This window comes from Mucilaginibacter sp. dw_454 (genome assembly GCF_018449775.1).
Lineage (GTDB): Bacteria > Bacteroidota > Bacteroidia > Sphingobacteriales > Sphingobacteriaceae > Mucilaginibacter.
The window spans coordinates 57,672-115,342 of record NZ_JAAVVB010000008.1; the positions used below are offsets into that span (position 1 = coordinate 57,672).

The following is a 57,671-nucleotide window of genomic DNA, read 5'->3' on the forward strand; positions in this document are numbered from 1 at the left end:
AATCCTTAACGCGTAGATTCATCAGCACAACAAGCCTTTGTTTTTTAAACACAATAACCTAACTTCGGTTTACAAAACCTGATCATGACCAGACATTTCTTCAAAACTTTAGCGTTAGCCCTTTGCTTGTTAACTGCTTTTACAGCCAAGGCTCAAAGAGAAATTGTTCAAAGGGCGATTGATAAAATTGCGGCCATCAAAAATATCAGTTATAACGATTTAGAAAATGGTGTCGATTTTTTTGGTGGCGACATTCATTATAAAAGTCGTTTAAGTTTATACGGACAAAAGGACAACACTTTTCAAGCTTATTTAGTTGATGATCAACACGGCAACCACAAATTCAGGAACATTTTTGACGGGCAGAAGCGTTTAGATCTTGATTTTAAGGATAGCACTTATACCATTTCTGATCCGCAGAATAGATCATGGATATCTCCCTTACATGTGTTAGTATCAACCTTAAAAGAAGCGTTAGCTAAAAGTAGCTATGCGGTTACACAGATGACAGACAGCTCCCTTAATAAAACGCGCTGTTATCATATATTGGTTGCATCGGTCGACCCCGTAAAAAACACCTACTTCAGATATCATCTGTTTATCGCGAAAAACAATGATCTCATATTGGGTTACATAGAGGACAGTAGAGCAGAATTGTCGAAAGGAGGCCTGTCGCTGGGAATTGTCTCACAAAAGATCAGCCATGTTTTTTCTGACATTCATATTTTTTCAGACAATCAAAAAAGCCTGGTAACGCTAGATGTACCGCCGGGCTTTAAGCCCGAAAAAAAATTGCCCCTGCTTTCAAAAGGCACCATCGCTCCGCAATGGGCCTTAACCTCAACCGAAGGCAAGAAACTATCTCTGGCTGAATTAAAAGGTAAAGTCGTTTTAATGGAGTTTACTTTTAACGGATGCCCTGCTTGTATGCTGGCACTGCCGGTATTAGAGAAAATGCGCAAAAAATATGATGGCACCGATGTAGCAATAGTATCGGTAAACTTTTTGGACACCAGGGAAGCAGTGGCTAAGTTTATCAAAAACAATAAAGTAACAAGCCCAATTTATATCGATGGCAGGCCGTTGTCAAAAATATACCAGGTAAGCGCGGGTCCGTCGTTTTATTTGATCAACAAAAAAGGCGAAATTGACTGGACATCTGAAGGCTTTTTCGAAGACTTTGATAGTAAGGTGACAGCGAGTATTGAGGCGTTGCGATAACCAGCATCATAAGCGGTCTGCTTTAATCTGATTTTCGTTGTTTTGTCATCCTGAGCGAGAGCGAAGGATCTTATAAAAGCGACAAATAAACCTCAGGCAAATGGTACTACAATGCGTATAAGATTCTTCGCTGCCGCTCAGAATGACAATATAAAACAGAAAGAGCCCCGATATGATCGGGACTCTTCTCGTATAACGTTGGGAATAATTATTATCCTTTATGTTCGCCTTTTAACTTTGAAGCTATCTGTAAAGCGTTATAAGCATTTACAACACCGCCGGTTTTGCTCAGCGTGGTAAAATCAACTTTCTCGTCTTTGGTGCCTGGTTTAATTACCATAACACCGCTGGTAGGCGTTGCAGATTGCAGGATAACCTGTTTCAATTGTTTAGCGCTCAGGTTTGGATAATACTCCAACACCAAAGCAGCAATACCGGCAGTAATTGGCGATGCAAAGCTGGTACCATCAGCCGTGTTAAACTCGGCGTTCAAATCAATTGAAGTTACTTTTACGCCCGGTGCAAATACGTCAACATTCTTTTTACCGTAATTGCTGAAAGTAGCAGCAAGTGCTTCGTCAGGTTTAGCGCTTGAAGCACCAACTGAGATCACGTTATCGCCATCGGTTTGTGAACCATCTGCAAAAGTATCATTAGGATATGAAGGTTTTTCATCAACATTCTCGCCATCGTTACCTGCGGCCTGTACCAGTAGCACGTCATGGTCGGCAGCATATTTAAACGCAGCGTCAACCCATTCTTTATGCGGAGAGATCTTTTTACCGAAGCTCATGTTTACCACCCGGGCACCATGGTCAACCGCAAAACGGATAGCGTTTGAGATATCTTTATCGTACTCATCGCCATTAGGCACACCTTTAATGCTCATAATGCGCACATTGTCTGCCACGCCGTCAATACCGTAACCATTACCGCGGATAGCGCCAATTAAACCGGCCACGCCTGTACCGTGCGATGCATCGGCATTGGTCAGCACGTTGTTACCGTAAGGCTTGCCATCCTGTACATCAGGATTGTCGCCAACAATTTTTTGGCGGGCAGTCAGGTCCGGGTTAACATCATTATTCAACTTAGCCAGGTATTCGCTAAATTCTTTAATCACGTGGCTGTTATCGCCATCAACCTGTCCAAACATTTGCATCCAGATGCCTTTACTTTGTTGAACGGTGTCATTAGCCGTTGGCGAGATCTTAGCCAGGTCATCTTTAGTAAACGTTGCTGATGGTGTCAGTTTCAATTCTTTTTTGATGTAGCCGCTGGTAGCCATTAATGCATTCATCATCGGGCTTAATTGTTGCAGCTCGGTGCTTGATTTACCTACGGTAGCATCATGCGTTTCTTTAACTTTCAACCAATAAGCATATTCTTTTTCGCCACCTGCAGGGGCCGCCGTAACGCCTTCATACTTTGGTTTAAGGCGATTGTATTCGCGCACCTCTTCGGTAGTTTCGGTAAAATCAACCTTTCCGCCCGGGCCGCCCAGGAAATCCCAGCCATGCACGTCATCTACAAATCCGTCATGATCATCGTCTTTTCCGTTGTTTGGAATCTCTTTAGGGTTTACCCAAAGGATGCTTTTTAAATCGGTTTGATTGGTATCAATACCGCTATCAATAGTAGCCACCAATACGGTTTTGCTTTTCTTACCTTTTACAAAGGTATAAGCATTATTCAGGCTGATGCCGTAATAGCCGTCGGCTTTCAGATCCATGATGTGCCAGTTTTTTGGCAGGTCGGCAACGGGTGCAGGTGCGGTTTGAGCCGATACGTTCAGGTTTAACAATAATGCGCCGGTTAACGCAGACCCAAACAGGTAATTCCGAAAATTATTCATGTATTTAAATTTTGTGTAAGATAATTAAAAAATAATTCACCCAAAGCAAGGTGAGGTTTAGAACGCTTAACCGGGGCAATTGTTACCAGCATTGCAAATTATACTTTGGCTGCCACACGTAACGTTATTGTTATCTGCAGGTAAACGTTTCTGGCGGCCGGCTACATCCGGGCGTTTAGTGCGTATATTTGTATGTATAACGAAAGGTAACACATCTTTAAAGGCAATATATCAGCTTACTCCCACTGCCTACAAACGCTTTTTATTCATAATCAGCGGGTTGCAAACAGCGATGTTAAAAATGTTTGTATGTTGAAAACTTAATTGCCTTATGGGTGCTTTTTACTGTAATTTAAACTCAGCTAAAGTTTAGCAGTCATATTAAAAAGTGATGGTTAAACCGTGTTCTTAAACTCTAATGAATGGAAGACGAATTTGAATTTGGTTTTACCGAGGACCCAAAATTTTCGGTAGAACGGTACGAGGAGATGATTAGAAATCACGACCAGTACTTTTTTGATGCCCAGGCGTTTGAGAACATTATCGATTACTACATCGAAAAAAACGACCCCGCCAAGGCCTTACAGGTAGCAGAATATGCTACCAATCAACATCCCTTTGCTGCTGTATTTTTAATTAAGCAGGCTCAGCTATTGGCCATTACCAATCGTACAGATGCGGCTTTTAATGCGCTCGATAAAGCGGCTATGCTCGAAGCTTCGGATGCGGATATTTATATTATTCGCGGTAATATGTTTGAAAGCATGGAGCGTTTTGCCGAGGCTTTAGAGAACTACGAAAAAGCCCTGGAGCTTGCCGAAGAAACCGACGAGATATTATTGCACATAGCCTACGTTTACCAAAATATGGGCGACTATGAAACATCCATTACTTACCTGAAGCTTTGCTTACAGCAAAACATGGAAAACCAGGACGCCCTGTACGAACTGGCTTTTTGCTATGACGTGTTGGACAATCAGGCAGAAAGCGTACAGTTTTATCAGCAATATATTGATAATGAGCCTTACAGCTACGCCGCCTGGTATAACCTGGGTAACGCATTCACCAAGCTTGGCCTGTTTGAAAAAGCGATTGATGCTTACGATTATGCCATCCTGATCAAGGATAGCTTTGCATCGGCCTACTTTAATAAAGGCAACGCACTGGTTAATTTGGAAAAATATGCCGAAGCTATTGAGGTTTACCGCCACACTTTCGAGTATGAGCAACCCAATGCCGATACCTATTGCGCCATTGGCGAGTGCTACGAGAAGTTGGAGCAGATGGATGATGCCCGCGCTTTCTACAAAAAATCAGTTAAAATGGACCCTAAGCTGGCCGATGCCTGGTTTGGTATTGGCGTAACACTTGATTTTGAAGAACGTTATTTTGAAGCTTTACACTTTTACAAAAAAGCCCTGGATATAGACGCACTCAATGCCGACTACTGGTTTGCCATTGCCGACGCCGAGTATAAACTGGGCCACATGAAAGAAGCCGAAGACGCGTATGAAAAAGTGGTTGAGTTAAATCCTTTGGATATTGATGCCTGGCTGGACTACTCATCAATCTTGTACGAGGATAAACGCCTGGTAGGCGCTATCGAAATCATATCAGAAGCTATTAAGAACAATCCGGAAGCGGCAGAGCTTTATTACCGTATGGTAGCCTACTTGTTTGCCAAAGGCGAATACAACGAGGCGTTAAACTACCTGGAGCTTGCGCTGGGCAGCGATCCTGAAAAACATTACATTTTGTTTGATTACTTACCGCAACTACAAGAAAACAAAGTGATACTGGATATCATCAACCGATATTCGAAGTAATATTAAGCTAGTATTAAAAAAGCTAAAACGTTTACCGTTTTAGCTTTTTTTTTAAGACTTTTACAGCCGTTTACTACCCCCTCGTTTTTATTTATGAATTACACCATCAACAATCTTCCCGAGCGCACGCAAAAACCACGCGATAAAGGCATCACCATGGTAATGGATAAGGGCCTTAGCTTAAGGCAGGTGGAAGATTTTCTAGAAGTTGCAGGCACATATACAGATATTGTGAAGCTGGGCTGGGCAACATCATACGTTACACCTAATCTCGATCAAAAAATAAAAATGTACCAGGACGCCGGTATCCCGGTTTATTTTGGAGGAACTTTGTTTGAGGCGATGATCGTGCGAGACCAGTTTGATGACTACCGCCGCATTTTAGATAAATACAACCTGCAACACGCCGAAGTATCGGACGGATCAATAACTATCGACCATGCCGAAAAGTGTGAATACATTACTAAGCTGGCTAAACAGGTTACCGTAATATCAGAAGTTGGATCAAAGGACGTGCAGAAGATCTTTGCGCCTTATAAATGGATACAACTGATGAAAGCCGAGTTAGAGGCCGGTTCATGGAAAGTTATTGCCGAGGCCCGCGAGAGCGGCAACGTAGGCATTTATCGCGATTCTGGAGAGGTAAGACAAGGTTTGGTGGATGAGATCTTAACACAAATACCCGAAGGCAGCATTATCTGGGAGGCACCGCAAAAAGCGCAGCAGGTTTGGTTCATCAAATTGATAGGCGCCAACGTAAGCCTGGGCAATATTGCCCCTGCCGATACTATCCCCCTGGAAACTTTAAGATTGGGTATCCGCAGTGATACATTTGATCACTTTTTGGGATTGTAAATGATTAGATTGTCATTGCGAGCGTAGCGTGGCAATCGCAGGGAGAAAAGTACAGCATCACCGGAGCGCGTGCGATTGCTTCGTCGTTCCTCTTCGCAATGACAGAAAAGTTTACTGTTCTGCCTTCTTAATCTTCTTAAACGATTTCACCTCAGGTTTTTTCTTGTGATCTGATTTCTCAAACAAATGGCCAAACTTGCCGAACAATCCTTTAGCTTTATCCCATACAGACTCGACAGAATCTTCAGAAATATAGTGCGAGGCTTTTTGAGATACCAGGCCCACCAAAGCCTTTATAATAAAGTTTGAGTTTCTAAACAGCGTTTTATTTAGTGCAAAAGGCAACACAAAGCGCGATAATATGCCCAAAAAATCCTGCTGGAATATGCCACCTTCCGGACCGCTGATAGACGGATCATGCCTGCCAAATACGGACATAATCGTCGAGAATATAGCACCCGGGCCGTTAAAGCGCCCCCTTATTTCCAGCCCTTTCTCGCGCTCCAACCCTTTCAGGCGGTATATTTCATTCTTAAGGTCAGCGTGGCTGTTAATTGGCAGGTACGTCATTTTGTTGTTTATTTTTAAAGAACTTCTTCACTATAGCGTTAGCTATCGGTCTTTCAAAACCACCTTTATTGAATTTAAAAATAATAGCAATAAGCAGGTATATCAAAGCCGTACAGCCAAAGCCTTTCCAATCAGACTGAAACACCTCTGCCAGGTAAAAAGCCAGTGTAAAGCTGGCAAAAATAAATGCCAGTAAGGCGCTTATAGCTACCACAACATCAGCAATTACGCTGGCAAAGATTGTCGAGCCACTATCAATGGCCTGGTATTTTGCCAGCTTAAGCTTTATTTCGGCATAATCTTTAAGTTGTTCAAATAACGGCGCCTGAGGTTCTTTTTTGGCTTCTTCCATGGTTCTTTGTTTAGTCGATTGTCTTGAGTGCTAAGTCCTGAGTCGGTTATATACAGGCTTAAGACTTAGGGCTCAAGACACCAGACCTAAAATTTATGCGTGTTCCAAATCGTCCTGGTACTCTTCTTCGGCACCTTTGATCTTAGATTTTACGTTGTCAACTATCTTGTCTTTCAAGCCAACCAGATTATCAATTTCTGCAGCGGCCGTTTCTTTGATCGAGTCGCCCAGGTTTTTTAGTGATTCAGCTAATTTGTCGCGGGTTTCGTCGCCTTTATCAGGAGCAAACAAAATTCCAAGCGCCGCACCTGCTGCTAACCCTGCAAGCAGAGCTACAACTACTTTAGTGTTATCATTCATATTACGTAATTTTTAGTGTTCAACATTTGATTTATAAAACGATTAAATATCTATTTCAAATATAGTTAATCAATATTTTGTATCCGTTTAAGCACGATTAATTAATTTTTAAACGTCGCAAACAGGTAATTGTTCATAAAAATCTTTAATTATCGGCACCGGCCTGCAGGCGGTCAAGCCGGTCGGCGGCCATACGGTTGGTTTCATAGATTTCTACCAGCAACAAAAAGTAAGCCAATAGTAATGGCCCGAACACCAGGCCCAATATACCAAATAAAGGCAATCCTATAAAAACGCCTATCACTGATATCAATGGGTGGGTATTAGCTACGCGCTTGTTAATGATCATGCGCAGCACGTTATCAATATTGCCAATAAATATCAGGCCATAAGCTAGTAGCAATATGCCTTTTATGTTATGATCAGTAGCAAACAAATACAGACTGGCGGGTATGCAAAGCGTAGGCGCACCTACTACCGGCAAAAATGATATAAAGGCTCCTATTACACCCCAAAAAACGGGGTCGGGTATGCCAAAGATCCAGAAGCCGTTTGCAAGCAACGCACCCTGTACCAGGGCTATGATGCCCTGCCCTAACACATTCGAGTAAGTTGAGTTACGCAGTGCTACCGCAAACTTAATAGCATACTGCTCGCGGAAAGGCGCATAGCGCAGCATAGTGGCCTCAAACTCTTTAATTTGTACAAACATAAAGTACAGCAAAAAGTAAAGCACAAGTAGCGTTAATATGATGTTAGCGGCACTACCCAGCAATGAGGGAAACAGGTCTGTAACATAGGTACTCAGCTTTTGTAGTGTATTTTCGGCAAAGTGAGTTTGTTTAAAAGTGGTTTCGGCAAAGTGGTCAATTTTTACCAACCATTGTTGTATATGCAAATCGCTCACATTAATTTCGGCTATTTTGCCTATCACCATAAAACTTATAGCAATAATGGGCAACACAATTACCACCAGCGAAATAAAGATGATAATGAGCGCAGCGATAGGGCGATTCCACTCGCGCGTCTCTACCATGTACAAGTAGAAGGGCCTGAAAATGGTAAATAATACAATGGCGCCAAGTATTGAACTAAACAAGCTACTTAACGCATATAGTATAAAACAGCCAAGCACAATAATGCTTACCAGTATAATTGTATTACGCTGCTTATAGTTAAAAATCGACATTTACCTAGTACTTGTGTAACAACACTATAAACAAATAAAGGCAAAATAGTTTTATCGGGCGTGGTTTAAAAGCTCATTTATTTTTGTGGCACTGGTAAGGATACTTTCCAGGCAAAATAAAAAATCTTCTGTAGGCTCGGGCACTTCATGCTTCAGGGTATCTAAAGCCAGGTGTATGTTTGATAGTTGATTTTTAATATCATGGCTCAACTTAGCCATTGCTTCTTCGTCCATACGCTACAATTCGCTCTTTACTTTATTGTTTCAGGTTGATAGCCTTCATTTTATTGTAAAGTGTTTTACGGTCTATGTTTAAAATTTCGGCCGCTTTGGTTTTGTTAAAATTAACCTCGCGCAATACCCGTAAAATAGTTTCGTATTCGGCTTCTAAAGCTGCGTTTTTAAGATCATGGCGCGGCTCTTTTTGTTCAGTACGATATTCTTGTTGCGGTTGCTGCTGATGGTATACCGGCTGACCAAAACCTGATGGATTACCAAAATCAGACGGCATTTTATAGTTTGATATCTCCAGTGGTAATGATTTAGTGGTAATTTCGCTGCCCTCACTAATCAATGTAGCGCGTCTTACTATATTTTTCAGCTCGCGCACGTTACCCGGCCAGCGGTAATTCAGGAAGCAGTCAATCACTTCGGGCGAAAAATGTGTTACATTACGGCCCAGTTCCTGGTTAGCCAGGCGTAAAAAGTGTTCGGCTAACAGCATAATGTCGCTGCCACGCTCGCGCAATGCAGGCAAATAAATGCCAAATTCGTTGAAACGATGGTATAGATCTTCCCTGAACTTGCCTTTGTTAATAGCATCTACCAAATTCTCATTAGTTGCTACTATAATACGCACATCAAGGTCAATCTCTTTAGTACTGCCTATCCGTTTTACTTTACGCTCCTGCACGGTGCGCAACAGGGCGGCTTGTATTTCGTATGATAAATTGCCCACTTCATCTAAAAACAAAGTACCGCCATTAGCCATTTCGAAGTGGCCTATCTTGGTGGCAAATGCGCCGGTAAATGATCCTTTTTCATGTCCGAAAAATTCGCTCGCAGCAAGCTCTTTGGTCAGCGATCCACAGTCCATAGCAATAAATGGCTGATTGCTGCGATGGCTATGCAGGTGAATGCTTTTGGCTACTTCTTCTTTACCTGACCCACTTTCGCCCAATATAATTACACTATAATTGGTTGGTGCAACCAATTCTATTTGTCTGAAAAGCTCTTTTGATGCACGGCTGGTACCAACCACTACCCCGTCTGACAGCACCGTTTTTTTTGTGGCTTTAGTAACCGGTGTAGGAGAATCGTCGCCTTCAATTAAAGCCTGCCGCGTCTCTATTGCTTTGGTAATGGTATTTAAAATCTCGTCGGGATAGAGCGGCTTACTGATGTAATCGTAAGCCCCCATCTTAATCAACTCAACTGCCATTTTAATATCCGAGTAGCCGGTAATAATAATTACACCTGTTTTAGGATATTGGGTTTTTATAAGCCGGAGCATTTCGCGCCCATCGGTATCTTCTAAACGATAATCGCACAGCACCAGGTCGAACTCTTCATTTTTAAGATGTTCAATCCCGCTGTTACCGCTCGAAGCGGTAGTTACGTCAAATCCGTTGCGCGTTAAAAATTTGGATAGTAATACGGCAACATTTACTTCATCATCTATGATGAGGATTTTTTTCATATCAGCAATTTATTATCTGGTAGCTTGTTTAAATTGTAAGTTACGCAAAAATGCTATAACCAAATAAATTTTAAGCGTTTAGGTTAAAAAAAGCCAATTTGGGCCATGGCGGGGCCGGATATTTTAAACTGCTGTGGGCTATAAGTTAAATGCGTAAGCTACACGAAGTGCCCAAAAACTATTGTGGTTGCTATCGCCATAAAACGTCGAAGTAGTTTCATAACGGAAGCCTGCATCAATATATCTGTGATGCTGCTTAAGCGGTAAAACTAAGCCAATTTGCGGGGCCCAGGTAAATGCATCGCCATATAGCGCGTATAATTCTTTTTTGTTAGCCAGCAAAGTTTCGCCTGCTTCGGCAGCCACATAAAAACGATTTCCTATCAATAGCTTAGCGCCTATTTTTAAAGGTATGGTGTTAAAGTTTTGTGTAGGTACGTTGGTAATAGATTGTTGGCTTGATTTGATAATGCCTGATTTAATGAAACTTACATATCCGGCAGATGCGGTAAGATAAAAGGACGACATAACCGGCACCTCTACCCCTAAGTTCAAACCGGTACCAAATTTATACGGCGACGATGCTGTACCATCTGTAGCCACGTTTACGCCGGTACCAAAACTATTGCCGGTAGTAGATGCAAAATTGACACCTAAGCTAATCCTCAAACTATCGGGGACATTGATCTGCGCGTTTGCAGCCGAACAAAAGCAGGTAAACACAATAGCATAAACAAAGGCCTTAAAGGTGATTTTCATATCAATTTTTTTAGATTAAATGTTAAAACGCTCAAAGCGCTAACAACGTATAATTTACAGTAATATATCAGTTTATCAATAAAACTTGTGCAAAACTAATATCCCCCGGCAATTACACGCTATAAATAGATGTAAAAAAATGTTAATTTTCAATTTACCCTTTAAAATGAACAAAAAAAGCGCTGTCAAAATTTGACAGCGCTTTTCCAATCATAGGGAGTTGTAGGGTCTGTTTGCTTAGAACCCGTAAGCTACACGTAAACCAAAGAAGTTAACTTTGCTGTTATCGTCGTTGCTTACCAATTTAGTGCTTGCTTCGTAACGCACACCGGCATCAATGTAGCTGCTGCCGCCCAATGCAAATTGGTAACCTAACTGCGGGGCATAAGTAAACAGGGTAGATTTGTCTGCACCGGCTAAATCAGATTTGTTAAGCAAGAAAGTGGCACCGGCTTCGCCTTGTACATAAAAATTATTTACCAGGAAGTATTTTAAACCTGCTTTAACCGGTAATAATTGAATGTTTGGGCCTTTTGCAGTAATACCTGCAACAGTTACGTCTTTAGCAAAAATGTTGTCGTAACCGGCGTTAACAGTAACAAATAATTTAGATGCTACCGGGATGTCAACCTGTAATGAACCGCCCAGGTTCCAGTTGTAACCGTCTGATAAATGGCCCGTTGGGATACCGGCATCAACGCCGATGCTGTAACGGATGCCTGTTGCTGTTGTTGTAGATGTAGGGGTGGTTTGTGCTTTAGCGCCTAAGGTTAAACCTGCAAAAGCTAAAACAAGTGCTGTGATTTTAAATGTACTTTTCATAGTGGTATTTATTAAATTGTTGTGTGTTTATTAAACAACGACACAAAGTAACATCACAAATACATTATGATTTTTCATCCAAATGTCACGATTATTCAATCGATTGATTAACAATGATTTATTTTTTGACCTTATGGGTATTTTGGTCAGTCTATTGTAATAAATCGCGGTTTATTTGCCTTTAAAGGCTGGTTTGCGCTTAGCAAGGAAAGCGGCGATGCCCTCTTTGGAGTCGGCCGTGGCAAAACATTTGGCAAATTCAACTATCTCTGTATCAAAGCCATTAGTCGCATTATCTCCTGCGGCATTAATTGCTGTAATAGCCGCAGCTACCGCCAGGGGTGCATTTTTTAATATTTTATTGATGATCTCTTCGGCTTTTGATATCAGCCTGTCCTGGCTAACTACGTGGTTTACTAAACCTAATTGATAAGCCTCGGCAGCGGTAATCATTTCTGCGGTAAGGATCATTTCGAAAGCCCTGCTTTTACCAACCAGTTTAGTCAACCTTTGTGTTCCACCGTAGCCCGGTATAAGTCCTAAAGTAACTTCCGGAAGCCCCATTTTTGCATTGTCTGATGCTATGCGGATATGGCAGGCCATAGCCAGTTCTAAACCGCCGCCTAAAGCAAAACCGTTAATAGCGGCCACAACCGGTTTGCTAAAGTTTTCAATTACATTAAATATGTTCCGTTGATTTTCGTGAGCCAGGTTGCGGGCACCATTAACATCCAGACCCTTAAATTCTGCAATATCGGCACCGGCAACAAAAGCCTTTGGCCCGGCGCCGGTTATGATTACGCCACCAACCTCTTTATTATGCAAGGCATCTCCTAAAGCTATGTGCAGCTCGTAGAGCGTGTCTTTGTTCAGTGCGTTAAGTTTGCTTTCGCGATTAATAACAATGTATTGAATCGGGCCCCGGGTTTCAATCAACAGATTTTGGTATACCATGCAGCAAAATTAAAAATTACGATGTTCATGCACCCACTCGCTGATATATTTTACAATATCATGCGTGTTGGTGCCTGGCGGAAAAAGCTCGCCCACGCCTAGTTTTTTTAGCGTTGCGATGTCTTCTTCGGGAATGATCCCGCCACCGGTTATCAATACGTCATCGAGCTGTTTTTGTTTCATCAGGCTAAGGATCTTGGGGAATACCGTCATGTGTGCTCCCGACAAAATAGAAATCCCTATTGCATCCACATCCTCCTGCAAGGCAGTGTTGACCACCATCTCCGGCGTTTGGCGCAAGCCGGTGTAGATTACCTCCATACCGGCATCGCGCAGCGAAGTGGCTATAATGCGCGCGCCGCGGTCATGCCCGTCAAGGCCCACCTTGGCAACAAGTATACGTATGCGGCGATTAAATTCTTTGGCGGCCATTTTAGTGCTGATGATTGGTTATGCAATATAGCAATTGATAAATCTACATTTTATTTAAAATGTTTCAGCGGGCCGTTCGTCTACCCTATTAATCACCAACAACAATGAAAAATCTACAAGATAAAAAGATAGCCATAATAGGCGGCGGACCGGGCGGTTTAACCCTGGCGCGCCTTTTACAGAAAGTTGGCGCCGATGTTAATGTTTACGAACGCGACGAACATGAAAACGCCCGCCCCAAAGGCGCGACGCTTGATCTGCATGACGAATCGGGTTTGCGCGCTTTACGCGAGGCCGGTTTGATGGACGCGTTTAACGCCAACTATCGCCCCGGTGCCGATTTGATGCACCTGATGGATCTGCATGCCAATTCGATCCTGGAAGAAAATGCAGATCGAGGCGGTGCGAATGCCCGCCCTGAAATAGACCGCGGACCACTGCAAAAAATACTACTTGATTCATTACAACCGGGCACTGTTGTCTGGGATAGCCAGTTTACCGGCATGACGCAGAAAAATGGCGTTTGGAAACTCGACTTTAAAAATGACACAGAGGTATTTGCCGATATTGTGATAGCTGCCGATGGCGCTAACTCAAAGATCCGCCCTTATTTAACAGATATTAAGCCATTTTTTTCGGGTATAACGGCTATAGAGGGCGCGGTATATAACTCAGCAGCTAATAGTCCGAAGATCCATAAACTTTTAAATGGCGGTAAGATCTTTGCCTTTGGTAATAGTCAAAGTTTAATTGTTGGCGCCAAAGGCGATGGAAGCCTGGTGTTTTATCCCAGCTTTAAAACTGATGAAAATTGGGTAAAGACATGCGGCCTTGATTTTAGCGACAAGGCACAGCTCTTAGCCTGGTTCAAGCAAGCTTACCAGGGTTGGGACGATATTTGGCTGGAACTTTTTGAAAATGCGACCGGGAGTTTCATCCCACGCCCATTATATTGCATGCCATTGGACCAAACCTGGGCAGCGCAGCCTAATCTGACTATGCTTGGCGACGCCGCCCACCTGATGCCGCCATTTGCCGGCGAAGGTGTTAACATGGCCATGCTGGATGCCCTGGAACTGAGCGAGTGTTTATTAAGTGATTATTTTATGAGCATCCATGCTGCTATTGCGTTTTATGAAGATCAAATGCGGGTAAGGGCATCTGCAGCAGCGCGCGACACACTGTTTTCGACAGAAATGCTACACTCGCCCAAGGCTATTGATTTTATGATGAATATGGGTGGCGAGTTTGTGGAATAGATTGGCTGCTTTTATTCCAATGCGTATCGGGTAGTTACAAACTACAGGCATAGTCGTCCGAAGTCACAGACTTCGGACAGCGCCTTTTATAGTGGTTTCGCTATAATTACCAACCTTTTGTAAACAGCCCTGCAAGTATTACAGCATCGGCACGATCTTTTTTATTGGGGCAAAATTTGGCAAAAAACTCAGGGGCGTAGTAATACAGGTAACGCATCTTTTTTGGCGTAGCTACCCAAATTCGGTATTCAGGGCCGTCTTCAATACTATGTGCCACTATCTGTTTAGCGCCATCAACTACATCCAGGGTTTCGTTGCATTTAGGCAGTTTACTGTCGTCATCTATCGTAAATAACTTAGCGGCTGTCATGGCTTGATATGTCGAGTCGCATTGTGCATCTTTTGTTGGCAGTTCCTTCAGTGCCGGCTCGATTACCGATAGTGGTATACTTTGAACAGATTCCATATAGGTTAACTTTTGCCAATGTCCGCCTTTTAATACCATTACGTTAAATGTTACGGTATGATTGATATTATCGTAAGCCCGGCAGGCTAACAATAGATCATAATTTTTAATACCGGTAAAAGGGTTATCGCTTACCGCAGCGTTAGGTTTAAATGAAGGAACAGCATGTTGCGCGTCGGCACAATTGATCAGCAAGATCAATGAAACAAAAAGTAACAGGTTTTTCATATGGCAGGGTATTAGCTAACTAGTTCAACAACTTTTAAAATAGCATCAACATACTCACGATCATTGGCCAGGCGTGGCACCTTATTTTGCCCGCCTAATTTACCCTTTTCCTTCATCCAGTTAAAGAACGTTCCTTCGGGCACTTTATGTACAATAGGCCTGCGTAATGCCATATCTTTAAAGCGTTTGGCATCATAATCAGAGTTTATGCGGCGCAAGGTTTCATCCAGTATATCTATAAAACGTTCAAACTCGGCTGGCTTTTTCTCAAACTCTATCAGCCATTCGTGCGCGCCGCATTCGTCGCCATTAAAATAAACAGGGGCAGCGGTGTATTCGCGTATTACGGCACCGGTTTGACTGCAGGCTTCATCCAGGGCACGTTCGGCGTTGTCAATAATTACCTCCTCGCCAAAGGCGTTGATAAAATGTTTGGTACGACCGGTTATCTGGATCCTGTAAGGCGAAAGTGAGGTAAACCTAATAGTATCACCTATCAAATATCGCCATAAACCGGCATTGGTGCTGATAATCAAGGCGTAGTTTTTATCCAGTTCTACCTCATCCAGTGTTAGCGTCCTGGGGTTTTCGTCGTGTAAGTTTTCGGTCGGCAAAAACTCATAGAAAATACCGTAATCCAGCATCAGCAGCATTTCGCCAGGCTCGACAGTATCCTGTATGCCAAAGAATCCTTCCGAAGCATTATAGTTTTCCAGGTAATACATATCGTCGCTAGGTATCAGTTTTTTAAACTGATCGCGATATGGGGTAAAGTTAACCGCGCCGTGAAAGTACATTTCCAGGTTTGGCCATACTTCCAGCAGGTTATTCTTTCCGGTTATTTCTAAAATACGTTTGCACAGCAGCAGGTTCCAGGTAGGCACACCGCTTAGGCTGGTTACATTCACATCCTTAGTGGCATAGGCCATTTTTTCAATCTTTTCCTCAAAATCTTCCAACAACGCAATGTCCATGTGCGGGGTACGATGAAACTCGGCCCATAAAGGCAGGTTCTTCATAATTACTGCCGAAAGATCGCCAAAAGAAGTATCGGGGCTAAACTGGCTAACCTGGTGGCTGCCGCCCAGCGTTAAGATCTTGCCGGTAAACATTTTGGCGTTAGGGCGATTATTGAAATAGATGGTAAGCAGATCTTTACCACCTTTAAAGTGGCATTCTTCTAAAGCATCTTCACTAACGGGGATAAACTTACTACGATCGCTGGTTGTGCCGGAAGATCTGGCAAACCAGCGGATCTCTGATGGCCACAGCACATTCTGTTCGCCTTTAAGCATGCGCTCAATGTAAGGCTTCAGTGTATCGTAAGTTTGTATAGGTACGCGTTGCTTATATTCGGCTAGCGTGGTGATGCTTTTATAGCCGTATTTTTTACCCCACTCCGTATTTTCTGCCCGCGATATCAATTGTTCAAACCATTCCTCCTGCACCTCGTTGGGGTATTTCATAAAAAGCTCTATCTGGTGGATACGCTTTTTCATGAACCAGGTAAAAACGGAGTTGAAAATGGTCATATATAGGTTTTACTGAGCAAATGTCTTTCTTTTTAGTACAAAGTTGGCACCCAGGTATACTTTACGCACCAATTCGTTTTCTGCCAATACTTCGGGTACGCCCGACTCTAATATCTTTCCTTCAAATAATAAATAAGCACGATCTGTTATGGACAGTGTCTCCTGCACATTGTGGTCGGTAATTAAAATACCGATGTTACGATGACGCAGTTTAGCCACCATGGCCTGGATCTCTTCAACCGCTATCGGGTCAACCCCCGCAAAGGGCTCATCCAATAAAATAAAGTTAGGTTCTGCAGCCAACGCTCGCGCAATTTCGGTGCGACGACGCTCGCCCCCCGATAGTAAATCGCCGCGGTTACGGCGCACTCTATGCAAGCTAAACTCGTCAAGCAAGGTCTCCAGCTTTTCTTCCTGCTGAATTTTAGTCATACCCCCCATTTCCAGGATAGCTTTGATGTTATCCTCAACGGTAAGCTTACGGAAAACCGAAGCTTCCTGAGCCAGGTAACCTATGCCTTTTTGCGCACGACGGTACATTGGGTCGGTAGTAATCTCCTCGTCATCCAAAAATATATGACCCTCGTTAGGTTTGATCAAACCCACAATCATATAGAACGACGTAGTTTTACCGGCACCATTAGGGCCAAGTAATCCCACAATCTCGCCCTGCGACACATTGAACGATACATCGCTAACAACAGTGCGTTGCTTATATTTCTTAATTAAATTTTCTGCCCGTAGGTTCATTTTTTTGTTTTACGTTGTACGTTAGACGTTGTACGTTCTATTTAATAGATGTTTATACGTTTTCTTGCTTAAACGTATAACGTACAACCTATAACGTTCTTATTCCTTTTACATTCAACTGTATAGTGCGCCTTTCGCGCCAAACATTTTCTTCAATCGCGTAGCAAATATCAAAAGGCATGTCCTTTTTAATTTGCTCTAACTGTTCGCCCTGGCCAAAGGCAATGCAATCAAACGCAGCCGAGCCGGGTTGTACCACCGTCATTTTGATATGGTTTTGGCCCACCAATACCGGCGTGCCGCTAACATACACATTTTTGGTAAGGAACACCGGCGCCATATTTTCAGGCCCAAAAGGGGCAAACTGGTTCAAAACCCTGAAAAATTTAGACTCGATCTGTGTTAAACGCAATTCGGCGTCAATTTGTATCTGCTGGATCAATTGTTCGGCCGTAATTGTTGCGCTTACTACTTCTTCGAACTTATCCATAAATGCCTCCACATTTTCGGGCTGCATGGTTAAGCCTGCCGCATATTTATGCCCGCCAAATTGGATCAACAAATCACTACAGCCACACAAGGCTTCATACAGATCATAACCCAATACAGAACGCGCAGAGCCTGCGACATGCCCGTTTGAGCGGGTAAGCACCACGGTTGGGCGATAATACTTTTCTGTTAATCGCGAAGCAACAATACCTATCACCCCTTTGTGCCAGTTCTCATTAAAGACTACGGTCGATTTACGTTCGATCAGCACCTGGCTATCGGCAATCATGCCTAAAGCCTCATCGGTTATCTGCAAATCATGGCCCTTTCGTTCTATATTATGCACGTTTATCAGCTCGCCTTTGGTTTGCGCTTCTTCATCGTTACATGATATCAATAATTCGACAGCGTGCTTAGCGTCATCAATACGCCCGGCGGCATTAATGCGCGGGCCAATCAGGAACACAATATCTGATATAGTATAAGTGATACTCTTGCCTGCAACTCCCATTAATGTTTTGAGACCGATGCAAGGGTCAGTATTCAATTTTTGTAAACCGAAATAAGCCAGCACCCGGTTCTCGTCCACAATTGGGACGATGTCGCAAGCTACGCTGACAGCCACAAGGTCATAATATTGCGCAACATCTTCAAAAGGCAACTCATTCTTTTCGGCGTAGGCCTGTATCAGCTTAAAACCAATACCACAGCCTGATAGCTCTTTAAATGGATAGTCGCAATCTTTACGTTTTGGATCAAGTACGGCTACCGCAGCAGGCAATTCGTTGCCGGGGGTGTGATGATCGCAGATAATAAAATCTACACCCAACTCATTTGCATAGGCTATTTTATCTACGGATTTGATGCCACAGTCTAAAGCAATGATGAGCGAAAATCCATTTTCTGCCGCATAGTCAATGCCCTGGGTAGATATGCCGTAACCTTCTTTATAGCGGTCGGGTATATAGTATTCTATATTACTATGATGATTTTTAAAGAAGCTGTAAACCACGGCTACCGAGGTGGTCCCGTCCACATCATAATCGCCGTAAATCATGATCTTTTCGCCGGCGGCGATGGCGGTTTCAATGCGCTCAATAGCTTTTTCCATATCCTGCATCAGGAAAGGATCATGCAAATGGCGCTGGTCTGGCCTAAAAAAATAGCGCGCTTCCTCGAAAGTATTAATCCCTCTTTGCAAAAGTAAAGCACTTAAAACGGCATCAATATTAAGCTCGGCAGCTAATCGGTCTGTTTCATCAATTGCCGGCACTTCCTTTATCGCCCACCGTTTATTCATATCTTTGTTGCTTAAAACAGTAAATATAGTTAATGTGCAGATATGCGGATGTGCAAATGATTAGAAAATGTGCAGATATGCAATTGTGCGAATGTGCAGATGCCTTTGTAAGTATTTAAAAACATTGAAATTTTATTAATCAATCATCTGCACATCAGCATATTTGCACATTTGCATATCAATTACACATGAAAATTTTTGCATTAGGTGAAGGCTCTTATTCGGTAGATGCTACTAAAAAATTTATTCCTTTTAACCCACAGGTCGATAACTTTCGCGACCGCCCTGGTTCTTTATTTATACACGTCAACCCTTTCCTGTTGCAAACATCAATGGATTTAATTGTCTTAGATTGCGGGCTGGGTTATAAAGATACCCGCGACGAACTTTTTCTGCACCAACACATCCGCAACGCGGGTTTTGACCCTGACGATGTTACGCTGGTTTTAATGTCGCATCTGCACTATGACCATTCGGGCGGATTAGTGGTTGAGCGCAACGGTAAATTTGAACCAAGTTTCCCCGGAGCAGAACACGTGATACAACGCGGCGAATGGGAAACAGCCTTTAGCGGTAAATCATCATCATACCATAAAGAAATCTTTGAAGTATTACAGCGTTCGGCCAATATTACTTATTTAGAAGGCTCGGGCGAGTTTAAACCCGGCATTCGATATGAGCTATCAGGCGGGCATTGCCAGTATCACCAGGTATTTTGGTTGGAGGATGGCGAAAGCAAAGTGTTTTTTGGCGGCGATGAATCGCCTGAACCCGAGCAACTGATCAGAAGATTTAAAGCTAAATATGATTTTAACCCGCAAAAGGCTATGGACCTGCGTGAGGAATATGGCAAAAAAGCCGCTGCCGAGGGTTGGACAACTTTGTTTTACCACGCCAAATCGACACCAGTAGGTAACATTGGTTATAATGGTGATCATTTCAATATTATACCGGTATAGTCCACATGCTTGTAGTGATGGGTTTAAAACCCATCGCTACGTTTGACAAAAAGAAAAGGCGATGAGTAACTCATCGCCTTTTCTTTTTGTGTTAGCGGTAACGCTTAATTAGCGTTAAACAATTCTTTTATTTTTTCTACACTTAAGGGCTTAGAAATAAAATTCTTTACCAATGGGTATGAGCGTGCTTTATTAATATCGTTACTAAACACCGATGACGAGATGATGTAGATCTTGCTTTTTCCAAGCGGATCTATGTTCAGCCGTTTGTATTCATCTAAAAATTCCCAGCCATTCATTATTGGCATGTTTATATCAAGCAAGATAAAGTCTGGCAGCAGGGCAGGGTCGTGTTTTTGGATATTTACCAACTCTTCTATTGCAAACCGTCCATTTAAGCACGCAGATATGGCGGTATTGTCGACAGCCTTTTTTATCAGTTTGATAGAGATAAAATTATTAATCTCGTCATCATCCACTAATAATATACTTACTGGTTTGCTGGTAGTAGTCATATGGTGTTTATACGGCGTATTTTTGAAAAGGTTGTATTCCTATATGTTGTAAACATCACAAAAAGCAAAAGTGTTTTATTTCACATGAATATACAAGCAATTTTACATAAACATGGGCCTAAATATTAAGAAAATAATAAAACCCGCTCATTCTTTACTTTAAAGCAATATAGTGTCAGGGGAGTATAATTTTATCAGAAATAAAATGCAATAAAGTTGCATTTGACTATATTTGCATAATGACTTCAAAAAGACCGGATTCAAGATTAGACCGCATCGGGATGACCGCATCAACATTGTGCGCAATCCATTGCGCCATAGTGCCTTTGCTACTTACTTTTTTGCCATTAATAGGCTTAGGTTTCCTGGCCAATCCATGGTTTGAGTGGGGCATGATCATTCTGGCCTTGCTTTTGGGGGTCTCTTCCATTTTCATGTCGTATTTCCGCACGCACCACCGGGCTCTGCCTTTATTGTTATTACTAACAGGGTTTTCCCTGGTAATAGGCGGCCATATTTATTTAAAAGGATGGATAGAAGCCATTATTGTGCCCCTGGGCGGCTTAACCATTGCTGTGGCACATTTTGTAAATTTTAAATATGTTGATGTTTGCAAAACCGACGATCATTTCTTTCTGTTGAAGCACCATCATGCCAAACGGCATTAAAATTCTGCTTACCTACCCGCAATTACCTTTGGCGAAGAGCGTTAATTATTAAAAACAAATTCGCTAATTCTTAGTAATTTTGTAAAGACATTCATTAAATGATCCATAATCAGCATTTCGAACATTTATTAAAAAGGCATCAGCTTAAACGTACTGAGGCCCGGCTAAGAGTGTTGCAGCTTTTGGTCAACAAAAAAACAGCTACCTCACAGCCAGATCTGGAAAGCGTTATCGGCGATGTAGATCGTGTCACACTTTACCGCATATTAAGCGCCTTTGAAGAAAAAGGTATTATCCATAAAGTTTTTGATTTGAATGGCACGGCTAATTACGCCATTTGCTCGTCAGACTGCGATGAGCATCATCACCACGACGAGCACTTGCATTTTAACTGCACCAACTGCAAAAATGTATACTGCCTTGAAGAGATGGATATGCCGCCTATCGTTCTGCCCGCCGGTTTTAAACTGGATAAATTAAGCTTTAGTGCTACCGGCTTATGCCCTAAATGTTCAAATAAATAATTATCCGCAGATACCCTAATTAGTTAAATGAACAAACTCTTTACCCGCTTACACCTTATTGCGCTCAATAGCATTTTGGTGGCATTAGTAATCTCGCTCAGTTCATTTACCAACCAGCAAGACAGCGCCAAAAACAATGGTTATCATTTCAAAACGGTAGTGATTGATGCCGGGCACGGCGGTAAAGATCCGGGAACACATGGGCTGCATACCAACGAAAAAACCGTTGCCTTGCAAATTGCCAAAAAACTAAGAGCAGCCATTGAGGACCAAATGCCGGGTATCCGTACCGTAATGACGCGGTCGGATGATACATTTATCCCCCTGGACACACGATCGCAAATTGCCAATGAGCATCATGGCAATTTATTTATTTCTATACACTGCAACTCATCTCCGGAGGGCACCGGTTATAGCGATCATAAACAAAAAGGCACCATGATGCTGGTTTATGGTTTTCACCGGGTTAAAGAGCAGTTAGAAGCTATTCGTGAAAACTCGTCTATTTATATTGAAAAAGACTACAAAACCAAATATCAAAGTTACGACGAAGACGATCCGGTTAACCGGATTTTGCTAAACGCTTACATGCAGAAATACCGCCAGCACAGCATTTTTTTTGGCGACATATTGAACGAAGAGTTTAAAACCAAGGGCCGCGTAACCATAGGGGTTAAAGAGCAAGGCATCCTGGTGCTGGCCCACAGCGCCATGCCTGCAGTAATGATCGAGACCGGTTTTATTAATAACCCGACAGATGAAGATTACCTGACATCGGACGAAGGACAGGATGAAATTGTACAGGTGATTATCAAGTCTTTAAAACGCTACAAGGCCAAAACCAACGGATAAGTACTAACAATTAGTTAACACCAATTAGGCCAAAATACCAAAAACCGCCCGGGTTTTTGTTGCGAAAATGGCAAAGAAACACACCATATTGCCACAATTGTTAATTAACGGCTCTATTGTGCAAAAGTATCGCGTTAAATTAAGTTAAATGAGCTATAAAAATTAACCTATGATAAAAAGTCAGCTTTATCTTTGTGGTATTGTTACTATCGAACTAAACCAATTGTTCTTTATGATAAGTTAATGAGTCAGTTAATACGAGAAAGAGGGCACGCTGGGCCTTCTTTTTTGCTTTTACAGGGTTTTGTTTGCTACGGATTTTGAAGATCAAAAAACTATCGGGCGATTTGTGGTGTTATAAAATAAAACATGAAGCCATGATCGAATCTAAAGATACCACACCAGCAGAAAAAGACGGTAAATACCAATTCGAAATACATTACTCTGGTCGCGATGTAAATTGCCGGGTAGAAAAAGAACAACAAACCCTTCACGTCATTATCGACGAAAATCTGAGCGCCGAGCTTAAAATCAACAATGATGGCACGCTTACCCAAATCAGCGGCGCGCAATTGCCAGACTCGTCTATCGATTTCATTAAAAAGAAAGTTTTAGGGTTAAAGGTATAGTTATCCCAACACCTCTTCCAGTATCTCATGCGAATGGATATTACCAAAGCCTTCAATGTGCAGTGCGTAATATTCTAACAGCTTGGCTATGAGATAACGGCGTTCGTCATTACTAAACTTTAGGTTGGGCAAATTTTCAAAACTGCATTGCAGCAGCCGGCTAAAGTTTTGGGTATGCGGTGGCGACAGATATAACAACCCATCGGGTTTATATTTGATAAATACGCCGTTTTTCAGGTCGAAATAATCTGCCTCATCAGACAGGAACTTATCGGGATAAAAACCCAGGTAACGGGTAAGCTGGGTTAGAAACAATAAATGAAAGTTGGCCAGTCCGATGGTTTGATGATCCAACCATTCTATAGTATTAAATATAAAATCAAACAGATTCTCATCCGGCGTTTGCTGCCGTACGGATTTATACAGCACCTCATTCAAGAACATGGCCATACTGCTTTTAATTACATCGTAAGGAATACTTTGCAGTACCGGGGAGGTCTTTAATTCGGAGATACGCTGCACACCGCCCGATCCTTTATGATACACTACCATATCCAGCAAATGCAAAGGCTGCAGCATATTGCGGCTTATTTTGGCCTTAGGCTTTTTTACGCCATTAATAATGTATGATTGCAAGCCCAATTTCTCGGTAAATACCTGGGTAATGACACTGCTTTCGCCATAGTCAGTAGTTTTGAGTACTATGCCCCTGGTTTTATGCAGCATGGATCAGCAACAATATTTTGGGTAAGAAAATTACCAGGCCGGTAATCAGTGCGAATAACGCTGCAACAACCACTGCGGCGGCGCCCATATCTTTAACGTGACCGGCAGTTTTATTATATTCGGGCGATACCAGGTCTGTTAAAAATTCAAGTGCGGTATTGAACAGTTCGGACATTAGAACCAAGGCAATGCAGCACGCAATCCAAAGCCATTCATTAGTAGCAATACGCAAAGCGTACCCCGTGTAAACGGTAATTAACGCTACCACCAAATGCACCCGGAAATTGAGTTGCGTTTTAGTAGCATGTGCCAGCCCATTAAAGGCATAGCCAAAACCACGGATAAATTTTTTCATTCCTCAAATTTAGGGAAAAGAAGGGTGGAAATATCTGTATGTAGAGACGCAATATTTTGCGTCTCCCGCCAGACATTAATCTACGACCTGCACGATTGAATAAAAAGAGTTTAAGTTTAAGACGCAAAATATTGCGTCTCTACATTACGACATTAATTTACCACCTGCACAATCGAATAAACATCCACGCCATCTACCGCAAATTTTATCTTACCGGCAGCATAGGTAAACGGCAGAGCCACATTACCCGGCTGCAAAAAAACAGTTTTCGGCTTTTTGCCGGTAGTTAAAGCGACATTGATCAGCGTTGTTATAGCCGGCATTTTAAACTCCAGGGTATTATCCGGCTTGGTATCGAAATGATCGCCCACATTTACCAGGTGCAGCAACAAGCTATTTCCTTTTTTATTGAGGGTGATATGAATTTTCGCCTCGCCATCCACCACCACTTTGGGCTGCGGAAATAACTCGCTTACAATTTGCTGAACAGACCGGCGCAGCGTGTCATTTTTGGTATTGAGATATTTTAAGGAGATGTTATCATTGATACAAGCAATCGCCCCTTTACCATAGTTTTGTTGGGTGACTGATAGCCCGCCTACGTTACTGGTTGTCGCATTTTCAGGCAATAGTTTGGTAAATAGGTGCCTGTCGCCAATAGCTAATACTTTACCGCCATTATTTACATATTGTTCTACCTCAGCAATAAACTCGGGTGATAGTTTGCGCCATTCGGTAACCACTAGCAGCGGATATTGTGCCAGCGAATTTTTAAGGTGATGCTCCTGTAAAACTTGTACGCTGTATTTAGAATCAAGCAACATTTCTAAAGTACCCTTTACATTGTTGTTTCCCCCCTGCCCGTTCTCAAAAACACCCGGCGACTCATTATAATGCCCGGTTTCAGAAAGCAACAAAGCAATCTGCGGTACGGGGGTCGAGTTAAAAGTGTACGCTTTTCGTTCATGGCAGAATTTAGAAACTTCGGCTATGGTAGGCACGGTCTCCATGGGTATTGAAGCATCACGGTGCTGCGGGGTATAGATTTCATAGCCCCCACCTTGCGATATCACCAGGGCTGCCTTTTGTTCTAAGTGCCGCGCAGTCTTCCAATAGAAGCCTTTACCGTTTTTATCGCTCATAAAACCCCAGCACATTAGGTCCCATGGTTTACCTTGCGGAGCCAATACACGACTTTCAAAATCCACATCAGGCACGGCGTCGCTGGTAAAATCGCCAGACAAAAAATCAACCGGCGCATCCACCTCGCCCGGCATAAATGAAGAAAATGACCAGTTGCTTGTAACAATCAAATTGGGGTTAAATTTATGAACCGCGTTAATGTAATGCGTTAAATATTGATGAAAAGCCTTGCGGGTAAATTGCACGTAGCCGGCATAATCCGCGTCGCTTCTTGAATGAGGCACACTAGTTTTACCACTGTATTTTTTATACGCCTCAATAGCCACCGGCGAATAGTCGGGTTGCAGTGCCCAGCACTCGCCATCTACCCAAAGGCCGTTGATGTGATATTTACTACTCAACTCGTTCAACTGCGGAATAAAATAATCGTCGGCATATTTGCCAAAAATCGAAGTAGCGCCGGCGTCGGCTTTACCGTTACTGTTTATCCTGGCCCAGTCAGGATGATCTTTTACAGCCTGTGCATCCAGCACGCCCGAAAAATGAGAGAATAATCCTACACCTCGCTTAGCCGTTTCCGCACGAAAAAGGTTAAGTGGGTCCTGAACAATATCCGGTGCGGCAACGCCTACCGTGGTGGGGTAACTGGATATGCCGGGATGTCCCTTGGTATCTACCTGGATATAATCAGGTTTTACTTGGTCAAGCATAAAATCTACATCCTCGGCCTTTAAAGTCTTACCGATACCGTGGGTATCCGGGTTGGCATGAAAATCAAAATGGATGCCGAAGAAGCGGTCGGTAACTTTAAAGTTCTTGAGGGTTTGGGCCTGCGCGAAAATAGGCGCAAGTAATAACAAGGCGATAAAGCGGGTTACTTTGTTTAGCATGATGGCTTTTATTGGTATAGTAAATTTAGCGAAAATATAAACAAAGTTGCCTATCCGCCGGGGGACTCACCCCAACTTCGCGTTGCTCGTTGACCCTTCTTCCGCAAGCGGGAAAGAGGGTCGTTTTTGTTGAGATCAGACTTACGAAGTTTTAAAAACTTCGTAAGTCTTTCTGCCCCCCTTTCCGCCGAAGGCGAAGAGCGTGACGAAGCGTAGCGATGATCGGGTGAGTCCTAAGCATTCTAAAACACGCCTACTATTTCTCCCCAAAAAATACTATATTACAGCAAGTTAAACAAAACCCCTGCTGTATTACTTGATGGAGACCCCTATTGTTGATACCCCAAGCCTCGATCTGCCCAAAAAGATCAAACACCCTAAAGAACTTTATAGGTTCTCGCTTGCCACAAGCTGGCACATGTTTGCTTATTATGGCACCACCGCTATACTGCTGGCCTACATGGTTACCAAACTGCATTTTAGCGACGACAAGGGTTACGCCATATTCGGCACATTCTCTGCGCTGGCCTTCGGCTTGCCACTTTTTTGCGGTATAGTTGCCGATAAAATATTAGGCAAACGCAACTCCTTAATTTTTGGGAGCCTTTTGCAAACTATCGGGCTGTTTTGTGTTGCCATGCCTTATCCGGCTTTATTTTTTACGGGTTTGTCTTTTTATGTAGTCGGCAACGGTTTTACTGTCGGGATGATCAAAGCTTTGCCAGGCGATTTTTACCATCCGGATGATCTGGAAAGCAAAGACTCAGCCTACACCATCATGTATGGTTTGTTCAACATAGGCGTAGCAGTGGGTGCCATAGTTTGTGGTTACGTAGGGCAGCAAATAAACTGGCAGCTTGCTTTTGGCATTGCAGCTGTAGGCAGTGTGTTTTCATTGTTGGGCATGATCTTCCGCATCCATAAAAAATACGGACAACCTGCGGCGGCGGCAGCAAAAAAAATATTACCGGGTATAAATGGGGCAACTTTAACCTACATTTTATGCCTCCCGGCCATTGCTTTAATAACCCTGATATTTCTGCATCCGGGGATAATGGATGTAGTTTTGTTTCCCCTGGCGGGCGTTTCGTTTATTTATGTGATTTACGTATCGTTTAAATATACACGCGCCGAGCGGTTTAAATTATTTTCCGCATTGGTGGCGTTTACAGCATATGCGTTATTTTTAGCCCTTTATGAGCAAAGTGGCGGCTCTTTTAACCTGTTTGTGATTCGCAATATGGACATGCATGTTGGCAACGTACTATTGCCCGGCCTGGCTATTAATAACTTTTTAACCGGTTTTTTGCCGGCTATTATGATGCCCCTGATGTTATGGATTTGGCGCAAGCTCAACAACGTTGGCTTTGAGCCCGGCACCATACTCAAATTTGTGATCGGTTTTTTATTTATGGGTGCTTTCTTCGGCTCGTTTTGGTGGGGATGCATCTTGTACAAAAGCACCGGATTGGTACCAGTTTACTTTTTATTTGGCGGCTATATATTAATGGAGTTTAGCGAATTGTGTATAGGCCCCATTATGTATTCGCTCAGCTACAAACTATCGCCGGCAAATATTGTGGGCGCTATGATGGGTGTATTGGGCATTGCCTCAGCGTTGGGCGAATATCTGGCCGCTAAGATAGGTAGCCTGGCCACCGTGCCTGAAAATATTCATAACCCAATACTATCACTGCCATATTACACTAAAATATATGGCGAGCTGGCTTTGCTAAGCATTGGTGCCGCAGTATTTTTTGCTTTGCTGATACCGCTGCTTAAAAAGTGGATGCAGGAGGTGAAATAGGTTTCAAATAAGACGCAAAATATTGCGTCTCTACGGTTGCATTTATGTAGAGACTCAATATTTTGCGTCTCCCAACTTGCATCGACTAACACTCACCAGTTACCTAACCACAATTTAACCCTCACATTATATATATCGTTGTAAATTCCCTATTTTTGCAACCTCTAAAAATTAAGGTGTAAAAGATTAATGTACAAGGAATACAAGCAGTTAAATTTATCGCAAACAGGCAAAGACATCCTGGAGTTTTGGAAGCAGAATAACATCTTCGAAAAAAGCATCAGCAGCCGCCCTGCAAGCAAGCCATATACATTTTATGAGGGCCCGCCAAGTGCCAACGGCATGCCGGGCATCCATCACGTAATGGCCCGCGCCATTAAGGACATTTTTTGCCGCTACAAAACACTAAAAGGCTTCCAGGTAAAACGTAAAGGCGGCTGGGACACCCACGGCCTGCCTATTGAACTTGCGGTAGAGAAAGCATTAGGTATTACCAAAGACGATATAGGCAAAAAGATCTCTGTTAAAGATTATAACGACGCCTGCCGCAAAGAGGTAATGCGCTATACTGATATCTGGAATGACCTGACCGAAAAAATGGGGTACTGGGTCGACCTGGAGAAACCATACATTACTTACAAAAACGAATACATTGAATCGCTTTGGTGGATACTGCAGCAACTGCATGCCAAAGATCTGCTTTATAAAGGTTATACTATTCAGCCTTATTCACCAAAATCGGGCACCGGCCTGAGCTCCCATGAGCTTAACCAACCGGGCACCTACAAAATGGTAAAGGATACCACCATCACCGCGCAGTTTAAAGTTAAGCGCGATGAGGATTCAGAATTTTTATATAACGATATCAATACAGATCTTTTCATTCTGGCATGGACCACCACGCCCTGGACCCTGCCATCAAACAGTGCATTAGCTGTTGGCGAGAAGATCCAGTATGTTAAAGTTGCCACGTTTAACCCGTACATCTATGAGCCGATAACTGTTATACTGGCTAAAGATCTGGTTGGCAAATTATTAAAGGCCGATGGCCAGGGTGCATCTTTCGACGATTATAAAGGCGGCGATAAGATCATCCCATGGGAAATAAAAGCCACTTATACCGGTGCGCAGTTGGTTGGCATACATTACGAGCAATTACTGCCATATGTAACCAATGAAGATCTGGCCAAAAACGGTTTCCGTGTTATTCCCGGCGATTTTGTAACTACTGAAGATGGTACCGGTATAGTACACATAGCTCCAACTTTTGGTGCGGATGACTTTAGAGTTGCCAAAGAAGCCGGTGTGCCTGCCGTTATGGTGAAGGACGAAGCCGGCAAAGATGTGCCGCTGGTTGATAAGCAGGGCCGTTTTGTTAATGAGGTTACCGATTTTGCAGGCTTTTACGTTAAAGAAGAATATTATACCGCCGAAGAGCGCGCCGCAGATGGTTTTAAACCGACTGACGTATTGATCTCGATCAAATTAAAAACCGAGAACAAGGCTTTTGACGTTAAGAAATACGAACACAGCTACCCGCACTCGTGGCGTAGTGATGAACCTATATTGTATTATCCGCTGGATAGCTGGTTCATCCGTACTACCGCTTTGAAGGACAAAATGGTGGAACTAAATAAAACCATCAACTGGAAACCTGAGTCGACCGGTACCGGCCGTTTTGGTAACTGGCTGGAGAATTTGGTAGACTGGAACCTGTCGCGTTCGCGCTATTGGGGTACGCCGCTGCCTATCTGGCGTTGCGATGCTACTCACGTTCCCGAACCTGAAATTTGTATCGGCAGCATTGAAAGTCTGAAAAAAGAAGGTTCTTATTTTTACTTCGAACAAGCAAAAGAATTCTTTTTACAGCATACCGTAACACAAATAATGGAATTCCTTTCAATCCCGCAGGACGAGGATTCTGAAGAAGACCAGGCTATTATTCAGCAGCTTCAAACCGGCTTAAAAAAGGGAATAGTGGAGTTGAGGAACTTTATTGACCTATGCCCAAATAGAGATGAATTGGTGAAAAAATTCTCAACTTCGGTTGATGAATTCTTTGCGAAAGAAAATATCGCTATGGACCTGCACAGGCCTTATGTAGACAACATTATTCTTACTAAATACTATCACAGCCAGGCCTACTATTATTATCGCGAGGCCGATCTGATAGACGTTTGGTTTGATAGCGGCGCCATGCCTTACGCGCAATGGCATTTTCCGTTTGAGAATAAAGAAGAATTTAAAAATGCCTATCCGGCCGATTTCATTGCTGAAGGTGTTGACCAAACCCGTGGCTGGTTCTTTACATTGCATGCTATTGCGGTAATGCTGAGCGAAACCAGCGACGAGATCAAAGCTATTAATGCCGAAGTTGGCAATAAGGGCATAGCCTTTAAAAACGTGATCTCGAACGGATTGGTGCTGGATAAAAATGGCAACAAAATGTCTAAACGTTTAGGCAATGGTGTTGATCCGTTTGCAACCATTGAGCAGTTTGGCGCCGATGCGCCGCGCTGGTACATGATCAGCAATGCCTCGCCCTGGGACAACCTGAAATTCAATGTGGATGGTATAGACGAGGTTCGCCGTAAGTTTTTTGGTACTTTGTATAATACTTATACCTTCTTTGTAATGTATGCCAACATCGACAAGTTTACTTACAGCGAAGCGGATATTGCTATCCAGGATCGCCCGGAGATAGACCGTTGGATCATATCGTTATTAAATACCCTGAGCAAAGAGGTCGATGCTTTTTATGCCGACTTTGAACCTACCAAAGCAGCCCGCGCCATCCAGGATTTTGTGGACGTAAACTTGAGCAACTGGTTTGTACGTTTAAGCCGTCGCCGTTTTTGGAAATCGGATGATTCGGAAGATAAACTATCAGCTTATCAGACTTTATATACCTGTTTAATTACTGTCGCTAAATTGATGTCGCCGATTGCGCCGTTTTTTGCCGAGCGTTTATATACCGATTTAAACAGCATCACCCAAAAAGAAGCATTTGAGTCGGTACACCTGGCTTACTTCCCTGATTATAACGCTGCTTTGGTAAATGAGCCGTTAGAAGAGCGGATGCAACTGGCGCAGGATATATCATCACTGGTGTTATCGCTGCGTAAAAAGGTGGGCATTAACGTACGCCAGCCGTTAAGCAAGATCTTATTGCCGATATTAGACAGAGGCTTTGAGCAACAGATTGACCAGGTGAAAGAACTGATCTTGTCTGAAACCAACATCAAAGACATCGAATACATTACCGATACTGCCGGTTTCATCAAAAAGAAGATCAAACCAAACTTTAAGGCTCTTGGTGCTAAGGTGGGCAAGGATATGAAAGTAGTTGCCGATTTGATCACCAACTTTAGCCAGGATGACATTGCCGAATTAGAAAATGAAGGCAGCATAGCGGTACTTGATTCTAAATATTCGATATTAGCTACCGATGTAGAAATCATTGCCGAGGATGTGCCGGGTTGGCAGGTTGCAAATTTAGGAAAACTAACCGTGGCTTTAGATGTTACCATAACCGAAGAATTAAAGGAAGAGGGGTTATCGCGCGAGTTAATAAACCGCATACAAAATCTACGCAAAAACAATGGATTTGAGGTTACCGACCGGATAACTGTAAGATTATCAGACAGTCCACTGATCAGCCGTGCGCTAAATAACAATTTATCTTATATTTGCGCCGAAATTTTGGCTGATAGTATAGTGGTCGACAATCAGTTAAGTGAAGGCGAAACCACAACAATAGATGAGAACGAAATAATTATTGCTATTAATAAAGTATAATGAAAGTAGAAAACGAAAAGACCAGATATAGTGATTCTGAGTTGAAAGAATTTAAAGACCTGTTATTAGATAAATTAAACAGCGCTAAAGAAGAGTTAAACGCATTGGCATCGTCACTAAGCTCGCCAAATGCTAACGGTACTGATGACACTGCCGGTACTTATAAAACATTAGAGGATGGATCGGCTACGTTAGAAAAAGAGCAGATCAATCAACTAGCCGCCCGTCAGAAAAAATTTATTGAGCAATTAGAAGCCGCTTTAGTGCGTATTGAAAATAAAACTTATGGCATTTGCCGCGAAACCGGTAAACTGATTCCAAAAGAACGTTTACGCGCAGTACCGCATACCACCCTTACTATGGAGGCTAAACTAAAGCAATAAATGAAGGCTGTTTACATAAAACCTTTTTTAACTGCTTTACTAATTATTATTGCCGACCAAGCTATTAAGCTTTGGGTTCACGGACACATGTACCAGGGTGAGGAAATTAAGTTTCTGGGCGACCGTGGTATGTTGCACTATACCGAAAACAACGGTATGGCCTTTGGCATGGAGCTGGGTGGCGACTGGGGTAAGCTGACCTTGACACTTTTCCGCATCATCGCCGTAGCGGGTATTGGCTATGGTATTGTATACCTCATCAAGCACAAATATCACCGCGGCCTGATCATGAACGGCGCATTGATACTAGCCGGTGCCGTAGGTAATATTATCGACTCCACCTTTTATGGTGTTGTTTTTCATTACGCGCCTATATTTCATGGTCGTGTGGTAGATATGTTTTACTTTCCGTTGATATCAGGCGATTTCCCTAAATGGTTTCCGGTTTGGGGTGGCGAGGATTTTGTTTTCTTCCGCCCGGTGTTTAACCTGGCCGATGCATCGATATCGATAGGTGTTATCTTGATCCTGATATTTCAAAAGCACTACTTCAAACACGAAACCCCGGAAGTTGAAGCGCCGAACAGCGAAATGGTAGAAGATTAGGACTCACTAAGTCTCTTATAAATATTAAAAGCCGCTTTATGCGGCTTTTTTGTTTTGTAATAACCCTCCATGTCATTGCGAGGAACGAAGCAATCTCTACACGATAGGTAAGCAATATTATCCGCCTGGCGCGCAGAGATTGCTTCGTTCCTCGCAATGACGGGTGGGGGGTTGTGGGTTGAGGCGCAACCAATTGCCTGTTTGATTTTATTCGTCAATTTTAACATTTAATTCTTCTTATTGCCCAGTCAGCCACCATTTACCCATATATCATCAATTGCTGCCAAACAAAATCTATCAAAAACTTAAAATATTGAAATAATTACCTAAATATTTTACAAAACCCTCCATAAAAATCGATAATTATTAATTTCAGACTAATTTATTATGAATTTTTATAGGATTTTTAAATTGTATTAGTATTTTAGCAAAAGCAATCAATCAAATCATAGCGTTCTTTATAGATTTTTTAACATTCTGTTGCTAATTCAAGTGCCATTCGCACAAAAATTAGCTCAACTCAATTTTAATAACCTTAAAAACTATGATTTTCAAAAACTTCCTTCAACAACCCTCAAAGGGTATGCTAGCTGGTGCGTTACGCCCGGAGCAAACAAATCTGTTAAGACATTTTCAGGCTATAGCATTTAATGCCGGTATTAACCGCAAGCATTGGGCTTTGCTATAGGTGCTGTTTTGTCACGCTCCCCCTCTCTTTTTTCAATCAATCTAATCACTCAAACCCATTAACAATTTTCGACATGAAAAAATTTGTACCCTTTGGCATCCTTATTATTGTAGTTATCCTGGCGTTTGCCTTTCCGGGTAACTTCGCCGCTACACCGGCAGCAACCACACTGGACAAGGCAGATATAGCCTGGATGTTGATCTCGACTGCTTTAGTATTATTAATGACACCAGGCCTTGCCTTCTTTTACGGCGGTATGGTTAATAAAAAGAACGTTATCTCTACTATGCTGCAAAGCTTTGTCTGCATGGGGCTCATCACCATCATCTGGGTAGTATTTGGGTTTAGTTTAGCCTTTGGCGAGGATGTTGGTGGCGCCGGCCTAATTGGTAACCCGGCCTCCTTCTTCATGATGCAGCACACCCTGGGTGTAGCCTGGCTGGGCGGTACTATCCCGGTTATTTTGTTTGCTATGTTCCAGTTAAAGTTTGCGGTCATAACCCCGGCTTTAATAACCGGTGCATTTGCAGAACGTATCCGCTTTAACTCTTACCTCATTTTCATCACGCTGTTCATCATCTTTATCTATGCCCCGCTTGCGCACGCAACCTGGCACCCTGAGGGCATATTCTTTAAAATGGGCGTGCTTGACTTTGCCGGCGGCACTGTGGTACACATGTCTGCAGGATGGGCAGCTTTGGCCTCGGCTTTATATCTTAAAAAACGAAACGAGATCCCTGAATCGCATGTTCCGGCGCGTATTAGTTATGTGATACTTGGAACAGGTTTACTATGGTTCGGTTGGTTCGGTTTCAACGCTGGATCTGCATTAGGCGCAAACGAGCTGGCAGCAACGGCATTGGCTACCACCACTACTGCATCGGCAGCCGCGGCAATGGCCTGGGTTTTCTTTGATATTTTAAGAGGCAAAAAACCATCGGCGTTAGGTGCTTGTATTGGTGCGGTTGTAGGCTTGGTAGCTATCACTCCGGCAGCAGGTTATGTTACGGTATCGCAATCATTGATCGTAGGTATAGTAGCCGCGGTAGTAAGTAACCTGGTAGTGATCTGGAGAAGCAAGACCGAGATCGACGACACGCTGGACGTTTTCCCTTGCCATGGTGTAGGCGGCATGATGGGTATGTTGTTAACCGGTGTATTTGCCACCAAAAGCGTAAACAGCGCGGGTGCCAATGGTTTGTTTTTTGGCGAAACTACCTTGTTTGTAAAACACCTGATCGTTCTGGTGGCAGTATCGGCATTTGCTTTCTGCGGCGCATGGGTGCTGTTAAAAGTTACCGACATGATCAGCACGCTGCGTGTAACACCAGAAGAAGAAATTGCAGGCCTGGACATCAGCCAGCACGACGAAGAGCTTTAATAGATATTGTCACCCCCCCCGAGTCCGGCTGCGGCGACACGCAGTCGGGCTTATTTAACCACTTAAAAATCAATAAAAAAGAAAATTTAAGGTCAAAAAGCAAATAATTTTCTTAAATTTATAATATACAAGTATCGTTTTAATGAGATTTGACACTAAACAATTCTTGAAGCTATTTCTCCTGCTGTTACTCTGCTGCGCGTTCTTTACCGGCAAAGCAGCACCGGCCGGGCATGCTTATCAAAACGATCATAATACCAAAATATCAAAGGTCTTAGGCGCTCAAAATCTGCCTGCCAATCCATTCATCAAGTTTAACTTAATTGGTGGTAACCAGGAAGCCATACGCCAGGTACACAACAAGGTTAACAGCCCGGTTTATACCGCCTACCTTGCTACGCAAACTGCCAATACCTGTATCAGGTATTTTAATTTTTTTTCCGGATACAACCATCACAGATACTCGCTTCGAAACGCAGATTTTCTGTTTCCTTTCCACGTCTTTTGGTAGCAGCCAAAAGGTTCTGTTAGCTAGCTGATTCTTTACCTGCTCCAATTAACGGGAGTGGCACATCTTGCTTACAGATATCTTATCAATCCTTACTGTTGCTTTTATAAGCATAGTTTACGGCAACCTGATAATTCATCAAGCCTTCTTGACAGTCTTTATCGGGCCAGCCTTACAAGCACATACACTTAGATTTGATTGATTGCTACAACAACACTAAATACGTGCATAATTGTAAGTGCCGGCCCTTCACCGATGCTGAATCAAAACCACCGGTTAATAAAGATTTCATTATAGTGGGATAAGGCTGATCCAAAGGGGGGATCAGCCTTTATTTAAGATTTTATCGCCGCTGTAAACCAGCTTAAGATACGTAAAATTTATTGAATAATAAGCCACCGCCGCAAGGTAGAGCTACGCCCTGCATATACCTTTCTGAGTTTAAAAAGTTTTAATCGTTTGTTGTTGATCGGTTAAATGTGAGAGCCTGCGTCCCGTTAATACGGGAGCAGGCTTTTTTCACATATATCTATTCAAAAATCAGCTATTGAGGCTTCTTTTCGGGTGGAGGTGGGCGGCGTTGTTGTTGTTGCTGCTGCACCTGCTGCTGGCGCTGTTGTTGCTGCGCTTGCTGCTGCGCCTGGCGTTGAGCGGCTTGTTGTTGAGCCTGTTGCTGGCGTTGCTGTTGTTGCGCTTGCTGAGCCGCCTGCTGTTGAGCTTGCTGCTGCTGACGCTGTTGCGCCTGTTGGGCGGCCTGTTGCTGTTGACGTTGTTGTGCCTGTTGAGCTGCTTGTTGCTGGGCCTGCTGTTGCTGACGTTGTTGTGCTTGCTCATTAGCTTGTTGCTGAGCGGCCTGATTTTGCTGCTGACGTTGCTGTTGTTGAGCCTGGCGCTGAGCATTTTGCTGTTGTTGAGCCTGTTGCGCGGCTTGTTGCTGTTGACGTTGTTGCGCGGCTTGCTGTTGCTGTGCCTGCTGAGCAGGTTGTTGTTGCTGCACCGGCTGTTGCTGTGCTTGTTGTTGAGCCGGACGCTGGGATCTTAACTGACCACGGTGCTGCTGTTGTGCTTGCGGCACGGCTTGCTGTTGTTGCACTGGTTGGGTCTGCGGTTGTGCTTGCTGACCTGTTGATTGCGGCTGTACAGTTTGTCCATTCTGCGGCCTGGTCGGCGTTAGGTTAGGGCGGTTTTCTGGCCGGCCATGGTAAGGCACTGTTTGTGCCGGATTATTATTTTGCTGAACAGGGTTTGCCTGATTTTGCTGCGGTGGTGTAACGTTTCCATTTCCCCTTGGCGTAGTATTCCCTTGTTGTGTGTTTGCACTGCCGCGTGGTGCCGGGGCGGTAGTAACCGGTGTTTGCGGGTTAGTAGCCGCGGGCTGTGGCCTGGTTGCCGGCACCTGTGCAGGTTGAGACGGTCTTGCTACAGGCTGATTGGTACCGGCGCCTCCGTTTACACCCACTGTATTATTAGCTGGGCGACTACTACGGGCGGTTTGAGCCAGTTTTTGGGCATTAACCCGGTTAAATGTTAATGATTGACGGTTGCCAATACGCTGATTGGGATTTTGTTGCTCATAAGTTTTCCCATCAACCACTTGTTGAGGGCGTGCACTAGGCGTACGGCTAATACGTGGTCTGAAAATATTTACTACGTTAGCACCAACCGTTATACTGCCCGGTCTACTGGCATCGGCAAGCCTGTATACTGTTGGGCGCTGATGTGTGTAGCGCGCAATATCTGAAGCATGTGGCCCACCTGTATAGCTACGACCATTGTAAACAAAAGTATTATTGATCACAGTAGAATTACGGTAAACAGTTCTCACCCGTTCGCGCGGAAGATAATAACCGTAAAGACTTGGGCTATACATGTAAGCGGCAGGTGCAAACGTCCAATAATCATCGTAACCGGCACCACCAATTGATGCACTTAAATCTGCATCGGGCGATATAGGGGCCCAACCATAGTAGCCATTGCCCGAACGCCATACTACCCATGCAGGCGACCAATCATAGCCCGGGATCCATTCCCATCCATAATAATCATCAAAGCGCCAGGTTCCATAGTGAAAAGGCGCCCATCCCCATTCGTAATTTGATACCCAGGTATTGCCATACTCTGTCATGGCCCAATACCCGTTGGTTTGGTAGGGCATAAAACCTTCCTCAACGTCCGGCAGCCAAACGTTGCCATAGGTAGCATCATTAACCCAGGTACCATAGGGCGAAAGGGCGTCGTAAAAGTCTTGCTCAGATAACGCTTCATCCTGGGCCTTAGTTATTTTCGGGGCAGCAACTATCAGCAATATTGCTAATAAGCTTATTCCCCATATTTTATTTAAGATTTTCATGTTATTACAATTAAAACTGTGAAAGATCGGTTTATTGGTTGGACTTGTTAAATATAAAATCGTTTAAATTCGATAATTGTTTTGTTTAAGATAATTCTGCTTATCTGTCTGGCTTGGTGCCAACCGACGAAATACTTGCTTTAACTGCCTCCATCACCGGGTCATTGCCTTTATAACGGATGCTATATAAAGGTTCTGGCACTTCTATATCCGGCGTTAACCCTTCACCTTGATTCTTACCCGGTGTCCGAGCCGCGTAATACCATACTATAGGCAAATACAGTTTAACATGCGTTTCTGGCAAAGTCATTGGTTTTGGCCCGGCATCGCTTCCATAACCGCTATTTCCTGTTTCTTCGCCGACAGTAATACAATCCCGCTGACTTTTAACCGCAGTAGTAAATAACGCCGCCGCCGAAAACGAGCCGCCGTTAATTAACAGGTAAAGTTTGCCTTTAAACTCATGCATTCTTGTCCACTTAACCGCACCAATATCATAAGTGTCTCTTCGCAAACTATGGCCCAAACCCTCTATATCTGCAATACTAACCTCATTCGTCTCGCTTTTTTTGCTTAAATATTCAAATCGTCCGGGATTTACAAAGCCTTCGTCTGATAGCGCCACCTGATAACCATTGTTCATCACATAACCCATCAAATCATCAAATATCTCCACTTCGCCTCCCGGGTTATTACGCAGATCAATAATTAGGTTAGTAATATGGCGTTCTCTTATTTCTTTGAAAAACGTTGCGTGTAGATGCTCGTAGTCTTTTTTATATTCAAAGTTAGGGATGGTGATAACTGCAGTACCGGGCATATCTAGCGGGTACCTAATGTTGGGTGGGTTTGATGCATTTGAATAAGGAGTCGACCTGATAGCGTTGTTAGCCTGAACTAATGTCCGTTTAATCTTCCCCTTTTCATTTAACACAAAAAAATACTGGCTCTGATCGCCATTGATTAAATTATACAGATTAACAAAATCAAGCGATATCTTACTGTCTTTGAAAGCATTACTGTAACCGTCGCCCGAAACAAAATCACGCATTCGTTTTAATATATCCGGACCTGACACATTATTGATGGCCAACACCTCGCTCCCTTGTTTTAACAGCGAGTCTTGTAATCGTACGTTGCTCCTGATAAATAAGCGATTACTCTGGATGTAAAACAATGCCGGCAATAATTTGTGATTGGTTGTGAAATAATGTTTACGAAAAGCATCGCTCAGATATAACGAAGTGTGCCCCGAACCTAATTTGGCTATTATTTGCACTAAAATCCTCCAGTATTCCAACTCATTCATCGGGTGATCGAGCTGTACTAAAGCTTTATCAAAATAAGTGTCAACCGAGTCTTTAGAATGATAGCGATACAGACTTGGGTGAATAGTTTCTAACGTCGCCCTAAAAAAAACAAAGTCTGATTTTAGTTGGTTAACTGTATAATATTTTGTGAAAACACTTTTAGCGGTGTCTTGCGCCTGGCAAAAATAAACACATAAAACAGCGATAAGGATAAGGGCACGTTTCATAAGGTGGATAAATATAACACAAAGCCAACAACAAACTTTTCCACCTTTATACTAAAATATATTTATTTCAATATTTTTACGTTTTATCATCATACACTATGAGCACAGCAGTAAATATTCCACGTCTCGATCTTAATTCCTATACTCACGGTAGCGAGGCCGAACGCAAACAATTTTCGGACGATATAGGCAAGGCTTTTAACGAAACCGGCTTTGTTACCATTACCAATCATGGTTTAAGCAAAGAATTAATAGACGAGTTATACAACCAGGTTAAAACGCTCTTTGCTTTGCCTGACGACGTAAAATCAAGCTACGAAATACCAGAGCTGGCGGGCCAGCGCGGTTATACCGGCAAAGGCAAAGAAACGGCCAAAGGTTTTAAAACGCCCGACTTGAAAGAGTTTTGGCAAATTGGCCAAACCGTTAAGGGAGATCCAGAATTAGAGAAAGAATATCCAAAAAACTTACAGGTAAAAGAGCTGCCAAAATTTAACCCGATAACCTTAGAGGTTTACCAAAAGCTGGAGGCTATAGGGAAGGATTTGCTACGTGCCATTGCGGTTTATTTGAACCTGGATGAGCATTACTTTGACGGCAAGGTAAACAATGGTAACTCGATATTACGCACGCTGCACTACTTCCCTATTGAAAACCCCGATGCAGTACCTGCCGATGCGGTACGTGCGGGTGCGCATGAGGATATTAACCTGATTACCTTATTAATTGGCGCCAGTGCCGACGGTTTAGAAGTGCTAACCCGCGACAATACCTGGTACCCGGTAAAAGCGCATGGCGAGGATTTGGTAGTAAACGTGGGCGATATGCTGCAGCGTTTAACCAATAACAAACTAAAATCGACTACGCACCGGGTGGTTAATCCGCCGCGCGAACTGATGAAATTTTCGCGTTTTTCGGTGCCATTCTTCCTGCACCCAAAATCTGATATGGATTTGACCTCTTTGCCGTCAACTATTGACGCCGAACATCCGAAATTATATACAGACACTACCGCAGGCGAATACCTTGACGAACGCTTACGCGAAATAGGATTGAAAAAATAAATAGCAATTTGCTGAGATATACCAGCCGTTATCTTCCACCGGGATATAACGGCTGCGTTGTTTTAGGGGAGTTTGCTGAAGTCTATTTGAGGCGGCGTTCTGACAATAAGCCTATTGGCCGAGAATTGCAGGTCAAGAGGTGTAAAATTATTAAAGAACCCACCATTCATTAAGTAAAACCCTCCCGGGCCGGCCTTAATGCCATAATCTTTGCGATAATTGATCTTTGCCGTTTCATCGCCGCTAAACCTGGCACCATAAATTGCTTCCCAATGGCCATCTATATCGACCGTCCACTGATTAGCAAAGAAAGCTTCGCGCATTTTATCGCCATAGACCGGATCAAAATTCTCAACGAACGAATGCAAACCCGTTAAATACGAACCCGATTGCGGGCGTTTAAAACTGGCTATTAATTGCCATTCGGTTGCATCTTTGGGTTTGAAGTAAGCGGTATAGATAGTTGTTTCTGCCGCAATATCGCCTTGAGCGCGTATCAAAAAGCAATAGGTTTTACCAGCCACCCAGGGGTAGACCAAATAGCTTTGCCCGCCCGAACCTTCGCCGCCAAATTCACCACTATGAACGGCCTCTCCTTTTTTAAGCAGCTCAACCTTCAGATTATCAGGTATAGATTTAGAATCATTTGTTTCATAAGGGCTCCACACAGAAAATAGTAATCGCCTTTCAGTTGCCGAGTTAGCCTGCATGCCAAAATAACCACCGCTAAAACCATCAGCCATAAAATAAGAACCAATAATATCTTTGCCCGGTGGTATGGTAACCTCGTTATAAAACCATTCTATTGATTGTTTTGGAACATTATAAACCAAATGAACAGAAGGCCCTCGCCTGCCCCAGTGGAAGTAGTTGCCATGATTATCATGTACGTAGGCCGCTTTGTTAAGTGCCGGGCCGGTCAATACTAAACCAGATATGTTGGCAAAGATTAAACTGGTTTTGGTGATGCCGATAATCTCAAATTTTAAATACCCGGTTTGGCTTACCCTTATTTTACCAAAGCTAACCTCGCCGGAAGCATTATTGGCAGAGACTGTTTTACTTAAAACCTGATTCAGAAAATGGATCTCTATTTTACTCTCACCATCTGGAACCCCGAGCTTCAAACCTACGTTGAATTCGCCCACAGATTCAACCCGCACATAAACGCTCACGGTATCGTTTGCCGACACCCAATTCATTAAACCGTCGTCAATGATTTTCGCCTGAGCGTCTGGTTTTACCCAGGCATTGCCTCCTAATGGGATGTTTATGGTGGTATCCGTGCTTTGCGCAAGCGATTTGCCGGGCATAAAACACCATACCGCAACTAACATCTGTATAATGCTACCAATCAGTTTGCGAATCAACATATCTGGAGAACTTTGAAGTAATTAGAGCTTACCGCTCATTTCGGCTTTGATGGCCCTTAGTAGCTCATAAGGGTGTTGCGAGCCGACGATATAAACTAAACCATCACGATCTGTCAAGTGCACGGCGTCTCTGCCGGCTGCAAAAAAGCGGATGGTGCCTTTGGTATGCAGGTTGTATACCGGGTTATTAAATAAATAACGGCTGTATGGCGCTACCTCGGCTTTGATAATACTATTCAGGTCGATCTTTACCAGCCGGGTTGTCCAAAGGCCGTTGAGTACGACACTTTTGTTTTCTATCCGGGTTCTGAAATGTGGCAAGAAACCCATGATGATAGAAATGATCAAAATCGCAAAACCCACCACAGCCAGCAAATCGCCATTTTTGTCGCCGGCGTTGGTAAAGGCATATACTGCAAAGCAAAAAATAGACAATACCAACCGTATACACAGCGGAATAAACTCGCGGCCTAAATATTGCTTTTCGGTAAAAATCACTTGTTCGCTCATCTTTTATACAGTTCGAAGATAATTACTTTTTTGGTGTTTTCAGTTACTTTATAACGATCGTCGGGCCTATAACCGCCCACCCATATAATTTCGTTGTTACCATTTATCAACAACGGTATTTGCTGTTTTTTGTGTACAGGTATTTTCAGGCCGATGAAAAAATCGCTTAGTTTTTTGCGGGTTTTCATTCCCAGCGGATAAAAACTATCGCTTTGCAGCCAGGCGCGGATGCTCAGTGGATAGACCAGCTTAGCGGCATCAACCGAAACCGCCATGGGGTTATCTTTGATAATTAACGGTGTATCATCATGCAAAATATTCAGTCTATAATCGCCATAGTGAACCGACTCATCATTCTTTAAAATGCTTACCGTTTGATGCTCCGCTTTTTCGAGGGGTGCGATGATTAATTTATCCCGGTCAAGAATTAGTTTAAAACTCGCTGACTCAAACACCCGCCCCGAATGTTTATCCAAAGAGGCGATCAGGTCGTCAATACTTGTTTCATTAAAACCGTAAGGCTGCAATAGTTTATAAAGCAACAGGCGTTGCGGGTTTAGTTGCTTAACAGCAGCAATCGGCACATGAATTTCCTCGTCAACAGCTGTCAACCATTCAGCTTTCAAGTCGGCTACCCTAAGTTCCAGCAAAGTTTCCAGGTCCTTGAATCGCTGCAGGTTATTTTGGAATGTATTTTCCAGCGCAGGATTTAGCTCCCGCAGCTTGGGTATTACTTCATGCCGCAGTTTATTACGCGCATATTTGGTCGATGCGTTCGAGCTATCCTCCACATAAGCAAAGCCATTGTCTTTGATCAGCTTTTCAATTTCGTCGCGTGTCAAAAATAAAAGCGGCCTTACCAGTAGGCCGTTTTTTGGCAAAATACCATGCAATCCGGCTATGCCGGTGCCGCGTACCAGGTTTAACAATATTGTTTCAATTGCATCGTTTTGGTGATGCGCAAGCGCAATAGCGGTATACTGATGTTGTTGCCTTAACGCTTCAAACCAGTTGTAACGCAGCTCACGCGCTGCCATTTGGATGGATATTTTGCATTCGGCAGCATATTGTTGGGTACTAAAATTAATGGTATGAAAAGGGATATTATTTTGATTGGCTAAGGCTTCGCAAAAAGCCTGATCGGCAAGGGCTTCATCGCCCCGTAATTGAAAATTGCAGTGGGCAATAGCAAATTTGTAACCGGCCGCTTTTAACAAATGTACCATCAAAACAGAATCCATGCCCCCGCTAACTGCGGCCAATACCGTGCCTTCATGGTCAAAAAGGCCATTCTGTTCAATAAAATCAGTAAATTTTTTAGCCGGAAGCATCATCAAAATTATTAATTTAATAACCCCGACAAAAAACTAATTTTGCAGTAGTGAATAAATACGTCTTAAGTTTCTTTCTTTTGCTGGCAACTGCGTCAGTTTGGGGCCAAAGTAAATCAAAGGTTAACCTGGTTAGCTCCACTACTATGCGGGCAACATCCGGGCCAAACGGCACCCGTACTATCAAAGTGCATAACGGTATATTTAAGCAAGATTATTCTACCCTTACCTCAGACAGCGCTTACTTTTATCCCGACCAAAATATGGTTGATGCCTTTGGCCATGTGGTCATAAACCAGGGCGATACGGTACATATTTACTCGGACAAGCTTAATTACAACGGTAACACTAAAATAGCCATATTGACCGACCATGTGATCATGGTTGATAAAGACGCCACGCTTACCACCAATAACTTTACTTACAATACCGCTACCCGTATAGGTACTTACGTGGACGGTGGAAAATTGGTAAATAAAGATAATACCGTAAACAGTAAAAACGGCTATTACTTCGCTTTTACGCGCGATGCTTATTTTAGGTACGATGTAGTCTGCAAAACGCCCGATGCCGTTATTAAAACCGACACCATGCGTTATAACGCAGGTACGCGCATCAATTATTTTTATGGGCCAACCATTATTGAAGGAAAGGACAAAGACAACCTTTATACCGAAAACGGCACCTACAATACCATTCTAAAACAAGCTGCTTTCGGCAAAAAAAACCTGTATACGCAAAAAACCAAATCGCTTAAAGGCGATAGTTTGTTTTATGACAGGATAACGGGTTATGGCCGCGCGGTAAAACACGTAACTTTTACCGATACCGAACAAAAAGTGACACTCAAGGGCGATCTTGGCGAGTATTTTAAGACTAAAGAACTGGCCGTGGTAACCCAAGACCCGTACATGATTATGGTTACCGAGGATAGCACTGCCGCCAAACCTGCTCCACTTTCGCGGGCAGATAGTCTAAAGCTGGCCAATGCACCTAAACTTGGTAAAACTGATTCTCTACTGAAGAGAATGCCGGGTATTGGTTTCAGAAAACCTGGCGATAAAAGGCTTTCGGCCGATTCACTGATTAAGCACAATAAAGCTACTGTAGATACGCTTAATAAAGCCGTAAAAAAGCTAAATAATGGCAAGCCTTTAGATAACAAGCAATTGCAGGCAATTAAAGATTCTGCCGGCAAACAACTGCCTGCCGTACAAAAACTGATAGCGGCCAATAATAATTCGTCGGCCAATAAAATGACATTGCAGGCTGTCAGAGATTCTATGACTAAGCAATTGCCCGCCGCTAAGAAAATTCTCGCGGCCAATACAAAACCATCTGCAACTAAAAAACCAGTAATAGCCCCGCCAACTACTAAATTTCCAAATAAGGTCATTCCTACCTTCGTGAGTGTTTACAAGTATGCGGATACCATGAAAGAGGTTGCCAAGCCGCGGCCCAATATTCGCTATGATTCATTATATTTTGTGGGTGATACTTTAACTACACAGATGATAACGATTAAGGATCTCAAAATCCTTAAACAGCACCAATATGATTTGGAGCATCCGGACACAACCATTAAAAAGGCCCCGGTGGTAAAGAAAGCTTCTGCGGCAGAGAATGCCAAAGCGGCAAAATATATTGAAAAGGAACCATTTGTCATTATGATAGATATGGCATTCCCATACTATGATTATTTTGCGAACTGGCCCAAGCCATCATCGGCTATACGTGTGCTTGCTAAAGCGCCGGTGATAGCTAATGTCATTAAAAAACCGGCTGTATTAAAAAAACCTACAGTGAAATTAACGGCCAAAGATTCGCTGGCAGCTAAACAAAAAGCTGATTCTATTGCTGCTTTTATTAAATCGAAAGAGTTGCCCGATACGATGCGGGTTAGGATTGTAAAAGCCTATAATAATGCCAAGCTGTTCAAGTCTGATTTACAGGCTAAGGCTGATTCTTTTTTTTATACAAGTTCAGATTCAACCATCCGGATGTATAATAAACCGATGATCTGGACGCAGTCATCACAGTTATCCGGCGATACCATCAACCTGCAGTTAAAAAACAAAAAACTGGACAACCTGGATATGTATCCGGCGGCGTTTATAGTCAATGTTGAAAAAAACGACTCAACCTTTTTTAACCAGGCCGGCGGCAAATTTATGCACGGTACTTTTAAAAATAGTAAGCTCAATTCGTTTGATATCATCGGCAATGCCGAAACCATTTATTTTAAGCGCGACAGTGCCACAAACATAGTAACAGACATGTCGAGAACGCAGAGCGGTAAGGCTCACTTCAATTTTGTAAACGGCGAGATCAACAACAACTCTTTTGCCGAAAAATATGAAGCAAGGGGCTTCCCTATCCGCAAAACCAAAGACGACGACAGGATATTGAAAGGCTTTATCTGGAAACCAAAAGACAGGCCGGCATCAAAAGAGGCAATTTTGGCTCACAGAAAACCTACTACAACCAGTTCGTCTAAGAATACCGCATCTAAACCGGGCGACATTAAGGGAACTACAGGCAAGGCTAGCGCTAAAAAATCGGGCAAAGACACCACTGGCGCTGTCATTAAATCAAAAGGCGATAGCGTGATCAGAAAACCTGCGGGTATTAAAGCGGCAACGGATACGCTGAGCAAAAAACCGGTCACCTTAAACCCGGCAAAGGGCATGACGCCAAACCCTGCAGTACCAAATACTAAGGCGGACACTGGTAATCATCAGACTATAAAAGTTGGTAGAGATAGTACACGCAAGGACACTACAGCGAAAAAGCCGGGAAAATCTTGAGTCCTGATTAGCATTCAATCTGTATACACCACCACGTCATCGTGAGCGAGGTACGAGCGTGACGATCTCCGGCAAAGCGATTATTAGCAACCTTGCCGGAGATTGCCACGCTACGCTCGCAATGACGTGATGGGGGATTGCGTTTACTTATAAACTATTCAAAAACTCCGTAAGCTGCTCAACCGCGATGGCGCGATGGCTGATATTATTTTTTTGCTCGAGAGTCATTTCGGCAAAGGTGGTGTCATAGCCGTTGGGCTGAAAGATAGGGTCGTATCCAAAACCGCCGTTACCGCTTATTGTCTTGCGGATCGTGCCTTCTATCGTCCCTTCAAAGAAATACTCCTCACCTTCCCAAATTAAAGAAATCACCGTACGGAACCTTGCCTTGCGATTAGAATTATCGCCCAAACTTTCTAAAACTTTAGCAATATTGGCGGCATGATTACCATGTGTACCCGCATAGCGCGCAGAGTAAACACCGGGTTCATTATTTAGCGCATCAATTTCCAGTCCGCTGTCGTCGCCAAAACAGTTTACCTGATATTTATTGTAAATGTATTTGCTTTTAATAGAGGCATTCTCGGCAAAGGTGACACCGATTTCTTCGATATCATCATGGCAATCTATATCGTTAAGGCTTAACAGTTTAATGCGCCCGGCCAGCTTGGCTTCAACCTCCTCTAATTTATGGGCATTATTTGTGGCAAATACCAGTTGCTGCATATTCCTATAGATTTTTCATTTGCTCCCAAAAAGCCTTTTTGTTATCAGTACTGCTCATCATTTCATCAAAACTGAAGCTGTACAGCAAAGAAGCAGCAGGCGCTTGTTTAAGCTGGTTAAGCTCGGGCACATTCAGCCCTGCGGGGATGGCGTTTTTACCTAATACCAAAACTTTCTTCGGCGCAAAAAACCGGTAGATATCACCCCATTTATTAATTTCTATTTTAGCGATATTAAGTATAGCTACGTCGTCCAGTTCTACTTCCTTACGCTTCAGAATATTTTGCAAAGCGGTTAAATGCTCCTGGTCCATAAAATCATGCCCGGTATAATGTGTAAATATCAAAAAGGATTTTTTATTAGCGCCCAGGTAATTAAATGGTTTGGTGGCGGGTGGCGGGGTTTGAGGTTCCGGTTGTAGAATTTCTGCTTCAGGTTTTACGGATTCGGAGTCAACTTGCGCAACTGTTATCGGTGCAGGTTCTTCAACAACAGGTACCGGTTCGATAACTTCCGCAGGTTCAATTAAAGGTACAGATCCGGCTATTGGTGGGGCAAAAGTTTTTTCGTTAGGCAAAATATAAATTTCGTCCTGGAAAATATACTTCAATGCGGCCGGGTTCTCTGCTCTCACTTTAACAAATTTTAACCAAAAATAGTTAAAGTGTTTGATGCTTTATTGGCATATTCGCATAATTCTAAAACTGCGGATATTAAAAGGCTGGGTTTTACAGTTATATATTGATAAATTTTACCGAAATTCGGGCGTTTTCGCAGGTGTAGCCTGCAGCATATTTTAAAAAGCATAAATGAGAAAGATTGGGTTAGTAGCTCTTGGATTGGTTTTATTTGCCACTGCCGTTAACGCGCAGAAAAAAATTCAATTAGATAAGATTGTTGCAGTAATAGGTAACAGCATTGTACTGCAATCAGACATAGAAGGCATGAATGCCCAGTACCTGTACCAAAATCAGCATGCTGATAAATGCGCATTGGTGCAGGACCAGGTGTCGACAAAAATTCTGGTACAACAAGCTGCTATAGATAGTATCGAGGTAAAAGACGAGGAGATTGATGCCGATATTGACAAGCGCGTTCGTTACTCGGTGCAGCGTGCCGGTGGCCAGGACCGTTTAGAGCAGGCTTTGGGTCGTTCTATCCTGCAATATAAAGAAGAGATAAGACCAGACGTAAGGGAAATGCTGGTTGCGCAAAAAATGCGTGCACACATTACCGAAAAGCTGAATACTACCCCACAGGATGTAAGAGATTATTTCAGAAGAATACCTGTTGACAGCTTACCTTCTTTTAACAAAGAGGTAGAGGTTGCCGAGATTGTTATCGACCCTAAATTGAATAAAGAGGAAAAAGATATCTATCGCCAAAAAGCACAGGACCTGCTTGACCGTATTAAAAAAGGCGAAGATTTTGCGGCATTAGCTACCTTATATTCTCAAGATCCGGGCACAGCGCCGCAAGGTGGTGATGACGGTTTTATTAACCGCGACATGTATGTAAAGGAATTTACCTCATGGGCTTTCAGATTAAAGGCTGGCGAATACTCGCCGGTATTTGAATCGGCTGATTATGGCTATTTCTTTTTACAGGTATTAGAGCGCCGCGGCGAGCAGGTACATACCCGCCACGTGTTAATTGCGCCACCAACTACACCAGAAAGTTTAGATCGCGCCAAGGGGCATGCCGATACGGTGTACAATTTATTAGATAAAAATCGCAAAAATGATTTCTTCGCCGCAGCGGCAGGTTACTACTCAGATAGTAAAGAAACCAAATACAATGGTGGCTTTATTATGAATGCCGATGGTGTTGAACAGCGCTCTACTTATATCCCTACCGATAAATTAGACCCGCAAATTGAAGCCGTAGTTGATACCATGAAAGTGGGCGGCATTTCTAAACCGACATTATTTACAGATCGTCAGGGTAAAAAGAGCTACCGTATATTTTATCTGAAATCTGTAACAGACGCACACAAAGCTAACCTGGAGCAAGATTTTGCTAAATTAAAAGATTACGCTACCAGCGATAAAGTAAACCGTACCATTGCCGATTGGTTCAACAAAAAACGCAAGGATACCTATATCAGGATTGACCCTCAATATGGCGATGGATGCCCGGTATTAAAAAGCTGGAGCACGCCTGAGCAAAAGGCGATTATGCAGGCTGATATTGTACCGGGCGCTACTAAATAATATACCTAAAGCCATATGAAACATCAGTCCGACGTAGAAGCAGCCGATGCTTTAAAGCAGGCCTATGAAAAAATACGTTCTGAAATAAGTAACGTTATTGTTGGGCAGGATGAGGTGGTAAAGTTTGTGCTGATCTCTATTTTCAGCAACGGGCATTGTTTATTGGTTGGTGTGCCGGGGCTGGCTAAAACCTTGCTGGTACAAACTGTATCACAGGTATTGGATCTTGATTTTAACCGCATACAGTTTACGCCGGATTTAATGCCTTCTGATATTATCGGGGCCGAAATTTTAGGCGAGGACCGGAATTTTAAATTCATTCCCGGACCGGTGTTCTCTAACATTATCCTGGCTGATGAGATTAACCGTACGCCACCAAAAACGCAGGCTGCTTTGTTAGAAGCTATGCAAGAGAAATCGGTAACCGCCGCTGGTGTCACGCATAAACTGGCGCAGCCATTCTTTGTACTGGCTACCCAAAATCCTATTGAGCAGGAAGGCACTTATCCGCTACCAGAGGCGCAGTTAGACCGCTTTATGTTTAAGATATCTTTAAACTATCCTTCGTTTAAAGAGGAGCTGGAAATTGTTAAAAATACCACCAGCACCGTAAAGCAATCGGTAGAGAAAGTCTTAAATGCCGAACAGATCATTTATTTCCAGCAACTGGTAAGAAATATCCCGGTAGCAGATAACGTTTTGGAGTATGCCGTTAAGCTGGTTGCCAAAACCCGTCCAGACGGTGAGTTTGCTGCCCCTAACGTAAAACGTTTACTAAACTGGGGTGCCGGCCCGCGGGCATCGCAATTCCTGATCCTGGGCGCTAAATGCCATGCAGTGATCAACGGTAAATACTCGCCGGATATTGAAGATGTACAAGCTGTAGCAAAACCTATATTAAGCCACCGCATCGTACGCAGCTATCACGCGGAAGCGGAAGGGTTATCGACAGATGATATTGTGGCGCAGTTGTTTTAAAAAGATACCGCTCTTTTGTCTTTAAAATTTATCAGATACTCTATTCCGGCAACTTGTTGTATTCCTTCTCTAATGCTGATAACACCTTTGCGATATCCTCATTGTCCGAATTAAGATCTGCTGCCACCGCTAACGTACTTTTGAAGTCTTTTTTTGCTTTTAATTTAAATATCTCATCTATCTTTTGTTTGGTTGTCGCTTTTATCGTATCCTCGGCTATACTCAAACATGCAGAAGCGCGCCTTGAAGACCCGGCTTTCAAATATTTTTTTGCACCTTCTACTGACGAGTATACGGCAATGTCAGGATCGGAAGTTTGATGCATTAATGCTTGAAGATGAAAAGCCGCCCCATCAGAGCTATTAGATAAATATTCCTTTTCTTTACCAATTTCTTGCTTCAATTCAACTTTGGCGTCATCTATGCTTTTGTTGAAAAACTCTTTCAATGCTATTTCCGCGATTTTACGGTCCGCTTCGATTTCGCTATAAAGTTGATCCTTGCTTAGCTTTAATTGTTTTTTCTGATACCACTGCACCGCGATTGGTACGCCAATTCCTATTACAGAGAAGAAAAATATAAGTTTGTTCCAAGCATTATTATAAAACGAATCCATTTTATTCATCAGATCCAAAGAGTCTTTAGAGGACACTCTAACAGTATCTACAATAACTTTTACAACGCGTACTGTATCATGAATGGTAGAAGGATTGGCCATAGTCTAATCTAAAAGGATTTAGGAAATATCTTACGTGAAGGTATAAAAATCTAGTCAAAAGAAAAGCGGCTTACCATTCTGGTAAGCCGCTTTTCTTTTACATCAAGTTCGGCAAATAATCTCTAAGAATTAATTCTCAATAGCCGAAAACACTTCTAACAAAATGTTCCATTTGTGGCTGGCGTCAACCTCCCAGATGCGCACGTAGTTGTAATTGCTTACAATATCGCCTTTTTTAATACGGGCGCGGCCGTAGCTGTAGGCCAGGTCATTACTGGTTGAGCGGCCACCGCTGATAGTTTCGGCAGATATGGTAATGGCTTCATTGTTTAAAAACTTCATTACCTGCTCTGTACCAATCATTGGTTCAAAACCCGGGAAATAGTAACGGCCCTCAGGGCTTAAAAACTCTTTGTAAGCACCTAATGAAGATATGGTTAACCCCTGGTTCAGCATTTTGTCTGTAGCCAGGATAATGTTTTTACCGTTAAAGGGGTCTTTATTCTTTACCGGTTTTTTATCAGCGTCAGGCTCTTTAAAATCGGTTGTGGCTTCTTTCTCCATCTCCGGGTGCTGAATGCCTAAGTCAATCAGCAATTTCAGTTTACCATCGGGGTCGGCATGCCATACAGAAACGTAATCACCAAATACTTTATCGTCGTCAGTTTTGCCATTTTGGTACACGTACGGGCCAGCGGTAAATGCCAGATCGCCATCGTACGATATACGGGCTATTTTAGGTGTCCATTGTAAAGTGCCGGGCTGTTTTTCAACGCCTTCGTAAAAATCAGTTATTTTAACAACTCTTGGTTTAAAAACTATGCCTTCAGGATCGGCAACAGCTAAAAAGCCGGCTTTAATACCTTTGCGGGCAACCAGTTTATTGAAGGCATCTTCGGCATCAACTACTTTATTAACCTGCGCCGGGGCCTGGGCCAGGGCAGCTACGGTAAAACAAATAAAAGAGAGGGTAGCCAGTGCAATTTTTTTCATTTTTTGTGAGTTAGTGCAATTTTTGATTAATGTTTATCCCGGTTAATTACCGGGACCAAATATCTGCTATAATTTTATAAACGTTAATTTTTTGATTAAATTTTAGTCCAGTTAGTTCCTTCCTTGCTGTCTTTAAGCTGGAAACCTATTTGTTGCAAACCATCGCGTATTTTGTCAGAAGTGGCATAATCGCGGTTTACTTTGGCTTCGTTGCGTAAATTAACCACCAGGTCCAGCACTTTAGGCAGGTCGTCGTTAGCAGCCTGCTCGTTCTTTAAACCCAACACATCAAACACAAAAGTGTGGATGATGTTTTTTAAAATTTCAAGATTGGCCGTATCGATCTTCATTTTACCGTCGTGCACCGAATTGATAATGCGGGTAGCTTCAAACAATTCGGCAATTAAAACCGGGCTGTTAAAATCATCGTTCATGGCGTCATAGCAACGCTGTAATAATGGGGCAATATCCACATCGGTGGTGCCGGATGTTTTAAGTGTATCCAGTAAAGTAACGGCATTCATCAGGCGTTTAAAACCTTTGTCTGATGCGTCCATGGCCTCGTTACCAAAATCAAGGGTACTGCGGTAATGTGCCTGCAGAATAAAGAAGCGCACCGTCATGGGGCTATAACCTCTATCCAATATAGAGTGCTCACCGCTAAATAATTCATGCGGCAAAAAGCTGTTGCCTAATGATTTTGACATTTTTTGCCCGTTTACCGTCAGCATATTGGTATGGATCCAATAGCGGGCCGGGTTTTTATCGCAGCAAGCTATGTTCTGTGCTATTTCGTTGGTATGGTGCGTAGGCACCAAATCAATACCACCACCATGAATGTCAAACTGATCGCCCAGATATTTATGACTCATAGCAGAGCACTCCAAATGCCAGCCAGGGAAACCAACGCCCCATGGCGATGGCCATTTCATTAAATGCTCTGGTTTGGCTTTTATCCAAAGGGCAAAATCAAGCTTTCCTTTTTTATCATCCTGGCCGCCCAATACACGGGTATTGTTCAGCAAATCTTCCAGGTTACGGCCGTTTAGTACACCATAGTCATGCGTTGTATTATATTTCTCAACATCAAAGTAAACAGAGCCGTCAACCTCGTAGGCAAAACCGCGCTTCAGCATCACCTTGATCAGCTCTATCTGTTCAATGATATGTCCGGTAGCGGTAGGCTCAATACTTGGCGGCAGCGTATTAAAAATCTGTAACACCTCACGGAAACCAATGGTGTACTTCTGTACAATTTCCATAGGTTCTAACTGTGCCAGTTTGGCTTTTTTTGAGATTTTATCTTCACCGGTATCGGCATCTCCTTCTAAGTGGCCGGCGTCGGTAATATTACGTACGTAGCGTACCTTATAGCCTATATGGGTAAGGTAACGGAATATTAAATCAAAAGATATATAGGTGCGGCAATTGCCTAAATGTACATCACTATAAACAGTAGGGCCACAAACATACATGCCAACATGCGGCGCGTTAAGTGGTTTAAATTCTTCTTTTTTGCGGGATAAAGTATTGTAAACAAATAAATTTTGTTGCATGATGGCAAACTTACAATTTTTTGGTTTTAGTTACGCAGTTGTAGGAGACTGATTGACAGGTATCCCGAATTTTACAATCATACAACCTAATTATCTCGCCAATAAATCGGCATAAACCGGGAAATGGTCTGACAGTTTCTTTTCGACCACCGTATAACTGTTTACGCTAAACTGCGGCGAGGCCATGATATAGTCAATCTGGTAGTTCGGAAAATCGCCATTGTAAGTACGGCCAAGCCCAAAGCCTTTTTCGATAAAGGCATTTTTTAATCCTTTTTCCATCTGATTTACGGCGTATGATGCTGGGGTATCATTAAAATCGCCGGCTATGAGGTATGGATAAGGGCATTGTTTAGCATGTTCTTTAATTTTCGCCACCTGTTCGGCGCGTTTCAAGAAAGCGCGCTTTAGCTTCCCGCCTAATCGTTTGGTCGAACTGATATCCGGCTTACCATTTTTAGCTATTGTATCCAGGTATCGGTAATCTTGCGGACCAAAATTAATTGACTGTAAATGCACGCTATAAAATCTGAATGTATTATTACCCTTCCTGATGTCTACATATAAACATTGGTTACCACTATTACGCTGAGACAGCTGGATCATGCCCTTAGCAATAATAGGGTATTTGGAAAAGATACCTATACCATAAACTTCTTCATTATTACCTTCAAAGTTTTCTACATAAAAGTTATCAGAACCTACTATCCGTTTAATAGAATCGGTCATGGCAAACTGCCCGCGCTTGCGGCTGTAATATTCTTGTATGCCTATCACATCGGGTTGTTTGTCGGCTATAATGCTCAATATTTCGTGTTTGGTTGGAATGTCCTTAGCCGCGCCATATTTTTTAAAGCTATGAACATTATAAGTCATCAGCCTGATAGAATTAGGATCTGACGGTTTAGGCAAATTGCTGTTACCGGGATGCAAGCCTACATTGCTTTTGAAAACGCCGAAGCCAACAACAATGCCGATAACCGACAACAGCACCAGCCAGCTTTTACGCAGCAACCAGTAAAAAATTAACAATACATTAAAGAGTAACAAAGGCAAATAAGCCAGTCCAAAAAAAGCAACGATCCAGGTTTTACGCGGATCTGTAATTGGGGCAAGGTAAGAAATAAGCAAAGCCAGGCATAAACCGCAGTTTATCCATAAAAAGAATTTATCAATTAGGGTTAACTTACTTTTTTTCTTTGCCTTCATTTTTTGCTGGCGCGAAATAGTATTTCTTTTTCCTGCTTGCTCAGGTTTTCGTATCCGGTTGTCGAAATCTTATCCAATATACGATCTATTTCTTCCTGTCGCGGCGTGTCGCTATTATTTATGTCGCGATTGGTCGACGCCACTTTTAGTTTTGATCTCTTCTTAAATATTCCGGCTATGGCGCTTATCCAGTCGCGGCCTTTTTGTAGCTGATTTACATATACAAAACCCATCAATGCGCCGCCCAGGTGCGCAATTTCGCCGCCGGCATTAGACCCTTTAATGCCCCAAAAGCCCATCACCACATAAAAAATCGCTATCCACTTTAATTTAATAGGGACAACGCCAAAAAACATAATAGTATAGTTAGGGGCGATGGTAGCCGCGCCGGCAATAATAGCCATTACACTAGCCGATGCTCCAACAACCGTTGCAACCATGTACACCCCGTTATGCGTAAACATAGGAAACAGGTTATAGCTGGCTACAAACAGTACAGCCCCGGCAAATCCGCCTAATAAATATAGGCCCAGAATACGCTTGTCGCCCAAAAACTCTTCAAAGATCTGCCCCATCCAATATAACCAAAGCATATTGAATAATATGTGCCATATACCGTCATGCATAAACATGTAGGTTAGCGGTGTCCAGAAATGGGTAAGCAGGTGTGGTAAATACGAAGGTAAAGTCAGATAACTATAAGCCAGTACAGATACATTATCAGTGGTAAATAGCAAACTTTCAATGATAGACGTAACACTGATAGCCAGAAATACCAAAACGTTAATGCCAATAAGCAGGTACAGTTTACTGCCCGACTTAAACACCTTGTAATATATATTTTGCCAAAAACCCATACTCAATAAAATCCTCTGTTATATAAAATTACGCGGGCCCTGCAGTTTCCACAATTTCACCAATATAAAGCCTATGATAGCGCCGCCAATATGGGCAAAGTGTGCCACATTATCGCCACCAAACTGACCAATACCCATTGATATCTCTATGATAACATACACCGGAATAATATATTTTGCTTTAACCGGTACCGGGATAAACAGGATCATCAGCTCGGCGTTAGGGAAGATCATTCCAAAAGCTATTAATACGCCAAAAATCGCTCCTGATGCACCGACCATCGGCGTGTGAAATATATCATAGAGTTTTTGGGCGTTGTCGCCATACTGCAGATAAGATGATTCTAACTCGGGGAATGGTATATTAAGATGCCCGGTGATAGCATGTACCTCAAAAGCTTGCACGATCATCTGGAAAACCACCGCGCCAATGCCGCAGATAAAGTAAAAGCCCAGGAACTTTTGCGAGCTCATGGTATACTCTAAAATGGCGCCGAACGAGTATAGTGCAAACATGTTAAAAAGAATATGCTCCCAACCGCCATGCAAAAACATATAGGTTATTAACTGCCATGGCCTGAACATAGGCGAGTTAAAATAATAAACGCCAAAGTGCTCGCCAACCGGGTCAGCGGTGCCCGCGAAACCGTGGCTATAATATAGCGATACGCAAAAACATAGTATATTAATAATTAAAAGGTTCTTTAAAACCGGCGGCAGGTTAGAAAACGGTGATTGCATGTATGTATAAATATTTTATCTGCGGATGTTATTTTTCAAACCGCTCCAATAGTTCATTTAATGTAAAGGTACTAATTACAGGCTTGCCATTTAACGCCACGTTTGGCATCTGGCAGGCAAATAGCTGATCTGTCAGCTGGTTCATTTCCTCGGCCGATAGTTTGGTGCCGGATTTGATAGCGGCGTTACGGGCAAGCGACCGCGCCAGGTTATCGCGCTTGTCTAATTTTAATATGGTTTGGTTGTTTTTAAATCCTTCTAATAAATGCTCTAATAATTCGTGCTCCCCTACATTGTTTAGGTCCGCAGGGATACCATCTACTATCACGGTGTTCTTTCCAAATTCGCGGATATCAAACCCCAGTGCACGGATATCAGGCATCAGCTCTTTCAATAACTCAAAATCGGCCCCGTTTAGTGTGAGCGATTGCGGGAACAAGCTTTGCTGACTAACACCCGAATGGTTTTCCAGTTGATGCAAAAATCGCTCGTACAAAATACGCTCATGCGCCGCCTGCTGATTGATCAGCATAAAACCAGATTTAATTTGCGACATAATAAAACGGTTATGCACCTGGAAAAACTGTTTGTCGCTTGATTTTGCTATTTCCTGCTCGTTAACCGTTACGCTTTGTTCGGCATGTAGCTCGGTTTGCTCGGCGGATGTGTCCCGTTTGGCAATCTCATATAAGGTATCCCAATTTTGGGGGATAGGGTTAATACGATTGCTGCGATCAGAATAATTACCGCCACCACCATTGCCGCCCGATTGCCTTTCAAACGGAATCTCACGGTCGGTTTTGGCAAAAGGGTTAAAATTTGGATTGAAAGCAATCACCGGCGCTACAATCTCCTCAAATGGTTTTGGGGTGATGAGGTGCTCAATGCTATTCTCCTGGTCAAAATCCAGGCTTGGCGTAATGTTATATCGGCCCAAAGAACGTTTTACCGCCGACCGGATAATGGCATAAATAGCCTTCTCGTCCTGGTATTTTATTTCTGTTTTGGTGGGATGTACGTTGATATCAATTTTTGAAGGATCGATATCAATAAATAACACATACAGCGGATAGGTATCGTCAGGCAACAACTCTTCAAAAGCTGTCAGCACCGCATGGTTCAGATACGGGTCTTTGATAAAGCGGTTGTTCACAAAGAAAAACTGCTCGCCGCGGGTGCGTTTGGCAAACTCGGGCTTGCCCACAAAACCACGCAGATTGATGATCGTAGTATCCTCTTCAACCGGCACCAGGCGCTGGTTATAATTATTACCAAACAGGTGAATAATACGCTGCTTTAAGGTAGTCGCCGGCAAATGGTAAACCTCCTGCCCGTCATGGTGCAACGTAAAAAACACC

Annotated in this window: 52 protein-coding genes (1 of these 52 only partly in view); 19 read left to right on the top strand and 33 right to left on the bottom strand. The window is 43.0% G+C overall.

Annotated elements, in window-relative coordinates:
* The first annotated feature begins 84 nt into the window (after nt 1–84).
* Nucleotides 85–1,221, top strand: a complete 1,137-nt coding sequence (locus HB679_RS19400; RefSeq protein WP_214073688.1) for a TlpA disulfide reductase family protein — start codon at nt 85–87, stop codon at nt 1,219–1,221.
* 211 nt (nt 1,222–1,432) lie between these two features.
* On the opposite strand, the gene HB679_RS19405 is transcribed toward HB679_RS19400, so the two are convergent.
* Nucleotides 1,433–3,076 (bottom strand): S8 family serine peptidase, encoded by a 1,644-nt coding sequence (locus HB679_RS19405; RefSeq protein ID WP_214073689.1) that lies wholly within the window; start codon nt 3,074–3,076, stop codon nt 1,433–1,435.
* Nucleotides 3,077–3,498: 422 nt separating this feature from the next.
* Between HB679_RS19405 and HB679_RS19410 the strand changes: the two genes are divergently transcribed.
* Together HB679_RS19410 and HB679_RS19415 are read left to right on the top strand one after the other, a co-directional pair.
* Complete coding sequence (locus HB679_RS19410) at nt 3,499–4,902, top strand: tetratricopeptide repeat protein (RefSeq protein WP_214073690.1); 1,404 nt, start codon at nt 3,499–3,501, stop codon at nt 4,900–4,902.
* Between the two features lie 93 nt (nt 4,903–4,995).
* Nucleotides 4,996–5,757, top strand: coding sequence for a phosphosulfolactate synthase (locus HB679_RS19415; protein WP_214073691.1), 762 nt, complete (start codon nt 4,996–4,998; stop codon nt 5,755–5,757).
* Between the two features lie 111 nt (nt 5,758–5,868).
* Here the strand turns inward: HB679_RS19415 and HB679_RS19420 are convergent, their stop codons facing one another.
* The 10 genes from HB679_RS19420 to HB679_RS19465 form a co-directional block, all read right to left on the bottom strand.
* Complete coding sequence (locus HB679_RS19420) at nt 5,869–6,327, bottom strand: hypothetical protein (protein WP_214073692.1); 459 nt, start codon at nt 6,325–6,327, stop codon at nt 5,869–5,871.
* Nucleotides 6,308–6,679, bottom strand: a complete 372-nt coding sequence (locus HB679_RS19425; RefSeq protein ID WP_214073693.1) for a phage holin family protein — start codon at nt 6,677–6,679, stop codon at nt 6,308–6,310. The genes HB679_RS19420 and HB679_RS19425 overlap by 20 nt, the downstream gene beginning before the upstream one ends.
* Nucleotides 6,680–6,772: 93 nt before the next feature.
* The gene (locus HB679_RS19430; protein WP_214073694.1) at nt 6,773–7,039 is read right to left on the bottom strand and encodes a YtxH domain-containing protein; all 267 of its coding nucleotides are present in this window, start codon (nt 7,037–7,039) and stop codon (nt 6,773–6,775) included.
* Nucleotides 7,040–7,184: 145 nt separating this feature from the next.
* On the bottom strand, nt 7,185–8,228 hold the full coding sequence (locus HB679_RS19435; RefSeq protein WP_214073695.1) for an AI-2E family transporter: 1,044 nt from the start codon (nt 8,226–8,228) through the stop codon (nt 7,185–7,187).
* Between the two features lie 51 nt (nt 8,229–8,279).
* The gene (locus HB679_RS19440; protein ID WP_214073696.1) at nt 8,280–8,462 is read right to left on the bottom strand and encodes a histidine kinase dimerization/phospho-acceptor domain-containing protein; all 183 of its coding nucleotides are present in this window, start codon (nt 8,460–8,462) and stop codon (nt 8,280–8,282) included.
* A gap of 22 nt (nt 8,463–8,484) precedes the next feature.
* Nucleotides 8,485–9,927: a sigma-54 dependent transcriptional regulator gene (locus HB679_RS19445; protein WP_214073697.1), complete on the bottom strand. Its 1,443-nt coding sequence runs from the start codon at nt 9,925–9,927 to the stop codon at nt 8,485–8,487.
* A 138-nt stretch (nt 9,928–10,065) separates the two neighbouring features.
* Nucleotides 10,066–10,686 carry a hypothetical protein gene (locus HB679_RS19450; protein WP_214073698.1) on the bottom strand — a complete coding sequence of 207 codons (621 nt, stop codon included), beginning with the start codon at nt 10,684–10,686 and terminating at the stop codon, nt 10,066–10,068.
* 237 nt (nt 10,687–10,923) lie between these two features.
* On the bottom strand, nt 10,924–11,508 hold the full coding sequence (locus tag HB679_RS19455; protein WP_214073699.1) for an outer membrane beta-barrel protein: 585 nt from the start codon (nt 11,506–11,508) through the stop codon (nt 10,924–10,926).
* A 171-nt stretch (nt 11,509–11,679) separates the two neighbouring features.
* Nucleotides 11,680–12,462: an enoyl-CoA hydratase-related protein gene (locus HB679_RS19460; RefSeq protein ID WP_214073700.1), complete on the bottom strand. Its 783-nt coding sequence runs from the start codon at nt 12,460–12,462 to the stop codon at nt 11,680–11,682.
* A gap of 9 nt (nt 12,463–12,471) precedes the next feature.
* Nucleotides 12,472–12,894 (bottom strand): cobalamin B12-binding domain-containing protein, encoded by a 423-nt coding sequence (locus HB679_RS19465; RefSeq protein ID WP_214073701.1) that lies wholly within the window; start codon nt 12,892–12,894, stop codon nt 12,472–12,474.
* Between the two features lie 104 nt (nt 12,895–12,998).
* On the opposite strand from HB679_RS19465, the gene HB679_RS19470 reads away from it, so the two are divergent.
* Nucleotides 12,999–14,153 carry an NAD(P)/FAD-dependent oxidoreductase gene (locus HB679_RS19470; protein WP_214073702.1) on the top strand — a complete coding sequence of 385 codons (1,155 nt, stop codon included), beginning with the start codon at nt 12,999–13,001 and terminating at the stop codon, nt 14,151–14,153.
* A 106-nt stretch (nt 14,154–14,259) separates the two neighbouring features.
* Here the strand turns inward: HB679_RS19470 and HB679_RS19475 are convergent, their stop codons facing one another.
* From HB679_RS19475 to recJ, 4 genes are all read right to left on the bottom strand, one after another.
* A complete protein-coding gene (locus tag HB679_RS19475) occupies nt 14,260–14,847 on the bottom strand; it encodes a hypothetical protein (protein WP_214073703.1) in 588 nt (195 codons plus the stop codon).
* 11 nt (nt 14,848–14,858) lie between these two features.
* The gene (locus tag HB679_RS19480) at nt 14,859–16,379 is read right to left on the bottom strand and encodes a GH3 auxin-responsive promoter family protein (protein ID WP_214073704.1); all 1,521 of its coding nucleotides are present in this window, start codon (nt 16,377–16,379) and stop codon (nt 14,859–14,861) included.
* Nucleotides 16,380–16,388: 9 nt separating this feature from the next.
* Nucleotides 16,389–17,129 (bottom strand): LPS export ABC transporter ATP-binding protein, encoded by a 741-nt coding sequence (gene lptB, locus HB679_RS19485; RefSeq protein ID WP_214073705.1) that lies wholly within the window; start codon nt 17,127–17,129, stop codon nt 16,389–16,391.
* Between the two features lie 88 nt (nt 17,130–17,217).
* Nucleotides 17,218–18,918 (bottom strand): single-stranded-DNA-specific exonuclease RecJ, encoded by a 1,701-nt coding sequence (gene recJ, locus HB679_RS19490; protein ID WP_214073706.1) that lies wholly within the window; start codon nt 18,916–18,918, stop codon nt 17,218–17,220.
* Nucleotides 18,919–19,106: 188 nt separating this feature from the next.
* Between recJ and HB679_RS19495 the strand changes: the two genes are divergently transcribed.
* The gene (locus HB679_RS19495; RefSeq protein WP_214073707.1) at nt 19,107–19,877 is read left to right on the top strand and encodes an MBL fold metallo-hydrolase; all 771 of its coding nucleotides are present in this window, start codon (nt 19,107–19,109) and stop codon (nt 19,875–19,877) included.
* A 104-nt stretch (nt 19,878–19,981) separates the two neighbouring features.
* On the opposite strand, the gene HB679_RS19500 is transcribed toward HB679_RS19495, so the two are convergent.
* Complete coding sequence (locus tag HB679_RS19500) at nt 19,982–20,392, bottom strand: response regulator (protein ID WP_214073708.1); 411 nt, start codon at nt 20,390–20,392, stop codon at nt 19,982–19,984.
* 239 nt (nt 20,393–20,631) lie between these two features.
* Between HB679_RS19500 and HB679_RS19505 the strand changes: the two genes are divergently transcribed.
* From HB679_RS19505 to HB679_RS19520, 4 genes are all read left to right on the top strand, one after another.
* Nucleotides 20,632–21,060 carry a MerC domain-containing protein gene (locus tag HB679_RS19505; RefSeq protein ID WP_214073709.1) on the top strand — a complete coding sequence of 143 codons (429 nt, stop codon included), beginning with the start codon at nt 20,632–20,634 and terminating at the stop codon, nt 21,058–21,060.
* A 98-nt stretch (nt 21,061–21,158) separates the two neighbouring features.
* Nucleotides 21,159–21,584 (top strand): transcriptional repressor, encoded by a 426-nt coding sequence (locus HB679_RS19510; protein WP_214073710.1) that lies wholly within the window; start codon nt 21,159–21,161, stop codon nt 21,582–21,584.
* 27 nt (nt 21,585–21,611) lie between these two features.
* On the top strand, nt 21,612–22,436 hold the full coding sequence (locus tag HB679_RS19515) for an N-acetylmuramoyl-L-alanine amidase (protein WP_214073711.1): 825 nt from the start codon (nt 21,612–21,614) through the stop codon (nt 22,434–22,436).
* Nucleotides 22,437–22,813: 377 nt separating this feature from the next.
* Complete coding sequence (locus HB679_RS19520) at nt 22,814–23,065, top strand: hypothetical protein (protein ID WP_214073712.1); 252 nt, start codon at nt 22,814–22,816, stop codon at nt 23,063–23,065.
* Here the strand turns inward: HB679_RS19520 and recO are convergent, their stop codons facing one another.
* The 3 genes from recO to HB679_RS19535 all read right to left on the bottom strand — a co-directional run bounded on the left by recO (nt 23,066) and on the right by HB679_RS19535 (nt 26,179).
* Nucleotides 23,066–23,791 carry a DNA repair protein RecO gene (gene recO, locus HB679_RS19525; protein ID WP_214073713.1) on the bottom strand — a complete coding sequence of 242 codons (726 nt, stop codon included), beginning with the start codon at nt 23,789–23,791 and terminating at the stop codon, nt 23,066–23,068.
* Nucleotides 23,781–24,146, bottom strand: coding sequence for a diacylglycerol kinase family protein (locus HB679_RS19530; RefSeq protein ID WP_214073714.1), 366 nt, complete (start codon nt 24,144–24,146; stop codon nt 23,781–23,783). The genes recO and HB679_RS19530 overlap by 11 nt, the downstream gene beginning before the upstream one ends.
* 152 nt (nt 24,147–24,298) lie before the next feature.
* Nucleotides 24,299–26,179, bottom strand: a complete 1,881-nt coding sequence (locus HB679_RS19535) for a hypothetical protein (RefSeq protein WP_214073715.1) — start codon at nt 26,177–26,179, stop codon at nt 24,299–24,301.
* A gap of 319 nt (nt 26,180–26,498) precedes the next feature.
* On the opposite strand from HB679_RS19535, the gene HB679_RS19540 reads away from it, so the two are divergent.
* The 6 genes from HB679_RS19540 (at nt 26,499) to HB679_RS19565 (ending at nt 35,353) form a co-directional block, all read left to right on the top strand.
* Nucleotides 26,499–27,986 carry an oligopeptide:H+ symporter gene (locus tag HB679_RS19540; RefSeq protein WP_214073716.1) on the top strand — a complete coding sequence of 496 codons (1,488 nt, stop codon included), beginning with the start codon at nt 26,499–26,501 and terminating at the stop codon, nt 27,984–27,986.
* Nucleotides 27,987–28,175: 189 nt separating this feature from the next.
* On the top strand, nt 28,176–31,784 hold the full coding sequence (gene ileS / locus HB679_RS19545; protein ID WP_214073717.1) for an isoleucine--tRNA ligase: 3,609 nt from the start codon (nt 28,176–28,178) through the stop codon (nt 31,782–31,784).
* Nucleotides 31,784–32,167, top strand: coding sequence for a TraR/DksA C4-type zinc finger protein (locus tag HB679_RS19550; RefSeq protein WP_214073718.1), 384 nt, complete (start codon nt 31,784–31,786; stop codon nt 32,165–32,167). Before ileS ends, HB679_RS19550 begins: the two co-directional genes overlap by 1 nt.
* Nucleotides 32,168–32,773: a lipoprotein signal peptidase gene (locus HB679_RS19555; protein WP_214073719.1), complete on the top strand. Its 606-nt coding sequence runs from the start codon at nt 32,168–32,170 to the stop codon at nt 32,771–32,773.
* 761 nt (nt 32,774–33,534) lie between these two features.
* Complete coding sequence (locus HB679_RS19560) at nt 33,535–34,842, top strand: ammonium transporter (RefSeq protein WP_214073720.1); 1,308 nt, start codon at nt 33,535–33,537, stop codon at nt 34,840–34,842.
* Nucleotides 34,843–35,008: 166 nt separating this feature from the next.
* Nucleotides 35,009–35,353 carry a hypothetical protein gene (locus HB679_RS19565; protein ID WP_214073721.1) on the top strand — a complete coding sequence of 115 codons (345 nt, stop codon included), beginning with the start codon at nt 35,009–35,011 and terminating at the stop codon, nt 35,351–35,353.
* A 541-nt stretch (nt 35,354–35,894) separates the two neighbouring features.
* Here HB679_RS19565 and HB679_RS19570 read toward each other — a convergent pair.
* Together HB679_RS19570 and HB679_RS19575 are read right to left on the bottom strand one after the other, a co-directional pair.
* A complete protein-coding gene (locus HB679_RS19570; RefSeq protein WP_214073722.1) occupies nt 35,895–37,700 on the bottom strand; it encodes a DUF6600 domain-containing protein in 1,806 nt (601 codons plus the stop codon).
* A gap of 100 nt (nt 37,701–37,800) precedes the next feature.
* Nucleotides 37,801–39,237 (bottom strand): S41 family peptidase, encoded by a 1,437-nt coding sequence (locus HB679_RS19575; RefSeq protein ID WP_214073723.1) that lies wholly within the window; start codon nt 39,235–39,237, stop codon nt 37,801–37,803.
* A gap of 98 nt (nt 39,238–39,335) precedes the next feature.
* Here HB679_RS19575 and HB679_RS19580 point away from each other — a divergent pair, with 98 nt between their 5' ends.
* On the top strand, nt 39,336–40,301 hold the full coding sequence (locus HB679_RS19580; RefSeq protein WP_214073724.1) for a 2-oxoglutarate and iron-dependent oxygenase domain-containing protein: 966 nt from the start codon (nt 39,336–39,338) through the stop codon (nt 40,299–40,301).
* Between the two features lie 62 nt (nt 40,302–40,363).
* Here HB679_RS19580 and HB679_RS19585 read toward each other — a convergent pair whose 3' ends face one another.
* Genes HB679_RS19585 through tilS form a run of 3 tightly spaced genes read right to left on the bottom strand, consistent with a single transcriptional unit; the run spans nt 40,364 to nt 43,515 of the window.
* Nucleotides 40,364–41,674 carry a DUF3472 domain-containing protein gene (locus HB679_RS19585; RefSeq protein WP_255547669.1) on the bottom strand — a complete coding sequence of 437 codons (1,311 nt, stop codon included), beginning with the start codon at nt 41,672–41,674 and terminating at the stop codon, nt 40,364–40,366.
* 21 nt (nt 41,675–41,695) lie between these two features.
* On the bottom strand, nt 41,696–42,184 hold the full coding sequence (locus HB679_RS19590) for a hypothetical protein (protein WP_214073725.1): 489 nt from the start codon (nt 42,182–42,184) through the stop codon (nt 41,696–41,698).
* Complete coding sequence (gene tilS, locus HB679_RS19595) at nt 42,181–43,515, bottom strand: tRNA lysidine(34) synthetase TilS (protein ID WP_214073726.1); 1,335 nt, start codon at nt 43,513–43,515, stop codon at nt 42,181–42,183. The genes HB679_RS19590 and tilS overlap by 4 nt, the downstream gene beginning before the upstream one ends.
* Nucleotides 43,516–43,565: 50 nt before the next feature.
* Between tilS and HB679_RS19600 the strand changes: the two genes are divergently transcribed.
* Complete coding sequence (locus HB679_RS19600; protein ID WP_214073727.1) at nt 43,566–46,322, top strand: OstA-like protein; 2,757 nt, start codon at nt 43,566–43,568, stop codon at nt 46,320–46,322.
* A gap of 147 nt (nt 46,323–46,469) precedes the next feature.
* Here the strand turns inward: HB679_RS19600 and HB679_RS19605 are convergent, their stop codons facing one another.
* Both HB679_RS19605 and HB679_RS19610 read right to left on the bottom strand, forming a co-directional pair.
* Entirely contained in the window at nt 46,470–47,048 is a 579-nt protein-coding gene (locus HB679_RS19605; RefSeq protein ID WP_214073728.1) for a non-canonical purine NTP diphosphatase, read from the bottom strand.
* A gap of 4 nt (nt 47,049–47,052) precedes the next feature.
* On the bottom strand, nt 47,053–47,682 hold the full coding sequence (locus HB679_RS19610) for a hypothetical protein (RefSeq protein ID WP_214073729.1): 630 nt from the start codon (nt 47,680–47,682) through the stop codon (nt 47,053–47,055).
* Nucleotides 47,683–47,857: 175 nt separating this feature from the next.
* On the opposite strand from HB679_RS19610, the gene HB679_RS19615 reads away from it, so the two are divergent.
* A complete protein-coding gene (locus HB679_RS19615; RefSeq protein WP_214073730.1) occupies nt 47,858–49,261 on the top strand; it encodes a peptidylprolyl isomerase in 1,404 nt (467 codons plus the stop codon).
* A 15-nt stretch (nt 49,262–49,276) separates the two neighbouring features.
* On the top strand, nt 49,277–50,239 hold the full coding sequence (locus HB679_RS19620) for a MoxR family ATPase (protein ID WP_214073731.1): 963 nt from the start codon (nt 49,277–49,279) through the stop codon (nt 50,237–50,239).
* A 40-nt stretch (nt 50,240–50,279) separates the two neighbouring features.
* Here HB679_RS19620 and HB679_RS19625 read toward each other — a convergent pair whose 3' ends face one another.
* The 7 genes from HB679_RS19625 to mutL all read right to left on the bottom strand — a co-directional run.
* Entirely contained in the window at nt 50,280–50,957 is a 678-nt protein-coding gene (locus HB679_RS19625; protein ID WP_214073732.1) for a hypothetical protein, read from the bottom strand.
* A 129-nt stretch (nt 50,958–51,086) separates the two neighbouring features.
* A complete protein-coding gene (locus HB679_RS19630) occupies nt 51,087–51,950 on the bottom strand; it encodes a hypothetical protein (protein WP_214073733.1) in 864 nt (287 codons plus the stop codon).
* Nucleotides 51,951–52,045: 95 nt separating this feature from the next.
* Nucleotides 52,046–53,506: a cysteine--tRNA ligase gene (gene cysS / locus HB679_RS19635; protein WP_214073734.1), complete on the bottom strand. Its 1,461-nt coding sequence runs from the start codon at nt 53,504–53,506 to the stop codon at nt 52,046–52,048.
* A gap of 90 nt (nt 53,507–53,596) precedes the next feature.
* Nucleotides 53,597–54,715 carry an endonuclease/exonuclease/phosphatase family protein gene (locus HB679_RS19640; protein WP_214073735.1) on the bottom strand — a complete coding sequence of 373 codons (1,119 nt, stop codon included), beginning with the start codon at nt 54,713–54,715 and terminating at the stop codon, nt 53,597–53,599.
* Nucleotides 54,712–55,572, bottom strand: coding sequence for a rhomboid family intramembrane serine protease (locus HB679_RS19645; RefSeq protein WP_214073736.1), 861 nt, complete (start codon nt 55,570–55,572; stop codon nt 54,712–54,714). Before HB679_RS19645 ends, HB679_RS19640 begins: the two co-directional genes overlap by 4 nt.
* A gap of 18 nt (nt 55,573–55,590) precedes the next feature.
* Complete coding sequence (locus HB679_RS19650) at nt 55,591–56,313, bottom strand: rhomboid family intramembrane serine protease (RefSeq protein ID WP_214073737.1); 723 nt, start codon at nt 56,311–56,313, stop codon at nt 55,591–55,593.
* 28 nt (nt 56,314–56,341) lie between these two features.
* A protein-coding gene (mutL, locus tag HB679_RS19655) for a DNA mismatch repair endonuclease MutL (protein ID WP_214073738.1) crosses the window boundary here: on the bottom strand, nt 56,342–57,671 show its 3' portion. 554 nt of this gene lie beyond the right edge of the window; only the last 1,330 of its 1,884 coding nucleotides appear in the window; its start codon lies beyond the right edge, outside the window — the gene reads right to left on this strand; it ends in the stop codon at nt 56,342–56,344.

Excerpts from the sequence above, each read along its gene's own strand:
- HB679_RS19500 (WP_214073708.1), bottom strand. The coding sequence starts at position 20,392 with ATGACTACTACCAGCAAACCAGTAAGTATATTATTAGTGGATGATGAC.
- HB679_RS19480 (WP_214073704.1), bottom strand. The coding sequence starts at position 16,379 with ATGACCATTTTCAACTCCGTTTTTACCTGGTTCATGAAAAAGCGTATC.
- HB679_RS19620 (WP_214073731.1), top strand. The coding sequence starts at position 49,277 with ATGAAACATCAGTCCGACGTAGAAGCAGCCGATGCTTTAAAGCAGGCC.
- HB679_RS19475 (WP_214073703.1), bottom strand. The coding sequence starts at position 14,847 with ATGAAAAACCTGTTACTTTTTGTTTCATTGATCTTGCTGATCAATTGT.
- HB679_RS19555 (WP_214073719.1), top strand. The coding sequence starts at position 32,168 with ATGAAGGCTGTTTACATAAAACCTTTTTTAACTGCTTTACTAATTATT.
- HB679_RS19625 (WP_214073732.1), bottom strand. The coding sequence starts at position 50,957 with ATGGCCAATCCTTCTACCATTCATGATACAGTACGCGTTGTAAAAGTT.
- HB679_RS19400 (WP_214073688.1), top strand. The coding sequence starts at position 85 with ATGACCAGACATTTCTTCAAAACTTTAGCGTTAGCCCTTTGCTTGTTA.
- HB679_RS19535 (WP_214073715.1), bottom strand. The coding sequence starts at position 26,179 with ATGCTAAACAAAGTAACCCGCTTTATCGCCTTGTTATTACTTGCGCCT.
- lptB (WP_214073705.1), bottom strand. The coding sequence starts at position 17,129 with ATGAACCTACGGGCAGAAAATTTAATTAAGAAATATAAGCAACGCACT.
- HB679_RS19560 (WP_214073720.1), top strand. The coding sequence starts at position 33,535 with ATGAAAAAATTTGTACCCTTTGGCATCCTTATTATTGTAGTTATCCTG.
- HB679_RS19430 (WP_214073694.1), bottom strand. The coding sequence starts at position 7,039 with ATGAATGATAACACTAAAGTAGTTGTAGCTCTGCTTGCAGGGTTAGCA.
- HB679_RS19445 (WP_214073697.1), bottom strand. The coding sequence starts at position 9,927 with ATGAAAAAAATCCTCATCATAGATGATGAAGTAAATGTTGCCGTATTA.
- HB679_RS19425 (WP_214073693.1), bottom strand. The coding sequence starts at position 6,679 with ATGGAAGAAGCCAAAAAAGAACCTCAGGCGCCGTTATTTGAACAACTT.
- HB679_RS19550 (WP_214073718.1), top strand. The coding sequence starts at position 31,784 with ATGAAAGTAGAAAACGAAAAGACCAGATATAGTGATTCTGAGTTGAAA.
- HB679_RS19630 (WP_214073733.1), bottom strand. The coding sequence starts at position 51,950 with ATGAAAAAAATTGCACTGGCTACCCTCTCTTTTATTTGTTTTACCGTA.
- HB679_RS19510 (WP_214073710.1), top strand. The coding sequence starts at position 21,159 with ATGATCCATAATCAGCATTTCGAACATTTATTAAAAAGGCATCAGCTT.
- HB679_RS19590 (WP_214073725.1), bottom strand. The coding sequence starts at position 42,184 with ATGAGCGAACAAGTGATTTTTACCGAAAAGCAATATTTAGGCCGCGAG.
- HB679_RS19530 (WP_214073714.1), bottom strand. The coding sequence starts at position 24,146 with ATGAAAAAATTTATCCGTGGTTTTGGCTATGCCTTTAATGGGCTGGCA.
- HB679_RS19585 (WP_255547669.1), bottom strand. The coding sequence starts at position 41,674 with ATGTTGATTCGCAAACTGATTGGTAGCATTATACAGATGTTAGTTGCG.
- HB679_RS19495 (WP_214073707.1), top strand. The coding sequence starts at position 19,107 with ATGAAAATTTTTGCATTAGGTGAAGGCTCTTATTCGGTAGATGCTACT.
- HB679_RS19440 (WP_214073696.1), bottom strand. The coding sequence starts at position 8,462 with ATGGACGAAGAAGCAATGGCTAAGTTGAGCCATGATATTAAAAATCAA.
- HB679_RS19420 (WP_214073692.1), bottom strand. The coding sequence starts at position 6,327 with ATGACGTACCTGCCAATTAACAGCCACGCTGACCTTAAGAATGAAATA.
- HB679_RS19605 (WP_214073728.1), bottom strand. The coding sequence starts at position 47,048 with ATGCAGCAACTGGTATTTGCCACAAATAATGCCCATAAATTAGAGGAG.
- HB679_RS19540 (WP_214073716.1), top strand. The coding sequence starts at position 26,499 with ATGGAGACCCCTATTGTTGATACCCCAAGCCTCGATCTGCCCAAAAAG.
- HB679_RS19470 (WP_214073702.1), top strand. The coding sequence starts at position 12,999 with ATGAAAAATCTACAAGATAAAAAGATAGCCATAATAGGCGGCGGACCG.
- recJ (WP_214073706.1), bottom strand. The coding sequence starts at position 18,918 with ATGAATAAACGGTGGGCGATAAAGGAAGTGCCGGCAATTGATGAAACA.
- HB679_RS19615 (WP_214073730.1), top strand. The coding sequence starts at position 47,858 with ATGAGAAAGATTGGGTTAGTAGCTCTTGGATTGGTTTTATTTGCCACT.
- ileS (WP_214073717.1), top strand. The coding sequence starts at position 28,176 with ATGTACAAGGAATACAAGCAGTTAAATTTATCGCAAACAGGCAAAGAC.
- HB679_RS19455 (WP_214073699.1), bottom strand. The coding sequence starts at position 11,508 with ATGAAAAGTACATTTAAAATCACAGCACTTGTTTTAGCTTTTGCAGGT.
- tilS (WP_214073726.1), bottom strand. The coding sequence starts at position 43,515 with ATGCTTCCGGCTAAAAAATTTACTGATTTTATTGAACAGAATGGCCTT.
- HB679_RS19570 (WP_214073722.1), bottom strand. The coding sequence starts at position 37,700 with ATGAAAATCTTAAATAAAATATGGGGAATAAGCTTATTAGCAATATTG.
- HB679_RS19640 (WP_214073735.1), bottom strand. The coding sequence starts at position 54,715 with ATGAAGGCAAAGAAAAAAAGTAAGTTAACCCTAATTGATAAATTCTTT.
- HB679_RS19405 (WP_214073689.1), bottom strand. The coding sequence starts at position 3,076 with ATGAATAATTTTCGGAATTACCTGTTTGGGTCTGCGTTAACCGGCGCA.
- HB679_RS19515 (WP_214073711.1), top strand. The coding sequence starts at position 21,612 with ATGAACAAACTCTTTACCCGCTTACACCTTATTGCGCTCAATAGCATT.
- HB679_RS19435 (WP_214073695.1), bottom strand. The coding sequence starts at position 8,228 with ATGTCGATTTTTAACTATAAGCAGCGTAATACAATTATACTGGTAAGC.
- HB679_RS19410 (WP_214073690.1), top strand. The coding sequence starts at position 3,499 with ATGGAAGACGAATTTGAATTTGGTTTTACCGAGGACCCAAAATTTTCG.
- cysS (WP_214073734.1), bottom strand. The coding sequence starts at position 53,506 with ATGCAACAAAATTTATTTGTTTACAATACTTTATCCCGCAAAAAAGAA.
- HB679_RS19575 (WP_214073723.1), bottom strand. The coding sequence starts at position 39,237 with ATGAAACGTGCCCTTATCCTTATCGCTGTTTTATGTGTTTATTTTTGC.
- HB679_RS19650 (WP_214073737.1), bottom strand. The coding sequence starts at position 56,313 with ATGCAATCACCGTTTTCTAACCTGCCGCCGGTTTTAAAGAACCTTTTA.
- HB679_RS19520 (WP_214073712.1), top strand. The coding sequence starts at position 22,814 with ATGATCGAATCTAAAGATACCACACCAGCAGAAAAAGACGGTAAATAC.
- HB679_RS19505 (WP_214073709.1), top strand. The coding sequence starts at position 20,632 with ATGACTTCAAAAAGACCGGATTCAAGATTAGACCGCATCGGGATGACC.
- HB679_RS19580 (WP_214073724.1), top strand. The coding sequence starts at position 39,336 with ATGAGCACAGCAGTAAATATTCCACGTCTCGATCTTAATTCCTATACT.
- HB679_RS19415 (WP_214073691.1), top strand. The coding sequence starts at position 4,996 with ATGAATTACACCATCAACAATCTTCCCGAGCGCACGCAAAAACCACGC.
- recO (WP_214073713.1), bottom strand. The coding sequence starts at position 23,791 with ATGCTGCATAAAACCAGGGGCATAGTACTCAAAACTACTGACTATGGC.
- HB679_RS19465 (WP_214073701.1), bottom strand. The coding sequence starts at position 12,894 with ATGGCCGCCAAAGAATTTAATCGCCGCATACGTATACTTGTTGCCAAG.
- HB679_RS19460 (WP_214073700.1), bottom strand. The coding sequence starts at position 12,462 with ATGGTATACCAAAATCTGTTGATTGAAACCCGGGGCCCGATTCAATAC.
- HB679_RS19450 (WP_214073698.1), bottom strand. The coding sequence starts at position 10,686 with ATGAAAATCACCTTTAAGGCCTTTGTTTATGCTATTGTGTTTACCTGC.
- HB679_RS19645 (WP_214073736.1), bottom strand. The coding sequence starts at position 55,572 with ATGGGTTTTTGGCAAAATATATATTACAAGGTGTTTAAGTCGGGCAGT.